This is a genomic window from Aeromonas sp. QDB20 (assembly GCF_027707805.1).
In the GTDB taxonomy this organism is placed as follows: domain Bacteria; phylum Pseudomonadota; class Gammaproteobacteria; order Enterobacterales; family Aeromonadaceae; genus Aeromonas; species Aeromonas dhakensis.
The window spans coordinates 227,363-283,890 of sequence record NZ_JAPCJC010000005.1 but is presented as its reverse complement, the minus strand read 5'-3'; the positions used below and the strand labels follow the sequence as shown (position 1 = coordinate 283,890).

Genomic DNA, 56,528 nt, shown 5'->3' with positions numbered 1-56,528 from the left:
CGCGAGCTTATCATCGCCGACAACGTCCATGGCGAGTCGGGGCTCGATGGCCCCAAATTGCCGGATCCCGCCTTTGCCCCCGTGGCCATGACCGCCCTTGAGCTGATGGCCAGCTGCCTGCGCGAGAGCCCTGAGCCCGTGACCCTGGTGCCAACCGGCCCGCTCACCAACATCGCCCTGCTGCTGGCGGCCCACCCCGAGCTCAAATCCAAGATCGCCCGCATCGTGCTGATGGGCGGCGCGGCGGGAGCTGGCAACTGGACCCCGGCGGCGGAATTCAATATTTATGTGGACCCGGAAGCGGCCGATATGGTGTTCAAGTCGGGGCTCCCCATCACCATGTGCGGGCTGGACGTGACCCACCAGGCGCAGGTGATGGACGAGGACATCGAACGGGTACGCGCCATCAACAATCCGGTGGCCCAGTGCGTGGCCGGTCTGCTCGACTTTTTCATGATCTACCACCGGGATCCCAAGTGGGGATTTGCTGGCGCGCCGCTGCACGACCCCTGTACCATTGCCTGGTTGCTGGCTCCCGCGCTGTTCCACGGGGTCGAGTGCCGGGTCGATATCGAGACAGGCGGCACCCATACTAGCGGCATGACGGTGGTGGATCGTTACGGTCTGACCGGCAAGTCGGCCAATGCGCTGGTGCTGCTGGGGCTGGATCGGGCCGGTTTTATCGATCTGCTGGTCACGCGGCTGCGGGCCTTTGACTGAACGCAGTTCCACTCTTGCAAGAAGGGGCGAAGCGATGTGGAAGACAGGGCTGGCACTGTTGGCCGGGTTGCAACTGACGGGGTGTGCCACGCCGTTCGAGTCGATGTGGCAGGGGCTGGCGACCTGCGAGCTGGATGATCTCTATCTCGACAGCGAGACCGGCAAGCCGGCGCACCCGCAGCTCAACCACTACACCCCCTACAAGGTGGCGGACGGCTTCGCCTGGTACAAGACCCGCCAGGAGTTGCACGGCCTGCCCATCAGCGGTTTTCTCATTCCGGCCTCCACCTTCGAGGTGCACGCCCTGTTCGTGGATACCCCCATCGCCAACGCGCGCCGGCTGACCCACAACGCCTACGGCAGCGAGTTTTCCGACGAGCAGAAGCACGATGAAGGGCTGGCTCCTTTGCTGCTGCGCGATCCCAACAACCCCAAGCGCTCCATCATCGACTGCACCCGGGGCGAGAGCCAGGAGTCGCTGCCGGAGGAGCCTTTCCCCGAGTAGAAACAAGGCCGACGCCTTGGCAGAGATAAAAAGAGGGCCAGCCTTGTCGGCTGGCCCTCTTTCTATCTGGCGGATTGGTCCCAGTCACAGACGATCAAGTCTGTGGTTTCAGGGGTAACCCAGCGTCTCTTTGATGACCGGCAACTGGGCTTTTATCCAGGCCGGGTTGATGGGTCCCCAGTCACTGATACGATAGTGCCCCTGCAGATGGCGAGCCCCCTCGGTCTGCTCGAAGCCGCAGCTGATGTCCAGCTCGGCCAGGGCGCTGAGCGTATCCTGCGCGGTGCGGCGCGGCATGCCGGTCGCCTCCATGATGGCCGGCACCGTATCCGTGCCCTGGCTGATGAGCCAGGCCACGTAGAGCCGGCGATAGAAGCTGGTGCGCGTCTTGCTCGGCTCACTCATATCTCGTCCTCGAGACGATCGAAGTAGCGCCAGGTAGCGATGGCAGCCTTGCCCATCACCAGGGCCCAGATGCCGAACCAGAACCAGCGGAAGAAGCTCCAGGTGGAGGCGTCGGGCTCGGTGCTTTCAATCTTGGTGACGTTGGGGAACATGGAGAACATGTTGATGCGCCAGCCGTAGGAGGTGATGATGGCCAGCCGTTTTTCGAACTCCATGGACTTGGCCTTGGCCTGCACGTCGGCGGCGTTGAACTTGAAGTAGAAGGGCCAGCCCCACTCGGTGTCTTCGTTGCGGAACACGCGGATCTTCTCGCCGGGACGCTCGGTATAGATGTAGTAAACGTCGGTGGTGGGGCCGTCGGCCGGGTTCTTCTGGCTGATGGGGCCATCCTTGTCGGTGCGTTTCACCTCCACCCCTGTGATGGTGGCGATGGTGTGTTCCGGCAGGTAGTAGTCGAGCCAGATGGCGGTGACGAGGGCGATGAGCCCGAGGCCGATGAAGGCCGGTTTCTTGAAGGACAGCTTCATGATGATCTCGCATGAGGGGGAGTGACGTGCCTCTACCATACCCATATTTGGTGAGGTAGCCCAGCCCCCAATGAAGCCTGATCATAAAAAATAGCGTTTAAAAGAATAACAAGTCGTCAGCGTCATTAACAGAGAGGCCCCGCGTGCGGGGCCTCTCTGTCTGGTCAGCGGGTCGGCGTCACAGCTGGAACTGGGACAGCTGCTTGCGCTGCTGCTCGGCGAGCTGTGACAGTTCGTGACTGGCGGCGGTACTCTGGCTGATGCCGGCCGCGTTCTGGTTCACGATCTCGTGGATGTTGGTGATGTTGCGGTTGATGTCGGCGGTGACGCAGGACTGCTCCTCGGCGGCGGTAGCCACCTGGGCGTTGGCGCCGTTGATCTGGTTGACCGCCTCCGTGATGCCGCCCAGCAGATCCTGCACCTGGCCGGAGAGCTGCTGGTTGTGGGCCAGGATGGCCAGGGTATCCTGCACGCCGCTGTTGGCGGAGAGAGACTGGCTCTGCAGCTGCTCGATGATGGCCTGGATCTCCTTGGTGGAGTCCTGGGTGCGGGCCGCCAGCATGCGCACCTCGTCGGCCACCACCGCAAAGCCGCGACCGGTTTCACCGGCGCGGGCGGCCTCGATGGCGGCGTTGAGGGCCAGCAGGTTGGTCTGCTCGGAAATCCCCTGGATGACCTCGATTACCTTGCCGATCTGCTCGGACTGGGACTTAAGGCTGGCCACCACGGAGGCGGCGCTCTCCAGACTGTTGGCCATGCGGCTGTTGGCCTGGATGCTCTCGGCAAACAGCGCCAGCCCCTCTTCGACCCGCTGGTTGGCATCGCGCGCCAGCTCGTCGGCCAGGGCTGCGTTGTGGTTGACGTTGTCGGCGGTGCTGGCCAGCTCGGTGACGGCGGAGGCCACCTGTTCGGTCTCACCGCGCTGCTGCTGGGCATTGACCTCTGCCTGGGTCATCACGGCGGCGAGTTCGGTGGCGGCGGAGGCCACGTTGCCACTGATGCCGGTCAGGGTGTTGATGGTGCTGCCAAGCTGGGTCAGGGTCTGGTTGATGTCGGCGGCCAGCTGGCTCAGCTCGTTGTTGCCATCGCTGACGGCACGCACGTTGAAGCGGCCCTGGGCCACCGCGCGCATCACCTGCTGCAGCTGACCGATGGGACGCACGATGCGGCCGGAGAGCCACCAGCCACCAAACAGGGCAGCGGCCAGACTGGCTGCCATCAGCAGCAGGGTACGCAGCAGGGTGGCGTGGTAGTGAGCCTGCTCCTCGGCAATTTCAGCCAGGATCAGCTGGTTGACGTGGGCGGACATGGCATCGATCTGCTTGATGAGATCCTCCCCCAGATCGCGAAAGCGCAGGCGGGCCTGCTCATAGGCGGCAGGATCGCCGCCACCCTGGTGCTTGGCGGCCAGCAGCGGCAGCATGTTGCTGCGGGTGTGGCCGAGGTAGGCCTGCAGGGCGGCCGCGACCCGGCTGTTGTCCTGCTCGGCGCCGGCGATGGCCAGTCTGGCCAGGATGGCACCTATCTCCTGCTCCGCGGCGGAGAGCTCGCTGGGCAGCTGGGCAAAGCGGGCGGGATCGTAGAGGCCGTAGATGGCGTTGGTGCGCAGCCGGTAGGTGGCGTGGATCAGGGTGGCGATGTCGTCCTTGTGACGGGTCACGCTGGCGGTGGTCTCGTTCATGTCGTCGATGGCGCGGTCGATGTCCTGTTTGCTGATCCCGATCATCAGGATCATCAACAGGCTGGCGAGCAGGAGAGGGATGAGTACTTGCAGACGGATAGAGAGATTATTCAATGACATGAAAGATCCTGACCCAAAAGAGAAACAAGGCGGCATCTTACACAGGCGCGACAAAGCTTGTCACAGGTTTTTAAGGTGCAAAACCGGCTATTTGAAAAGGTTTTTTCTTGTGTTAAATGAGTGTGATAGGCAAGATCGTCGGTCTGTTACCATGGAGGTGTTGTGTGTCCGACTGGATCGATCCTGCCATTTTGGCGCTGTTTATTCCCACGTTCTTTTTTGTCTCTGTGACCCCCGGCATGTGCATGACCCTGGCGATGACCCTCGGCATGAGTCTGGGGGTGCGCCGCACCCTGCACATGATGTGGGGCGAGCTCATCGGGGTTGGCCTGGTCTCTGTGCTGTCGGTGATCGGGGTGGCGGCCGTCATGCTCAACTACCCGGCGCTGTTTGCCGCCTTCAAGTACGTGGGCGGCGCCTATCTCATCTGGCTAGGCATCCAGATGTGGCAGGCCAAGGGCAAGCTGGCGATCCCGGCGGATCTGTCGGCCGCCCAGGAGACCCGGCCGCTGGCGCTGGCCATGCAGGGCTTCGTTACCGCCATCGCCAACCCCAAGGGGTGGGCCTTCATGGTCTCCCTGTTGCCCCCCTTCATCAACGCGGCCAAGCCGATGCCCCCCCAGATCAGCGCCCTGGTGGCCCTGATCCTGCTCATCGAGTTCTCCTGTCTGCTGCTCTACGCCAGTGGCGGTCGCACCCTGCGCCACTTCCTCGCCAAGAGCGGCAACGTCACCCTGATGAACCGGATTGCCGGCTCCCTGATGTTCGGCGTCGGGGTCTGGCTGGCGCTGGGTTGATACCGCGCTTGCCAGCTGGTCTGTTACTGCCGAAAAGCCCCGCCATGCGGGGCTTTTTCGTGATGCCTGCGGATACAAGGACCGACCATGAATGCGGTGATTGGGGCGGGATGGGGGAGGCTGGCCACATTTGCTTACATTTATCCGGTTTGCAAACGGCCAGGATGCCGTCAGTCTCGAATGGCATTCTCTTGCCCCTGCGAGAGAGTGCACAGGGTCCGTTCATTAACATTTCGAGCAAGGAGATTTAAGGATGATGAGGCTGACCAGTATTGCATTGCTCCTGTTTGCCGGCGCAGCGGCTGCCGGCAAAGAGAGGAACCTCGATTTTTACAACATCGAGGAGCCGCAACTTATCGAGCTGTTTGCCCGCCAGCAGGGGGGGCCGGGTCAGACGATCAAGACCTTCTCCAGCCTGTTTCTGGGCAACCCCTATGTGGCCAACCGGCTGGTGGGGTCGAACGAGGTGCAGGAGAAGCTGGTGGTGGATTTTGGCGGGCTCGATTGCTTCACCTATCTGGATTATGTCGAGTCGCTGCGTCGCGCAACGAGTGTGCATCACTTCATCGAGAACCTGATGCACACTCGTTACGTGAACGGTGAGGTCAACTATCTGACCAGAAAGCACTTCTTCTCCGACTGGGTGCATGGCGACAATAAGGTGAGCGATAAGGTGAGCGATGTGACCCATCTGGTGGGCGGCGCCGCGGTGACCACGGCCAAGCTGCTCAACCAGAAGGCCGACGGCGGCCACTACATTCCGGGGCTGGGGGTGACGGCGCGGGACATCACCTACATTCCGTCCGCCAGCATCGACGAGAACACCCTGAGTCTGCTGGAAGAGGGGGACTATATCGGCATCTACACCGATCTGGCCGGGCTCGACGTCACTCACACCGGCATCTTTATCCGCGGCGAGAACGGCCCCGTGCTGCGCAATGCCTCCTCCCTCTCGAGCAAGATGCAGGTGGTAGACTCCCCCTTCCTGGAGTATGTGCAGAACAAGCCGGGGATCCTGGTCTATCGGCCGCAGGCCGAGGACTCGAGCTCCTAGGGAGGGCCCTGGCCGAGATGGACGCCTTGCGTCCGATAAAAGAAAGCCCCGGGCAGTGTCCGGGGCTTTTTGTTGGCGGCGCTCCCTCAACGGGGTTTGAAGCGGGCGACCCAGGGGTTGGCGCTAAGACCGTGCAGGATGACGCTCAGGATGATGGTGCAGAGCACGGTGGCGATGATGGGGCGCTGGCCGAGGAGGGCCGGCTCATTTTGCAGCACCATCACCGCAAAGACGATGCTGGCCAGCCCCCGCGGCCCGAACCAGCCGATGAAGAGCTTGAGTTCGAGCCTGAGGCCGGTACCGAGCAGGCTCAGCCAGACTGGCAGCATGCGCAGCAGGGTGAGGCTGGCGGCGGCATAGAGCCAGTATTGCCAGTGCAGCAGCTCTGCCAGCATGGGCATCAGGGTGGCGCCGAACACCATCCAGATCACCACCGAGAGCAGATCCCCGTATCCCTCGCAGCTGTCCAGGTAGGCGTGCTTGTGCTCCCCCAGTTTGCGGCCCATCAGCAGGCCGCCGACGAAGGCGGCGATGAAGCCGCTGCCGCCCAGGGTCTGGGCCAGCGCGAAGCAGAGCAGGGCCAGCCCCGGCATGGTGAGCTGGCGCCAGAGCGGCAGCTGCCAGCCGTTGAGGTAGGAGGTCTTGAGCAGGCGCAGGGTGAAGGTGGTGAGCCCCCAGGCCACCAGCAGGCCGATGCCGATCTCCTCCAGCAGCAGGGTGATGGCCAGCAGGCCGGTGCCGCTGTGCTGCTCGGTGGGGGCGATGAGGGCGAGCAGCAGAAGCAGCACGGGTACGCAGATGCCGTCATTGAGGCCGCTCTCCTGGTTGAGCCCCTCGCGGATGGGGGCGGGCACCGCCGGGTTGCTCACCACCGCCTTGCCGAGCGCCGCATCGGTGGGGGCGAGTATGGTGGAGAGGATCGCCAGCTCCAGCAGCGGCAGGTCCGGGTAGACCCAGCGACCGAACAGGGCGCCGGCCGCCAGGGTGAGCGGCAGGCCGATCAGCAGCAGCCGGATGGGCAGGCTGCGGTTGGCCAGCAGCACCTGCCAGTTGGTGTTGGCCGCATCGCTGAACAGCACTATGACCAGGGTCAGCTCCGCCAACAGCTTGATGCCATCGCTGTCGATGGAGAGAGAGAGCAGCTCGATGCCGCCCGGCCCCAGCAGCCAGCCCATCAGCAAGAACAGCAGGGGGCCGTTGATGAGGCGGGATTCAAAGCGCCCGGCGATCAGGCTGTAGATGAGCAGGAAGGCGGCGATCACCGCCAGGTTCTGGTAAATCAGGGACGCGTCCATGCTGCCTCCTGTGGCTGTGGGATCAGTCGGTGAGACAGTCCGGGTCGAACACATACTCGCCATCGAGCCAGCGCAGGATCTCGTCGACGCAGGATTGGTCGCGAAACGGCAGGTAGCGGGCCTTGAGGTGAGTCACCTGCTCAGGGGTCAGCTGGGCCAGCCCTATGTCCTGAAACAGCGGCAGGTCAGCCTGGATCATGGCGGAGATCTGCGGGCCGCAAGTGGCGTTGAGGGAGGCGTGCAGTGCCTTGTCCGGATCGTACTGCTTGCCGAGCTTGTAGCTCATGGGCAGGGTGGCCAGCGGCAGCACCGACAGCGCCGCCTGCTTCATGGGATTGACCGCGTGGCCGCTCACGAGATCCGCCAACTCCGCCGGGCGGTTTTCGAAGGCGCGTAGGTGCAGGAAGCTGCTGGCCTTGCTGCCGTCGTTGACCGGGTAGTTGTCCCACAGGAACGGCTTGCGGTGCAGCCACTCGGCCGTCTGGCGCAGGTGGGCCACCGGGTACTCGCTGGAGCAGACCTTGGGGCCGGTCCAGAAGATGTCTATGCGCCGATCCAGCCCCTGCCCCAGATCCTGCAGATAGTGGGGGGGCATGGCGCCGAACACCTTCTCCAGTACAGGATCCGTGCTGTAGTAGCTGGGGCAGAACAGCAGCCGGCCGGCACTGGTATGGGCCGCGATGTCGTGAGTGATGGTGAGCTGCCAGTGGGCGAGATCCGGGGTATCCCCCTTCATGTCGTCAAACAGGATCGCCAGGATGTCGGGCTTGAGCTCATCCTCGATGAGCCGCACCTTCTCCAGCAGGGCCGGCCGCTGGCGGGCATAGTCGTGATGGGCGCCCATGGGGCTCAGCCCCACCCCGAAGGCGAGGCCGTTGTCGCGGCACTGGCGGGCGAGCTGGCGCAGCGCCTCGAGCTGGGCGGCAGGCCAGGGCTTGGCCCAGTGCTTGCGCAGATAGCCATCCTCTTTCGGGGCATAGAGATAGAAGCCGTAACCGTGGCGGGGCAGCCACTGGGCGTAGCGGGCGCGGGCTTCCCAGCTCCAGCCCTTGCCAAAGAAGCCCTCGATCACCCCCAGGTTGGGCGAAGGGGGTTGCAGGCCGGACAACAGGGTTTGGTAAGGCATAGATAACTCCCTTCTCGCAGAGGACGAGGCAGACGGCGATCAGACCGGATCTTCTTCCAGAAAACGCACCCCTATTTTGCGGGGTTCACCCTCTTCCATTTCAGCTACGGTCCAGATCAGCCCCTGCCATTCGACGTGGTCGCCGACCACCAGATTATCGCCCAACTGCTGTGCAATAAAATGGCCAAGGGTCTGATCCGCCACCTCGCTCACATCCAGCCCGTACAGCGGTGCCAGATCCACCAGCTTGGCGGCCGCCTCCAGCAGGAAGTCGCCGAAGAAGCGCGGGCCCAGATCCTGCTCCGGCGCCTGGCTGAACAGCTGGCCGAGGGCCGGCAGGTCGCGCTCGTGACCGATGACGCAGAGGATGTCGTCCGATTGCAGACAGGTACTGCCCGAGGGGTGCAGCAGCTCCTGCTCGCGGAACAGGGCGCAGATGCGGGTGCCCTTGGGCATGCGCAGATCCCGCAGCGGCGAGCCGATGCACCACTTCTCGTCGCTCAGGCGATAGACGAAGGTCTCCCACTGGCTGTCGAGATCGATCTCGAGCCCGGAGCGGTTGATGGGCGAGGGGGGCGCCGGCACTTCGACCCGGGCGAGGCGGGAGGCCAGCGGCAGCGAGCTGCCCTGCAGGATCAGCGAAACCAGCACCACGAAGAAGGCGACATTGAAGTAGAGCTGGGCATTGGGCAGCCCCGCCATCATGGGGAACACCGCCAGAATGATCGGCACGGCGCCGCGCAGGCCGACCCAGGAGATGAACCAGCGCTCGCGGGGGGCGAAGTTCTTGAATGGCAGCAGGCCTATCCAGACCGAGATGGGGCGGGCGAACAGGATCATCCACATGGCCAGCGCCAGCGCCGGCAGGGCGATGGGCAGCAACTTGTGGGGGGAGGCGAGCAGCCCCAGCACCAGGAACATGCCGATCTGGCTGAGCCAGGTGAGGCCGTCCAGCACCGACAGGGTGGTGCTGCGACTGCGCAGGGAGAGGTTGCCGAGCAACAGGCCGGTGAGGTAGATGGCCAGGATGCCGCTGCCGCCTACCGCCGTGGTGAGGGCGAAGATGAGCAGGCCGCCGCTGACGGTGAGCAGCGGGTAGAGGCCGGGGGCCAGCCGGGCGCTGTTGATGAGCTTCCACAGCAGCCAGCCGGCGCCAAGACCGATGCCGGCTCCCAGTCCGAACTGCTTGAGCAGTTGCAGCAGCAGAAAGCCGCCATCCAGCCCCTGCTGGGCGGTGGCCAGCACCTCGATCAGGGTGACGGTAAGAAACACCGCCATGGGATCGTTGCTGCCTGACTCTATCTCCAGGGTGGCGCTGACCCGCTCGTTGAGGCTGCGCCCGCCGAGCAGGGAGAAGACCGCAGCCGCATCCGTGGAGCCGACGATGGCGCCGATCAGCATCCCCTGCAGCAGGTTGAGATCAAACAGCCAGGCGGCGGCGAGGCCCGTCAGGCCGGTGGTGATGGCCACCCCGACCGTGGCGAGCGACAGGGCGGGCCAGAGCGCGACTCGAAACGAGGAGACCCGGGTGCGCATGCCGCCGTCCAGCAAGATGATGGCGAGCGCCAGGTTGCCCACCAGGTAGGCGATGGAGTAGTCGGCGAAGTGGATGCCACCGGGGCCGTCCTCACCGGCCAGCATGCCGACGGCGAGGAAGATCACCAGGATGGGGATACCGAGACGGGAGGAGAGCGCGCTCAACAGGACACTGGCACCCACCAACAAGGCCGCGACGAGGAAGAAACTGTTGATGGTGACGGCATCCAATGGCGAACTCCTTCTGTCAAAATGCAAATCAGGCACATTATATGCAGTTTGACCGGCTCCGTGTGGCTTAATTGTGCATTTATTTGCAGTTTTTTACATTTTCAGTGCGATTGCTGCGAAGGGTTCTGGCCATCAAAAGGGGGCCAGCGGAGTGATCAGAGAGGTCGACAACGTGATGATGTTCACAAAATGGACACTTGAGGGAGAGGCGGGCGCCGCAGCGGGCAGCAAACGGCAGGGGCCCACGCCGGGCCCCTGCTGACCGAGGTCGTCAGTCGTCCTCGTCGTCCTTCACTTCCCGGATCTTGTCCTTGTAGCGGGGCAGCTCTTTCTCCAGTCGCTTCATGTCCTTGATGGCGTTGAGAAACAGGCCGAGCAGGAAGAGCAGGGGCAAGCCTATCCAGAGCCAGAGGTTCATGTGCTACTCCTTTCGTCGGTGGCCAGGGTGACATAGCGGGCCAGGATCTCGTCGAGGTTGGCCAGTATGGTCGCCTTGCCTTCAATATCCGCCTGTTGCAGGCAAAGTGCCAGCGCGGCCAGGTCGAGCCGCTGCTCGCGGGACTCAGGCGCAAAGCTGATGTGCCAGGGCTCGTAGGCGACGCCGCTGCCGGCACCGGCCGGCTTGGCATAGGGCAGGAAGAAGCCGAAGTCGTTCATGCGATCCTCCAGCCACTCGCTCAAGTCGGCAAACCAGCCTCCCTCTTCATACTCCCAGGGCTCCAGCGCCAGCCTGGTGCCGGCGGGCAGGCAGTCCGGGTCGTAGATGTCGAGATCGGTGCCCCAGTGGTGGCGGCTGGTGCCGGGCAGGGCGCTCCAGTGCAAGATGGCGTGCAGCCGCTCCTCGTCGCTCAGTTGCAGGGCGTCGATGGGCTGGCTGTGGGCATCGAGCAGGGGGCGCTCGCCGCGCCACTTGCCGTTCCAGATGGCGAGCTGGCGCTCGAAGCCCCGCCAGCTGGAGGCAGGCTGCAGGTTGAAGCCGGCGTGGGCGGCGGCCACCTGCATGTCGTTGAAGGCCGCCGCGGTGGCGGCCGTCAGCCGGTGCGGGCCTTGCCCCACCAGGATGAGGTGACCCTCATCCTGGCCCAGCAGTTGATCCTGGGTCATGCCAGCAACCTCGCGAGCACCCCTTGGTACATGTCTGCCAAGAGATCCAGATCGTCCGCCTTCACGCACTCGTTCACCTTGTGAATGGTGGCGTTGACCGGGCCCAGCTCAATGACTTCCGCCCCGGTGGGGGCGATAAAGCGTCCATCGGACGTTCCCCCCGTGGTGAGCAGGGCCGGCTGCTGGCCGTTGACCGCCTCGATGGCAGAAACCGCCGCCGCCAGCAGCTTGCCGGTGTCGGTGAGGAAGGGCTGGCCGGAGAGGGTCCACTTGATCTGGTAATCCAGACCGTGCCGCTCGAGCAGGGCTTCGACCCGCTCGCGGATCGCGGCATCGGTGAGCTCGGTGCTGAAGCGGAAGTTGAACTGGACGTGCAGTTCGCCGGGAATGACGTTGGAGGCACCGGTGCCGGCCTGGATGTTGGCGATCTGGAAGCTGGTGGGGGGGAAGTAGGCGTTGCCCTGATCCCATTCGATGGCGGCGAGTTCGGCCAGCGCCGGGGCCGCCTTGTGGATCGGGTTGTCCGCCAGATGGGGATAGGCGACGTGGCCCTGCACCCCACGCACCAGCAGATCGCCGGTGATAGAGCCGCGCCGGCCGTTCTTCACCACGTCCCCCACCACGGCGGTAGAGGAGGGCTCGCCGACGATGCACCAGCGGATCTTCTCGTTACGGGCCTCCAGGGTGTCGATCACCCGGGTGGTACCGTTGATGAAGGGCCCCTCCTCGTCGGAGGTGATGAGGAAGGCAATCGACCCAGTGTGATCCGGATGCTCGGCCACGAAGCGCTCGACCGCCACCACCATGGCGGCCAGCGAGCCCTTCATGTCGGCGGCGCCGCGCCCGTACAGCACGCCATCCTGGATGGTCGGCTCGAACGGCGGGGTGTGCCATTTGTCCAGCGGGCCGGCGGGCACCACGTCGGTGTGGCCGGCGAAGCAGAACAGCGGCCCCTCGCTGCCGCGGCGGGCCCAGAGGTTGGTGGTGTCTTCGAACACCATGGGCTCGATGACGAAGCCGAGCTTGGCGAGGCGCTCCGCCATCAGGGTCTGGCACCCTTCATCCAGCGGGGTAACGGAGGGGCGGCGGATCAGATCCTTGGCCAGTGCGATGACATCCGACATCGTTTTTCCTTAACGAGAGAAGAGGGATTGGTAGTGATCGGCCTTGAAGCCCAGGGTCAGCTCGCCGTCTTGGTCCAGCAGCGGGCGCTTGATCATGGCCGGGTGCTCCAGCAAGAGGGCGCGTGCCTTGGCGGTGTCGAGCCCCTGCTTGGCCTCGTCCGGCAGGGCGCGAAAAGTGGTGCCGCGGCTGTTGAGCAGCGCCTCCCAGCCGAGCTGGTCCAGCCAGCGGTCGAGGTCGGCCGGGTTCAGACCGTCGGCCCTGTGGTCGTGAAAGCGGTAGTCGATGCCGGCCTGCTCCAGCCACTTGCGGGCTTTCTTGATGGTGTCGCAGTTCTTGATGCCATAGAGGGTGGTGGCCATGGGGAGTCCTTTGTCTGCGGGCATGGGCCCGGAAAGCCGAAACTTGAGTCCTGAAACGGGAAATCAAGAGGAGGCCCGATTCTGGCATTGTGGCGATCCCAAGGCAACGCCGATGCGCATGGGGGAGGTGAGGCGAGGCGCTGGTCGGGCCTGGAAGGAGGGGAAAAGTACCCGGCGCAGGACGCGCCGGCGGGTATCAGAGTTCGCTCTGGGTGCGACACCAGAGGTGCAGTTCGGATTCGAACCAGTTGAGCATGGCGTTGTTGTCGTCGCGACGATGGCGAATGAGGCTCACCTCGAAGGTGGGCAGGGCGAAGCGGGTCTCGTACTCCACCAGATCCAGCAGCGGCATCAGCGGACGCAGCACCCGGGCAGGGGAGGTGAGCAGCAGAGGCGCGCAGGGCAGGATGAAGGGGGCCGCCAGAAAACTTTGTACTATCAAGGGGGTGTGTCGGGTCATGCCGTGGGCGGCCAGCAGATCATCGACGATGCCCCCTTCGCTGCCGCGTGGGGCGACCAGCAGGTGCTGGGCCTTGGCGAAGGATTCGATGCACAGCACCTGGCCCTGCAGCGGATGGCTGCGATGGGCGGCGCAGATCAGCTTGTCTTCGAACAGCGGGATGCGACGAAAACGGCCGGGCACCTCGTCCTGTTTGCTGATCACCATGCTGATGACCCCTTCGTCGAGCTGGCTCTCGTAGTCCGCATTGAGCGGCACCATGTGGATGCGCAGGTTGGGCGCCTGCTGCTGCAGCCGGGCCAGCAGGCTCGGCATCATCACGTACTCCACATAGGTGTGGGCCCCGATGCGCAGCACCCCCTCGAACTGGGCGGGGTCGAGCTGCTCGGGGGGGCTGAAGGTCTGCTCGATGTCGTGCAGGATCTCCCGCAGCGGCAGCAGCAAGGCCTCCGCCCGGGCGGTGGGTTCCATGCCCTGGGGGGTGCGGATCAGCAGGGGATCGTCATAGAGCAGACGCAAGCGGGCCAGTGCCCGGCTGACGGCCGGTTGGCTCATGGCGAGCCGTTCGGCGGCTTTGGTGGTGTTGCGCTCCTCCAGCAGTGCCTTGAGCACCACCAGCAGGTTGAGGTCGACGCCTCGTAAATTCATTCTGTGCATAATGGAATACTAATAAATCATTTCCTTAAGCAGGGCCTTCACTTTAGTCTCATTTCCCGTCGATGGTCAGCATGAAGCTTGGGTAAATCAGCGATTTATGCAAACCCATGTTGTCCTGTTACCTCTTTCGCGTGGTGCCGGAGGTGGCAAGATTCGACAGCCTGAACTCTTTACTCTGGTCATCCAGAGCGTTGCTTGCTTAGTACCCGCCGTCTCGGCGGGTTTTTTTTGCCTGCGGTTCAGGAAAAAGGGAGCCCGAAGAAGTACAAAACGCGCCGGTGGGCGCGTTATGGTGAGGGACTGAGCACTCAGGGCGCAACCGGCCACTGGTAGTCAAACACCTTGGCCCGCTCCCAGGGGGCGTCCGGCAGACTGGAGGAGAGGCCGGTATATTTGCCCACATCGTCCACCACGATGGCGGAGAGGATCGGCAACTGGTGCTCGGTGCAGTACATGCGGATGCGTTGCAGCAGGGTGCGCAGCTCATCCTGGCAATTCTCCAGCCCGGCCTGCCTGGCCAGCTTGGAGTAACGAATGGTGGTGCGTTCCTTTGCAGACTCGACGAGGATGTCCCATAGCTTGTAGTCGCAGGTCGTCATGCCTGCGGTGGCTCGGTCTGTCATAACTCTCTCCGGCGCGAAACGGTCTCTGTGTGTCGTTGCGCATCTTGGCCAGTTCACTGGCCCCTGACGTTGATCCAAAGCAAAAAAGCCTGAGGTTATTCGCCAGAACGCGTGGCAAAGGGATTCTAAAGGTTTGCCTTTAGTTTAAAAGACCGTTTTTTGTTAAGTGTGTAGCATTTTATTTTATCGAAGTGCGGTCAAGCCATCTTTCTTGACAGGGATCAATGGGAAAGCGCGGTCAGGCCACTAGATTCCGCTCCTCGATAACTTTATCAGGAGTGAATATTTGGAACTCGTCTTCGTCTTGCTCGTCCTGCTGGCCGTGGTCTACGGCATCGTCAAGGATTACAACCCGCAGGCGGTGCTGGCACTGGCCGGCATGGCCATCTTCACCGTCGCCTACTGGCTGGGATTGCACCCCATTCTGTCCGCCGACAAGAGCACCGGCTTCGCCCTGTTCGACCTGTTCGAGGTGTTCAAGGGGATCTTCTCCTACCGGGCGGCGGGGCTCGGCCTCACCATCATGGCGGTGGCCGGCTTTGCCACCTACATGTCCCATATCGGCGCCTCCCAGGCGCTGGTGCGGGTGGCGGTCAAGCCGGTGGCGGGCATCCAGTCCAGCTACCTGATGCTGGCCATCTGCTACCTGGTGGCGGTCTTCGTCTCCCTGTTCGTCACCTCCGCCACCGGCCTTGGCCTGCTGCTCATGGTCACCATGTACCCCGTGATGCGCAACCTCGGCATCAGCCCGGCCTCCGCCTGCGGCGTCATCGCCACCTCCCAGGCGTTCGAAATCGGCCCGACCCAGACCAACGCCATCTTCTCCGCCGGCCAGTCCGGCATGGATCCCACCAGCTATTTCGTCGACTACCAGATCTGGCTGGTGGCCCCCATGCTGCTGGTGACCATGGTGCTGCACTTCTTCTGGCAGCGGCACTGTGACCGCCAGGATGGCTGGGATCCGGCCCAGCATCGCGGCGAGCACGCCGAGCTGGACGAGAAAGGCACCGAGGCGGTAGCGGCGCCCACTTGGTATGCCCTGCTGCCCATCATCCCCTTCGTGCTGATGATGACCTTCTCCAAGCTGCTGGTGAGCGACATCAAGATGAGCGTGGAGGTGGCCATGCTGCTGTCGGTCTTTATCGGCATGCTGTGCGAGCTGCTGCGTACTCGCTCGGTGCGCAGCGCCTTTGCCGGGCTCTCCAGCTTCCTCGACGGCATGGGCAAGGTGTTCGGCCCCGTGGTGGCGCTCATCGTCTGTGCCGAGCTGTTTGCCGAATCCCTCAAGGCCATCGGCGCCATCGATACCCTGCTGCACTCGGCCAGCAATGCCGGCATCGGCAGTGGCCTGATGACCCTGGTGATGGTGGGACTCATCATGGTGGCGGCGGTCATCATGGGCTCGGGCAACGCGGCTTTCCTGAGCTTCTCGACCCTGGCCCCCGCGGTGGCGGCCAAGTTCGGGGTGCCGGCGGTGACCATGCTGCTGCCGATGCAGCTTGCCTCCAGCATCGGCCGCACCGTCTCCCCCATCGCGGCTGTGCTGATCGCCTGTGCGGGCATCGCCAATGTCTCCCCCTTCGTGGTGGTCAAGCGCACCTGCGTGCCCATGGCCGGCGCCCTGGTGACGGCGCTGACCCTCAACTATCTGCTGTTTATGTAAGCGGGTGGCGGACGGCACGGGTCGTTCGCCCCTTTCACTCGGCTGTCGGACGGGAGGCATACCCTCCCGTCCCAGGAGATGACAATGACAGACTCTCGCAACGCTTTTTCTCTGGACGCCTACCTGGCGGATCTGGCCCCCCTCATCAACCTCGATTGCGGTACCCGCACCCCGGCCGGGGTGGCGACGGTGGCCGACATCATGACCGAGAAATATGAGGCCATCGGCTGGCAGGTGACTCGCCACCAGTTTGCCGCCGAGTGCGGCCCCTGCCTCGAGGCAACCAATGCCCCCGGCGCCAGCCATTACGACGTGATGCTGGTGGGCCACATGGACACCGTCTTCCCGGTGGGGACGGCGGCCAAGCGACCGCTGAAAGTGGAAGGCAATCAGGCCTTTGGCCCTGGCGTGTCGGACATGAAGAGCGGCCTGCTTTCCACCTGGTATGCCCTCAAAGGGATGGACCCGGCCGTGCTGGCCAGGCTCAAGGTGCTGGTCTGCTGCAACTGTGATGAGGAGATAGGCTCCCCCTGGTCCAAGGAGTGGCTGGTGGAGAAGGCCAGACAGAGCGGCTGCGTGCTGGTGGCCGAGGCGGCCCGCCCCAATGGGGATCTCATCAGCGCCCGCAAGGGCAATGCCAAGTACCGCATTGCCTTCCACGGCAAGGCCTCCCACGCTGGCTCGGCGCTGAGTGAGGGGATCTCCGCCATCACGGAGCTGGCCCACTGGGTGCTCGCCATCAACCAGCAGGTCAACCTCGACACCGGCACCACCATGAACGTGGGGGTGGTGCAGGGAGGGACCGGCGTCAACGTGGTGCCGGACTTTGCCGAGGCGATCGTGGATCTGCGCTTCTGGAGCAATGACGAAGCGGCCGCCGTGCACGAGCGGCTCACCTTCATGGCCAACAACCCCTTCCTCGCCGGTTGCCGGGTCGAGGTGGATCGTCAGAGCTTCAAGCCGGCGATGCGCCCGAGCGACGACACAGAGGCCGTGATGGCGCTGGTGGAGGTGGCGGCGAAAGAGGAGGGGATCTCCTTCAACTGGCTGGAGGCCGGCGGCGGCTCCGATGCCAACTTTACCGCTGCGGCCGGGGTACCGTCGCTCGATGGCTTCGGCCCTATGGGGGGCGGCTTCCACTCGGAGGCGGAGTTCCTGCTGCTGGAGAGCATCGAGCCGCGCATTCGCCTGTTGCAGCGGGTGCTGGGCAAGCTGGCCGGATAGGCTGCATGACAAGCAAAACGGGAGGCCATCGCCTCCCGTTTTTTATCTGTTGTGCCGGTGCAGACCGGTCGAACGGAACTGCACTCTATCCCTCACTCTCCAGCAGATAGGCAAGCCGTTCCTGATGGGCAACCTGCCAGCGGCCGAGCACCAGCGGCGCCGCAAAGCCCGGGCCGTCGGTCACCATGGTGTGGTACTCCCCCTGCTCGCCGCAGGCATCAAAGCCTTGGGTGGCCGCCAGCTGCTGCAGCTCGGCGAGGGCTCCCTTGTCCAGCACCCGCCCCACCCACTCGGGGGTCAGCACATCGGTATCGACGCAGGAGAGGTGGGCGACGATGCCGCGAGCCAGCAGATCCGCCAGCAGCGCCTCGCGGGGTTGCTGCCAGAGAGGCGTGTGGACGGTGAGGCCAAGCGGGCGGCAACGCTCGCGGATCCAGTTCGGCGCGCCGCCCACGCTGTCGATATCGCCGGTGACCACCCCATCCAGTTGCCACTCATCCTTGAGCTTGGTCAGCGCCCGCTCATAACCGAGATCGAACGGCGCCTCTATGGTGACCAGCCGATGGGGCAGCCCGAGGGCCGCCGCCTGTTGACGCACTTGCGACAGGGGATGGGCCAGAAAGCGGGGCGAGGGAGGTGCAAAGGTCGCCAGTGCCACCACCTGATGACCCGCTTCACGAGCATGGCAGAGGGCCTGCATGGCATCCTTGCCGCCGCTCCAGAGCACGATGACGCGAGACATGGGGGAGATTCCGCAAAGAACAAAGAGGGGTCATGCTACCCAGAGTGCGGGCGGTTGGCAAAGCGGGAAGGTGAGTGAAAAGCACAGGCCCCCGAGCGGGGGCCTGTGGAACGGATTGCGCGGTGCGACTCCGTCAGAGCAGGATGCTGGTCAGGATGAAGCCCAGCGAGCAGGAGGTCACCACCCCGATCAGCCCCGGAATGATGAAGCTGTGGTTGATGATGAACTTGCCGATGCGGGTGGTGCCGGAGCGGTCGAAACCGATACAGGCCAGATCGCTCGGGTAGGTCGGCAGCACGAAGTAGCCGTAGCTGGCCGGCAGGAAGGCGATCAGCAGCTTGGGTTCGACCCCCAGCGCCAGCCCCATGGGGGCGATGGCGGTCAGCGCCGCGGCCTGGCTGTTTACCAGCTTGGAGATGAGGAACAGCACCAGGGCGTAGGTCCAGGGCTGGGCCTGTACCACGTGGGCCAGGGTCTCTTTGAGCAGCGGCATGTGGGCCTGGAAGAAGGTTTCGCTCATCCAGGCGACCCCGAACACGGAGAAGATGGCGACCATGCCCGCCTTGAAGACGGCGCCGTTGGCGATCTCGCCCGGCTTGACCTTGCAGCGCATCAGTATGATGGCGCCGGCGATCAGCATCATCATCTGGATCACCAGGTTCATGGAGAGCGGGCCGGTTTTGTCCTTGATGGTGAAGACCGGACGCAGACCTTCGTTGGCACCCAGCAGCACCACGGCAGCGATGGCGGCGAAGAAGATCCAGGTAGACCAGTAGGCCTCTTTCGGGAACTTGGTGTTGAGCAGGGTTTCACCGCCGCCATAGATGAAGGCGCGCTGCTCCGGATCCTGGATCTTGGCCTGGAACTCCTCGTCCTTGTCCAGGTCCTTGCCGCGGCGCAGGCTCCAGAGGGCCGCCACGATGACGCCGGTCAGGGAGGAGGGGATGGCGATCATCAGGATGTCGAGCAGACCGTAGGCCTGACCGATGCCGTGACCGGCCGCCAGGATGGAGACCATGGAGACCACGGCCACCGAGACCGGCGAGGCGCAGATGGCCATCTGGGAGGCGACGGAGGCCACCGCCATCGGGCGCTCGGGACGGATGTTCTTCTGCAGCGCGATGTCGGCGATGATGGGGAACATGGTGTAGACCACGTGGCCGGTACCGCACAGGAAAGTGAGGGTCCAGGTGGTGAGCGGCGCCAGTATGGTGATGTATTGGGGGTGACGGCGCAGCAGACGCTCGGCCACCTGCATCATCAGGTTGAGACCGCCAGCGGTCTGCAGGGTGGCGGCACAGCCGATCACCGCCAGAATGGTCAGCATTACCTGAACAGGCGGTTCGCCCGGCACCAGACCGAACACGAAGGTCAGCAGGAACAGACCGATGCCGCTGATGAGACCCAGCCCCATGCCGCCAAACCGGGTACCCAGCAGCAAGCAGCCGAGTACCACCAAAAATTCCATCAAGATCATTCCATTACCTCGCGTTATTTAATCCATGTAAGTGCTGTGTTGGGCGCATGGACCGGGATTGTCTGTTTTTTATTTAGCCCTAAAGGGTTAGTGGTTATTCTGCCTGCCACAAGGGGGCAAAAATTTGAGGTACTTCAATAACTCATCGCTTTTTGATTTAACGCCATAAAAACCACGTATTAACCCTTTTGTTATTTTAGGGATAGCAGGCGGCATCGTATGGAGCTTAAAGGCGGGCAGGGTAGCAGGATAAAAAGGCGAGGGGAGCGGTTTGTTGCAAAAAAAGTGATTAATTGTGGCCAAGGCAAGCCGGTGGCAGGGGGCGGGCAACAAAAAGCCGACCCTGAGGTCGGCTTTGTCGGCAAAGTCCCGTAATCAGAACTCGGCGGTGCGTGGGGTACGCGGGAAGGGGATCACGTCGCGCACGTTGCCCATGCCGGTCACGTAGACCACCAGACGCTCGAAGCCCAGACCAAAGCCGGAGTGCGGCACAGTGCCGTAGCGGCGCAGGTCGCGGTACCACCAGTAGTCTTCCTTGTTCAGGCCCATCTCGGCCAGACGGGCATCCAGCACCTCGAGACGCTCTTCACGCTGGGAGCCGCCGATGATCTCGCCGATACCCGGGGCCAGTACGTCCATGGCGGCAACTGTCTTGCCGTCGTCGTTGAGGCGCATGTAGAAGGCCTTGATGTCTTTCGGGTAGTTCTTCACTACTACCGGTGACTTGAAGTGTTCTTCGGCCAGGTAGCGCTCGTGCTCGGAAGAGAGATCGATACCCCAGGAGACCGGGAACTCGAAGCTCTTGCCACAGTTCTTCAGCACTTCGATGGCGTCTGTGTAGTCAATCTGGGCGAAGTCGGAGGCGACGAAACGCTCCAGACGGCCGATGGCGTCCTTGTCCACGTGCTGGGCGAAGAACTCCAGATCGTCGCGGCGCTCGCTCAGCACGGCGTTGAAGACGTACTTCAGCATGGCTTCGGCCAGCGCGGCGTTGTCTTCCAGATCGGCGAAGGCCACTTCCGGCTCCACCATCCAGAACTCGGCCAGGTGGCGGCTGGTGTTGGAGTTTTCGGCGCGGAAGGTCGGCCCGAAGGTGTAGACCTTGGACAGGGCGCAGGCATAGGTCTCGACGTTCAGCTGGCCGGATACGGTCAGGAAGGTCTCCTTGCCGAAGAAGTCCTTGTCATAGTCCACTTTGCCTTGCGGGGTGCGCGGCAGGTTTTCCAGATCCAGGGTGGAGACGCGGAACATCTCGCCGGCGCCTTCGGTGTCGGAGGCGGTGATGAGCGGGGCCGCGATCCAGAGGTAGCCCTGTTCGTGGAAGAAGCGATGAATGGCCTGGGAGAGGCAGTTGCGCACCCGGGTCACGGCGCCGACGATGTTGGTGCGGGCACGCAGGTGGCCCTGCTCGCGCAGATACTCGATGCTGTGGCGCTTGGCGGACATGGGGTAGGTGTCCGGATCTTCGACCCAGCCTACCACCTTGACCTCGGTGGCCTGCAGTTCGAACGCCTGGCCGCTGCCCTGGGACTCGACCACGGTGCCGGTCACTTCGACGGAGCAAGCTGTGGTCAGACGCTGCACTTCATTCTCGTAATTGGCCAGGGTATTGGGGACGACGGCCTGTACCGGATGGAAACAGGAGCCATCGGAAACGGCCAAAAATGAGATCCCCGCCTTGGAATCACGGCGGGTCCGGATCCACCCTTTCACTGTCAGGGTGGTGCCGACCGAATACTTACCGGCCAGCACATCTACTACGGATGCGTGCGTCATCGAAATATTGTCTCCAGCTTGTTCTTGCAGCGCTATTTGCAACACTAGGGGTCTGGCCCGGGCACAGATGGCCCACCATGGCAGACTAAGCCGTTCATCTTACCCGCGCAGGTTTGATAAACAAGCAAAAATGTCGGACTCTGGGGGGGATTTCGGCGCCAATCACTTCATTGGCGGGCCTGCGGAACGGGGGATGGACGTGAAAGAGCGGCGACGGGGGCCGGACGGGCTGACACGGGTGTTGCGGGGGCTGGTGATCCTCTGCTGGGGCGGCTTTATCGTGCTGCTCTCCCTCTACCACTTCGCCCGGCCAGAGGTGGCCTACGGTTTTCTGGTCTATGGCGGGATCAATGTGCGCCAGAGCTGGGATCCCCAGCTCACCCCCTGGCTGCTGCACGGGCTCTGGGGATGCTGCCTGCTGACCCTGGCGGTGCTGCTGGCAGAGCGTTGGCGCTGCCGGCGGCGGGAGGACACGGGGCGGGTGCACCTGGCTATCTTGCTGCTGATCCTCGTCGCCAGCCTGCTGTTCTACTACCTGGGCTAGTCTGCCATCCCGGAGCGGTCGCGGCTGGAAGGCGCTTGCCCCGCCCGCGGCTGCTCGCCAGCGGAGCGCTTGCCGAGCTGGCGCTCCACGCTGTCGAGCATCTGGTTGTAGGCCAGCGCCACCCGGCCAATCTCGTCCCCCTCATCCCCTTCCAGCCGGTGGCCGAAGTCGTGCAGGTCGGTGGCCTCCTCCATGGAGCGGGTCAGCTGGTTGAGAGGGCGGACGATCCAGGTACGGATGACCCAGAGGGTGAGCAGCAGCCCCAGCCCGAAGATGACGGTGAGGCTCAGGGCCGAGGTGAGAATGTTCTGCTCGACCCGGGTAAACAGGGTGTCGAGGGAGTAATCAAAGCGCACCGCTCCCAGCACGGTATTCTCCGGCACCTGGTGGCAGCTGGTGCAATCGGTGCCGCGAAAATCCTTCTTGGCCAGCAGTGGGCGGGTCACCACCAGCTTGCTGTGCATGCCGTCGTGTACCACCTCCAGGCTCCCTTTACCCGCCAGTGCCAGCTCGTCGAACCTGTCTTTGGACTGCTCGTGCTCGCGGCCGGCCCCGTACTGCTTGCTCACCGCCTCGCTGCGCACGATGCGGGCATCCTCCACGTGAGCGTGCTCGAGGAACTTGTCGCGCAGGGTATCGCGGGCTTCCATCTTGCCGGTCAGCATCAGCATGTTGAGGCCATCGAAATAGGCTTCGGTCTGCTCGCGGCTCTGCTCCTTGATGAGGGTCAGGATGAGATCGCGCTCGCGCACCGCCTGATAGGCCGCGGAAAACACCAGCACCATGGAGAAGATGAACAGCAGGAAGAAGTTGATTTTGGCAGCAATGGAGAGGCGCATGGGAACGGTACATCTGTTGGGTAAAACCCGCGCAGTCTACGCGTCTTGGCGGCCCGGGTCTGGTGTCTTGCTCACATTCTGATGAAAAAGATTCAAAAGACCCTGCCTGAGCGGCAGGGTCTGCGCTGTTGGCTCAGAACTCGCCGCTGTGGATGGCGGCGGCGATGGCGCCGGTCAGCACGGTCAACTGTGCCGGGCTGATGACGAAGGGCGGCATCAGGTAGATGAGCTTGCCAAAGGGGCGGATCCAGGCGCCCAGCTCCACGAACTTGCGCTGGATGCGCGCCACGTCCACCCGCTCCTTCATCTCCACCACGCCGATGGCGCCGAGCACCCGCACGTCGGCCACCGCCGGATGCAGGGTCAGTTCCACCAGTTCGGTTTTGAGTTGGTGTTCGATGGCGCGCACCCGCTCCTGCCACGGCGAGGCCAGCAGCAGATCGATGGAGGCGTTGGCCACCGCACACGCTAATGGATTGCCCATAAAGGTCGGCCCATGCATGAAGACGCCAGCCTTCCCATCACACACGGTGCGAGCCACATGCTCGGTAGTGAGCGTGGCCGACAGGGTGAGGTAGCCGCCGGTAAGCGCCTTGCCCAGACACATGATGTCGGGGCTGATGCCGGCCCAGTCGCAGGCAAACAGCTGGCCGGTGCGGCCAAAGCCGGTGGCTATCTCGTCGGCAATCAAGAGCACGCCGAACTCGTCGCAAAGGGCGCGCACCCACTGCAGGTAGCGGGGGTGATAGAAGCGCATGCCACCGGCGCCCTGGACTATGGGTTCGAGCACGATGGCGGCGATCTCCTCGTGATGGTCCGCCATCAGGGTGGCCAGCTCCACCACGCAACGCTCGTCCCACTCGGCGTGGAAACGGCAGCTGGGGGCTTCCACGAAATGGTGCTCGGGCAGGAACCCTTGGTAGAGCTCGTGCATGCCGCCATCCGGGTCGCACACGCTCATGGCGCCGAAGGTGTCGCCGTGATAGCCACCGCGCAGGGCAACGAACTTGGCGCGAGGCGTCCCTTTGGCGTGCCAGTACTGCTGGGCCATCTTGAGCGCCACCTCCACCGCCACCGAGCCGGAATCCGCCAGAAACACCCGATCCAGCCCCTTTGGAGTGATCTCCACCAGCTTGCGGCAGAGCTCCACCGCCGGGGCATGGGTCAGGCCGCCAAACATCACGTGGGACATCTTGCCAAGCTGGGCGGTGGCGGCTGCATCGAGCTCGGGCACCTGATAGCCGTGCACGCAGGCCCACCAGGAGCTCATGCCATCCACCAGTTCGCGGCCGTCGCTGAGGGTGAGGGTCACCCCCTTGGCGCTGGCCACTTCATAGCAGGGCAGGGGGTGGGTGAGAGAGGTATAGGGGTGCCACACATGGTGCAAATCGAATTCTTGATTGGTCATTTGTTGTTCTGTTGTCAATTTGTTTGATCTGGTCGGTGTTGACAGTCTACGCCCGCTCTCTACACTAGCCAACAATTTCAGCCACTTGGCCCTGCGCGCATCCCTGTTCGCCCGGGCCAGGTGGCGGGTTTTGCGCTTCTCTCTTGCAAGGACCTTTTGCAAAGAGGTCTTGCAAGCAAGGCGGCGCAGGATCCCACTTATAACAATTGGAAGCCATGTATGAATGCTGTCACCGCGGGCGCTCACGCCCTTCGTCACGACTGGACCCTCGCCGAGGTTCAGGCCCTGTTTGCCCTGCCGTTCAACGACCTGCTGTTCCGGGCCCAGAGTGTCCACCGCGCTCATTTCGATCCGAACGAAGTACAGGTGAGCACCTTGCTCTCCATCAAGACCGGTGCCTGCCCGGAGGATTGCAAGTACTGCCCCCAGAGCGCCCGTTATCACACCGGCCTTGAGGCCGAGCGGCTGATGGAGGTGGAGAAAGTGCTGGAGCGGGCCCGCGAAGCCAAGGCCAACGGCTCGTCTCGCTTCTGCATGGGGGCCGCCTGGCGCAACCCCAAAGAGAAGGACATGCCCTATATCCTGCGGATGATCGAGGAGGTGCGCGGACTCGGCATGGAGACCTGCATGACGCTGGGTATGCTCACCGCCGATCAGGCGGCGCGCCTCGGCGCCGCCGGCCTTGACTACTACAACCACAACCTCGACACCTCGCCGGAGTTCTACGGCGACATCATCACCACCCGCACCTATCAGGACCGGCTCGATACCCTGGAGCACGTGCGCGGCGCCGGCATGAAGGTCTGCTCCGGCGGCATCGTCGGCATGGGCGAGCAGGCAAAAGATCGGGCGGGCCTCTTGATGGCGCTGGCCAACCTGCCGCGCCACCCGGAGAGCGTCCCCATCAACATGCTGGTCAAGGTGAAGGGAACGCCGCTGGAGAACCAGGAGAATCTGGATCCGTTCGAATTTATCCGCACCATCGCCGTGGCACGCATCATGATGCCGGCCTCCCACGTGCGCCTCTCCGCCGGGCGGGAGAAGATGAACGAGCAGATGCAGGCCATGTGCTTTATGGCGGGGGCCAACTCCATCTTCTACGGCTGCAAGCTGCTGACCACCCCCAATCCGGACGAAAACAGCGACATGCAGCTGTTCAAGCGGCTCGGCATTCGCCCCGCCCAGCGGGCCCAGAAGCCGGATCAGGTTCAAGAAGAGGAGCTGCTGGCGGAGGTGAGCCGCCAGAGCGAGCCCGCCGAGATGTTTTATGACGCCACCCGCCCCCGTGCCGGGGCCGCGCGGTCATGACGGGCCCCGCAGTCACGGGCCCCTTCGGGTTGAGCGCAGCGCTGGCCGAACGCGAACAGGCCGGCCTGCTGCGCAGTCGCGTTGCCACCGACGGCGCGAGTGGCGGGCGCCTCAAGGTTGGGGGGGGCGATTACCTCAACTTTTCCGCCAACGACTATCTGGGGCTGGCCGATCACCCCGCCATCAAGGTCGCCTTCCAGGAGGGGATTGACCGCTATGGCGCGGGTGCCGGCGCCTCGCCGCTGGTGACCGGCTACAGCCGGGCCCACCAGCAGTTGGAAGAGACGCTGGCCGAGTGGCTCGGGCTGGAGGCGGTGCTGCTGTTCAACTGCGGCTTTTCCGCCAATCAGGCGGTGCTGAAAGCCCTGCTCGGCAAGGAACATCTGCTGTGGCAGGACAAACTCAACCACGCCTCCCTGCAGGAGATGGGCAGCCAGCTGCCCTGCAAGATGAAGCGCTTCGGCCACAACGACATGGCGGCCCTTGAGCGGCAGCTTGAGCCAAACCGGGGGCTTATCGTCTCGGAGGGGGTGTTCAGCATGGACGGGGATCAGGGCCCCTGGCGCGAGCTTAGCCAACTGGCCGCCAAAAGCGGCAACTGGCTGATGATCGACGATGCCCACGGCCTCGGCGTGCTGGGGCCACAAGGGCGCGGCACCCTGGCGGCGCAGGGGGTGAACCCGGCCGGCGTGCACATCCAGATGGGCACCTTTGGCAAGGCGCTCGGGGTGGCTGGCGCCTTTGTGGGCGGCAGTCGCGAGCTGGTGGCGTATCTGGTCAACTTCGCCCGCCACTACGTCTACAGCACCCATATGCCGGCGGCCCAGGCCTGCGCCGTACGCCAGAGTATCGAACTGGTGCGCGCCGCCGACGAGGCCCGCGCCCATCTTGGTGAACTCATCACCCGTTTCCGACAAGGGGCACAGGCGCTGGGCTGGCAACTGGGTGACAGCAATACCCCCATCCAGCCGCTGCTGGTGGGGGAGAGCAGTGCTGCCCTGCAACTGGCCGAGCGGCTGCGCGAATGCGGCGTCTGGGTGAGTGCCATCCGCCCGCCCACGGTACCTGTTGGCACGGCGCGCCTTCGCATCACCTTGAGCGCGGCTCACCGCGTTGAGGATGTGGATCGGCTGCTCGATGCCCTCGGTCCCTGCCAGGCCACCGACGAGAGAGGAGGAGCCCATGCTCCATGAGCGTTTTCAGGCGGTGGACAAGGCCCAGCTTGCCCGCCGTTTTGGCGCCGCCGCCCGCCACTACGACGCCCACGCCCGCTTCCAGCAGGAGGTGGGGCAGGCGCTGCTGGTGCGGATGAGCGCGGCGGGTATGCATGAGGGGCTGGAAGGTCGCGGTCTCGATCTGGGCTGTGGTACCGGTTTCTTTCTGCCGGCTCTGGCCGGGCGTTGCAGCGAGCTGACCGGGCTGGATCTCGCCCCCGGCATGCTGGCCCAGGCGGCCCTGCGTGGCAGCGGCGCCCGCCTGCTGTGCGGCGATGCCGAGCAATTGCCCTTTGCCGACGAGACGTTTGACTGGGTCTTCTCCAGCCTGGCCTTGCAGTGGTGCGAACGGCCGGCCCAGGCCTTCGCCGAGCTGCACCGGGTGCTCAAGCCCGGTGGTCGGCTGCTGTTCTCGACTCTCTTGGCCGAGTCGCTCTGGCAACTGCGTGAGGCCTGGCGCACGGTTGACGAGTGTGATCATGTCAATCGCTTCCTCAGCCTGCCACAATTGCAGCATGCCATCGCCGCCGGCGGGTTTGTCGCCCCGGCGCTGGAGAGCCTGACCTGGTCGCTCGGCTACCCCGAGCTCAACGGCTTGCTGCGCGATCTCAAGGGGATCGGCGCCAGCCAGGTCAATGACGAGCGTCATACCGGCCTTGGCAGCCGTCAGCGCTTGTTGCGTCTGAGCCAGGCCTATGAGGCCCATCGTCAGCCGGACGGCCTGCTGGCCGCCAGCTATCAGGTGTGCCTCGGCCAGCTGATCCGCCGCTAACCGGTCTCATGGGCCGAGAGAATTGAGCTGCGGGTGCCCCGCCATATCGAGCCTGGGCACCTGCGCCCTATTGAGGAGTCATCATGGTTAAATCCTTCTTCGTCACCGGCACCGACACCGATGTGGGCAAGACGCTGGTCGCCCGCACCCTGCTGCTGGAGTTCGCCGCGCACGGCATCCGCTGCGCCGGTTACAAGCCTGTCTCCGCCGGCTGTGCCCGCACCCCGGACGGGCTGCGCAATCTGGACGCGGTGCTGCTGCAGGAGGCGGCGAGCCTGCCGCTGCCCTACGATCTGGTCAATCCCTACGCCTACGAGCCGCCCATCGCGCCCCATATCGCCGCCAGCGAAGCGCGCGATGCCATTACCCTGAAGGGGTTGTCGGACGGGCTGCGCCAGATTGAACAGGCGGGGGCCGAGCTGGTGGTGGTGGAGGGGGCGGGGGGCTGGTTCCTGCCACTCGATCGCAAGCACCTGCTGTCGGACTGGGTCAAGCAGGAGAACATGCCGGTCATCATGGTGGTGGGGGCCAAACTGGGCTGTCTCAACCATGCCCTGCTCACCTTCGCCGCCATTCGCAACAACAACCTGCCGGTGGCGGGCTGGGTCATCAACCGGCTGCACGGCTCCATGAGCCACTATCAGGAAAATCTGGACACCCTGCGGGGCTTGCTGCCGGCCCCGTTTTTGGGTGAAATACCCTTTGTAAACAATCCGCTCGAGGCTGATCTGCGCGGGCGACTCGACATTTCGCCCCTGCTCTGAATCCGACATTCAGCGAACATTCATAGAAACTGTCTATTATGCGTGACAGGTGTGGCCCGGCCGGCAGCGAACTGGTGACGGGCCACGCATCCATATCTCACAAGGAGTCAATATGAAGCGAATTATGCTATTCCTGGTGACCAACCTGGCCGTCATGCTGGTGCTGGGGGTGGTACTCAATATCCTGTTCTCGGTTCTGGGGATCAACAAGTCCAGCATTTCCGGTCTGTTGGTGTTCTGCGCCGTGTTCGGTTTTGGGGGTTCCTTTATCTCCTTGCTGATGTCCAAGTGGATGGCCAAGCGCAGCTATGGCGTCCAGGTCATCGAGCAACCCCGCAACGAGACCGAGCACTGGCTGGTCAGTACCGTGGCCCGTCAGGCCCGTGAAGCGGGCATCAAGATGCCGGAAGTGGGGATCTACGACTCTCCCGAGATGAACGCCTTCGCCACCGGCGCCCGCCGTGACGACTCGCTGGTCGCCGTCTCCTCCGGTCTGCTCTACAGCATGAGCCGTGACGAGGCGGAAGCCGTGCTGGCCCACGAGGTGAGCCACGTGGCCAATGGCGACATGGTGACCCTGACCCTGATCCAGGGGGTGGTGAACACCTTCGTGATGTTCTTCGCCCGCATCGTGGCCGGCGTCATCAGCAACTTCTTCAGCTCCAACAACGAGGAAGAGAGCAGCAGCACCGGCGGTTTTGCCTACATGATCACCGTGTTCGTGCTGGAGATGGTGTTCGGCGTGCTGGCCTCCATCATCGTCATGTGGTTCAGCCGTCAGCGTGAATTCCGCGCCGACGCCGGCGCCGCCAAGCTGGCCGGTCGCGATAAGATGATCGCCGCCCTCGAGCGCCTCTCCCGCGGTGCCGAGCCGCAGCTGGAAGGCTCCATGATGGCGTTCGGCATCAACGGCAAGCGCTCCATGAGCGAGCTGTTCATGAGCCACCCGCCCATCGAGCAGCGCATCGCCGCCCTGCGCGGTTAAGCGAAAGTGCCAATGAAAACGGCTGCCCTCGGGCAGCCGTTTTGCTTTGTGCGCTTTGCGCTACAGCTTGAAGTGGGCCATCTCCTGGCGCAGCAGCCGTGACAGCTGCTTGAGCTTGGCCGCCTCCTGCGAGACGTGGCGGGCGGCATCCCCCGACTGCTCGGAGAGGGAGGTGATGTTGCCGACGGTGGAGACCACCTCGTTGGCGGCGGTGGACTGCTCGCGCAGGGTGTGGCTGATCTCCCCCATCAGGCCGGTCAGGTTGGAGGCGTGATCCTGGATGCTGGCGATGGCCGCGCCGGTCTGGCTGGCCAGGCTCACCCCACGGGAGACGTTGTTGACCGTGTTCTCCATGCTGCGGATGGAGGCGTCCGCCCCGCTCTGAATTTTGCCGATCATGCCGGTGATCTGCTGGGTGGAGGCGGCCGAGCGGCTGGCGAGGTTGCGTACCTCGTCGGCCACCACCGCAAAGCCGCGTCCCTGCTCGCCGGCCCTGGCCGCCTCGATGGCGGCGTTGAGGGCCAGCAGGTTGGTCTGATCGGCGATGCCGCGGATCACCTCGATGATCTCCGAGATCTGCTGGGTGTGGCTGTTGAGATCCGCGATGCTGCTGGCGGCGTTGGAGACGGTATCCGAGATGCTCTGGATGCTGTCGAGGGTCTGCTTGATGACCCCGGAGCCCTCTTCCAGGGTGTTGGCGGAGATCTTGCTCAGCTCGTCGGCGTGGGTGGCGTTGTCCGAGAGGTGGCTGATGCTCACCACCAGCTCCTCGATTGCGGCCGCCATGGTCTGGGTACTGGTCTGCTGGGAGGTGGCGAACTGGGCGGTCTGCTCCGCTATCTGGGCGATGCTGTCGGCCGAGCCTGAGAGCTCTTCGCTGGAGTGGGAGACCTGGGCGATGATCCCCTTGAGGGTGCTCTGCATGGTGGCGAGCAGGCCGATCAGGCTCTCCTTGGCACCGGCCGGCACCTTGATGGGCTGGGAGAAGTCCCCCTCGGCCAGGTGGTTGAGATCGCTTCTGAGCTGGCTGACCGAGGTGCCGACCAGATCAATCAGCGCCTTGTAGGTGCGCCAGAGGAAGAACATCAACACCAGGCCGAGCGCGATGAACAGGTAGCGCAGCATGGCGGACTGGCTGGTGGCGTCATCCACCGCCTGCTGGGTACGGGTCTCCATCATGACGTAGAAGTCGTCGATGGGGGACATGATGCGCCCCTTGTTCTGGTGATAGGCCTTGTCATGCATCATGGCGATGGCCTTCTGCTGGTTGGCGGCCAGATCGCCATCGGTCTGCTGCACCAGCTTGAAGGCGGCCACCTCGGTGTTGACCAGGGCATCCGAGTTGTTCTTGGCCTCGTTGAGCTTGGCCAGCTCGCCCTCGGTAAAGCCGGCATCCTTCATCAGATCGATGAGGCCGCGGCGCACCTGGCTGTCGGGCCGCGGGTTCTGGCCGTTGGCGGCGACGAAGTCCCAATAGATGCGGTTGTAGCCCTGCGGCCGGTTCTGCTCCCCGTTGCGAATGGCCAGGATCCGCATGTACTGCTGTTCGTAGGCGGGATCCTTGGTGATCACATAGGTGCGGCCGAGGCGGGTCAGATCGTCGGAGGATTGCCGCAGTTCATCGGCCAGCAGATAGGATTGGTAACGTTGCTGATAGCTCTGTTCCATCTGTTTTCCCGACCAGCTGTAGGCGAAAAACACCAGCGACAGCAGGATCAGGGTGATGACGGAGAGCAGCAGATTGAGCTGAAAGGCGGGTCTGTTCTGTTCCATGGTTTGAGCGTCCTTATTCTCACCGATAACCCCCTTTGTCACGCGGCGAAGGCCGGTACTTCTGTGGGGTTTTATTGTTGTTGCAGTGAGTATAGGAGCGCTCTTCGCCAAGGCTGCGGCGGGTCGGCGAAAAGGTGCGAGAAAGGAGGCGCGAAGGCAAAGGAGGGGAAAAGCGCGGTCGGGAGCATGCTCCCGGCCGGCGGTATTATTGTGCCTCGATCACCTTATTTGATGACGATGTCGGTGAGGGGGACGGCGCAGCAGGTAAGGATCTTGCCAGCGGCTCGCTCGGCGGCGGTGATGGCCGGGGCATCGGGGTGATCCACTTCACCCGAGACCAGGGTCTGCTTGCAACTGCCGCAGATGCCGGCGCGGCAGCTCCAGGGCAGCTCCACCCCCTGCTTGTGGGCCTGATCCAGCACTGTGCCCTGATTGTTGCCGACGAATGCCTGCTCGCCGATGCGCAACTGCACCGCCTGATGGGGGCGGGAGAGGGAGAGGATGGTGCCGCCAAAGCTCTCCTGGCGGATCCGCCCGGCCGGCACGCCAAGGGCGGCCAGTCTGGTGGCCGCATCGGCCATAAAGCCGTGGGGGCCGCAGATAAACACTTCCCGCTGTTGCAACCCTTTGATCTGTTTGAGGTGAACCTCGTCCAGCCGCCCCTTGAGCCCCTGCCAGTGCGTATCGGGCTGGCTCAGGATCAGGGTGAGAGTCATCCCCTGCTGCGCCAGGGCGTGCAGCTCGCCGGCGGCGGGAATGTCCGCCTCGCTGCGGCACAGGTGCATGAAGTGCACGTCGCCGAGCTCACCGCGCAAGCCTAAGGTGCGGGCAATTGAGAGCATGGGAGTGACCCCCGAGCCGGCCGAAAGCAGCAAGAGATTGCGATCCCGGCCCAGATGAAATTCGCCGGCGGGGTTGGCGGCCAGCAGACGGTCACCCGGTTGCAACTGCTGGTGCAGCCAGTGGGAGATGCGACCGCCCCCCACCTTCTTGACGCTGATGCTGTAACGCTCCGGCTGCTCCGGGGTGGAGCTCAGGGTATAGCGGCGCTGCAGGCGCTCGCGCCGCAGACCCAGGCCAATATCCAGGCTGATGGGCAGGTGCTGGCCCGGCAGATAGTCGGGCAGTGGCTCGCCATCGGCCGCCTCGAACCAGAAGGTCTCCAGATCCCGCGCCAGCGGCTCGCGGGCCACGCACACCAGCTCCCGTTTTTTGGGGGCCGCGTTGGGGTAGACAGGGGCGCGGGCGCGCTCCAGCACCTCGATCTCGCTGCCCGCCTCAATCCACCCCTCGTTGAGGGCCACCAGGTTCTGACCGAAGTAGACCTCGCCATCCTCGCCGCGTCGGTAACGGGTGAGGGTGGCCAGCGGCTCTTTCAGGGCATTGAAGCGATCCGTGCCCGGCTCCACCGTGGTCATGATGCAGCGGCTGCAGGGCTTGGCGACCAAGAACTCCACCTCGCCGATGCGGATCCGCTTCCAGCCGTCCTCTTCGAAGGGGAGGGTGCCGCTCGCCACCAGGTTGGTGCGAAACTGGCTCATCTGGTGCAGCGCGTCGGATCTGAGGTTGAGATCTTCCAAAGAAGCCTGGCTTATCAATAGCAGGGGGTAACCATCGGCAAAGCTGACCCGGGTGCCAGTCTTCTCCCGAAAGCGGGCGGACTCTTCGCCAAGCCAGAGCAGTTGCACCGGCTCCCCCGCCACCTTGCTCAGCCACGCATCGGCCTGGGCGTGGGTGTGCAGGGCGTTGAAGCTGTCTTTCCAGACGCCGGTGGCGCGGGACGCGCGGCTGAACTCGGTCTCTTGCAGGGTGAGCGGCTCGAAGCCCGGATAGCGCAGCTGCAGGCCGCCCTCGATGGGGGTGGCCACCACCTGCTGCAGCTGGGGATGGGTGCGGGCGGTGATGAAGCTGCCGTCCGGTTTGACCACCATGTAGCGGCGATCCCCCTGCAGCCCCTCTTCGGTGACCAGGGCGCGGGTCAGTGGCATGCCTGCCGTCGACTTGATGGGGTAGAGATGAATGCTGGCGAGTGTTGGCATGGCCTGGTCCTTGTGCGGTGGCGGTTCCAGTGCAGGAGAGAAGCGGGCGAGCCCCGTTCCGTGCAGCAATGGTTGCAGGGATGGCGTTCACTCGGGGTCGCCGACGGTGCGGTGTCGCTTGCGAGGCGTGAGCCCGAGCGGAGTTCCTGCAGACGGGCAAGATGTTACACGGGTCACGTTGTGCACTCCATACCTCATAAAGTGCAACATTTTTTGATCCTGATCCGTCATTCAGTACAAAAATCAGTCCATTATCGAGTCAACTTCCAGTTTCTGACGCTTTCGCTTCTTCCCTCTCCGGCCACCGTCCGCTTCGGTTAAACGGTATCAAGTGCATTCGGATGGGGCCTGTCACCCAAAAAGAAGAAAGCAATGTATGAGCAAACAACTGGATATGACCCCACCGCCGGATCTCTCCCAGAAGACGGGAACAGGTCCGGTCCGTACTCGGCTACCCGTTTGGCGGCCGGCCCTGCCACCCTGCAATCATGCCTGCCCGGCTGGCGAGAACATCCAGGCCTGGCTTGCCCTGGCTGAAGCGGGCCGCTTCGAGGCGGCCTGGCAGACTCTCATCGAAGAGAATCCCCTGCCTGCGGTCCACGGGCGGGTCTGTTATCACCCCTGCGAAAGCGCCTGCAACCGGGCCCAGGTGGATGATGCCGTCTCCATTCATGCCATCGAACGCTTTCTCGGCGACGAGGCGCTGGCCCGGGGCTGGCAGCCTGCAACCCCTGCGCCCGCCAGCGGCAAGAAGGTGCTGATCATAGGTGCCGGCCCCTCCGGCCTCTCCTGCGCCTGGCACCTCAACCGGCTCGGCCATCAGGTGGAGATCCGCGAGGCGGGGCCGCTCGCCGGCGGCATGCTGCGCTTCGGCATTCCCGCTTACCGCCTGCCCCGCGAGGTGCTGGATCGGGAGGTGGCCCGCATCGTCGCTGCTGGCGTCACCCTTACCCTCAACCACAAGGTGGAGGATGTGCTCAAGGAGCGCGACCAGGGGGGCTTTGACGCCGTCTTCATGGCCATCGGTGCCCATCTGGCCAAGCGGGTCGACATTCCGGCCCGAGAGGCGGGCAAGATCCTCGATGCGGTGAGCTTCCTCGAACAGGCCAGCCTGGCCGAGGAAAAAGGCTTGCCACCCCCCAAACTGGGACGGCGGGTGGCCATCTACGGCGGCGGCAACACCGCCATGGACGCGGCCCGCACCGCCCGTCGTCTCGGGGTGGAGGAGGCGATGATCATCTACCGCCGCGACCGGGATCATATGCCGGCCCACGCCTTCGAAGCCGATGAGGCCGAGGAGGAGGGGATCAAGATCAACTGGTTGCGCACCATCCGCCAGCTCGACAATACCAATATCGAGGTGGAGGTGATGACCCTCGACGAGCATGGCAAGCCGGTGCCCACCGGCCAGTTTGAAACCCTCGAAGCGGACTCCCTCATTCTGGCGCTGGGTCAGGAGGTGGACCTGAGCGTGCTGGAGAGCATCCCCGGCGTGCGGGTCAACCAGGAGGGGGTGGTGCAGGTTGGCGAAAACCTGATGACGGATGTGCCGGGCCTCTTTGCCGGCGGTGACATGGTGCCTTCCGAGCGCACCGTCACCATCGCCACCGGCCACGGCAAGAAGGCGGCGCGCCACATGGATGCCTGGCTGCGCGGTCGCCTCTATCACAAGCCGCTCTCCTATTTGCAGGCAGGGAAGCCGCTGGTTGGGCCCGAGCAGTTGCAGCTCTGGTTCCAGACCCATGCTCCCGCCAGCAGCCAGCCGGTCAAACCGCCCTCGGCGCGGGACGACTTTGGCGAGATCATCGGCGGACTGGACGAGACGGCGGCCCGCTACGAGGCGGCGCGCTGCTACTCCTGCGGCAACTGCTTCGAGTGCGACGGCTGTTATGGCAGCTGCCCCGAGCAGGCCATCGCCAAGCTGGGGCCGGGTCTGGGGTATCAGGTGGATGCCGAACTCTGCACCGGTTGCGGTGCCTGCCATGACCAGTGTCCCTGCCATGCCATCGAGTTGCGCCAACCGGAGGAGTCCCAATGAAACATGAATTGATCATGGTCGACGGCAACGAAGCCGCGGCCCGGGTGGCGTATCAGCTGAGCGAAGTGTGTGCCATCTACCCCATCACCCCGAGCTCGACCATGGCCGAACTGGCCGACGCCTGGGCCGCGGAGGGGCAGACCAACCTGTGGGGCAACATCCCCACAGTCGTGGAGATGCAGAGCGAAGGGGGGGCGGCCGGCACGGTGCACGGCGCCCTGCAGGCGGGGGCACTGGCCACCACTTTCACCGCCAGCCAGGGGCTGATGCTGATGCTGCCCAACATGTACAAGATCGCAGGCGAATTGACCTCGGCGGTGTTCCATGTGGCGGCCCGATCCTTGGCGGCGCAGGGGCTGTCGATTTTTGGCGACCATCAGGACGTGATGGCGGCGCGCAGCACCGGTTTTGCCATGCTCGCCTCCGGCTCGGTGCAGGAGGCGCAGGACCTGGCCTTGGTCGCCCACAGCGTCACCCTGCAGTGCCGGGTGCCCTTTATCCACTTCTTTGACGGCTTTCGCACCTCCCACGAGGTGAACAAGATCACTGCGCTGCACAAAGATGAAATTCGGGCCCTTATCGACAACGACTGGGTGCGCGCCCACCGCGCGCGGGCCCTCAACCCGGATCATCCGGTGATGCGCGGCACCGCCCAGAACCCGGATACCTATTTCCAGTCCCGCGAGAGCGTCAACCCCTTCTACGAGGCGGTGCCGGCGCGGGTGCAGCAGTGCATGGATAGCCTCGGCGAGCTGACCGGCCGCCACTACCGGCTGGTGGAGTATCACGGCGCCCCGGATGCCACCGAGGTCATCGTGTTGATGGGCTCGGGGGCTGCCACCGCCCGCACTACCGTGGACTGGCTCAACCGGCAGGATCGCAAGACCGGGGTGCTGGTGGTGCGCCTCTATCGCCCCTTCCCGGTGCAGGCGCTGCTCGATGCGCTGCCGCAGAGCGTGCGGCGCATGGCGGTGCTGGATCGCACCAAGGAACCGGGGGCGGGTGGTGAGCCGTTGCTGCTGGATGTGCAGAGCGCCCTGATTGACGGCTTGCAGCGCGGCCTTATCAAGCGGTTGCCCTGGCTCAGTGGCGGCCGTTACGGCCTCTCCTCCAAGGAGTTCACCCCCGCCATGTGCGCGGCTGTGTTCGAGGAGCTGGCCTCCGAGGCGCCGCGCCCGCGCTTTACCGTGGGGATAGTGGATGACGTGTCGGGCCTTAGTCTGGCCTGGCACCCCATCGGCGATCTGGAGCCCGCGAGCCGGGTGCGAGCGCTCTTCTTCGGCCTCGGCGCCGACGGTACCGTGGGTGCCAACAAGAACAGCATCAAGATCATCGGCGAGCTGGAGGGCTTCCACGCCCAGGGCTACTTCGTCTACGACTCCAAGAAGTCGGGCTCGCGCACCGTCTCCCACCTGCGCTTTGGCCCCGAGCCCATCGACGCCCCCTGGCTTATCGAGCAGGCGAGCTTTATCGGTTGCCATCAGTGGGGCTTTGTCGAATCTGTGGATCTGCTGGAGTTCGCCGCCGAAGGGGCGACCCTGCTGATCAACGCCCCCTATGAGCCCGACCGGGTCTGGGCCGAGCTGCCCGAGCGGCTGCGCGCCCGCATCCGGGCCCTCAATATCCGGCTCTATTGCATCGACGGCGATCGGGTGGCCGAGCAAAACGGCATGGGCAATCGCATCAACACCATCATGCAGACCTGCTTCTTCGCCCTGGCCGGCATCTTGTCGCGGGACGAGGCGATTGCGCTTATCAAGAAGAGCATCGAGAAGAGCTATGCCCGCAAGGGGCCCGAGGTAGTCGAGCGCAACTTCGCGGCGGTGGATGACACCCTGGCCCACCTCCATCAGGTGGTCATCCCGGCTGGTGAGGAGCAGATCAGCGACTATCCGCTGCCACTGGCTCCCGGCGGCAGCGAGTTTGTCCAGCGGGTCACAGGTGAGATGCTGGCAGGGCGCGGCGATTTGATCCCCGTCTCCATGCTGCCGGTGGATGGCACTTACCCCACCGCCACCAGCCGCTTCGAGAAGCGGGATATCGCCCGCGAGATCCCCATCTGGCACTCCGATATCTGCATCCAGTGCGGCAACTGCGTCTTCGTCTGCCCCCACGCGGCGCTGCGGGCCAAGTTCTACCATCAGGACTGGCTGGCAACCGCCCCCGAGGCCGCCCAGTCGGTGCCCGTCACCGCCAGGGGCTTCCCCGACAGCCGCTACACCCTGCAGCTCTATCCGGAGGATTGCACCGGCTGCGGCCAGTGCGTGCAGGCCTGTCCGGTGCGGGCTGGAGAAGATGAGAGCCATGAGGGCGAGCGTGCCATCGCCATGATGGACAAGGCGCCCCATCTGGCTGGCCAGAAACAGGCGCTGCGCTGGTTCGAGAGCCTGCCGTGGCCTGCTCGCGAGCGGGTGGATTTCTCCACGGTGCGCGGTGCCCAGTTCCTCGAACCCCTGTTCGAGTTCTCCGGCGCCTGCGCCGGCTGTGGCGAGACCCCTTACCTCAAACTGCTGACCCAGCTGTTTGGTGACCGCATGCTGGTGGCCAACGCCACCGGTTGCTCCTCCATCTACGGCGGCAACCTGCCGACCACGCCGTGGGCCAAGAACGGTGAAGGGAAGGGGCCGGCCTGGTCCAACTCATTGTTCGAGGACAATGCCGAGTTCGGCTTTGGTTTTCGCCTCACTGCCGATCAGCATCACGGTCAGGCGGTGGCGGCCCTCAAAGCGATGAAAGGGGAGCTGGGCGCAGAGCTGGTCGATACCCTGATTAGCGCACCGCAGCGGCTGGAGTCGGAGATCCGCGCCCAGCGCACCCGGGTGGCGCAAGTGCGGGAACGGCTGGAAGAGGTGAAATCCGGCAAGGCTCGCGAGCTGCTCTCGCTTATCGATCAGCTGGTGCGCCGCTCGGTCTGGATCATCGGCGGCGATGGCTGGGCCTATGACATCGGCTCGGCGGGGCTCGATCACGTGCTCGCCTCCGGGCGCGATGTGAACGTGCTGGTGATGGATACCGAGGTCTACTCCAACACCGGCGGCCAGATGTCGAAATCGACTCCGCTCGGTGCCGTCGCCAAGTTCGCGGCGGGGGGCAAGACGCTGGCCAAGAAGGACGTGGCGTTGCAGGCCATCGCCTACGGTAACGTCTATGTTGCTCGCATCGCCTTCGGGGCCAATCCGCAGCAGGCGCTGCAGGCCTTGCGTGAAGCGGAGGCCTACCCGGGCCCGTCGCTCATCATCGCCTACAGCCACTGCATTGCCCACGGCATCGACATGGAGTTTGGCCTGACCCAGCAAAAACGCGCCGTGGCTTCCGGCCACTGGCCGCTGATGCGCTACAACCCGGTATTGCGCAGTGCGGGGCAGAATCCATTCAGCCTCGACAGCCTGCGCCCCTCCATTCCGCTCGCCGAATACCGCCAGGAGGAGACCCGTTATCGGGTGCTGGCCCAGAGCCATCCGGAAGAGGCGCAGCGGCTGATGCAGGTGGCGCAGCAAGTGGCGTGGCAGAAGTGGGCCACCTACGAGGAGATGGCCACCCGCGAGGCCAGCCAGTTCCATCCGCCGGTGTGATGATGGGGCGAAACAGGTATGACGAAGCGGGCCATTGGCCCGCTTTTTTATGGCTGGATAGAGAGGGTTGACTCAGGGGCTGGTGGTACGCAGCACCTTGAGGTGCAGGGTGCGCTCCTGGTGGGCCGCTATCTCCTGCTCGGTGAAGCGCATGGGCTGCCACTGCTGACGGGCGAACTGCTCGGTCTGATCGGTGAAGTGCGGGCTCTCGGGGTCATGGGACTGGCCGTAGCTCAGAAAGCGCTCCGCCTTGGGGCCGGCGTCATCGAACTGCAGGGCCAGCACGAAGCTGGAGCCGTAGTTGGCGCGATAACGCAGCTCGGGCTGGCCGTCACCGTCGTCATCCAGGCTGCGCAGCGTGGTGCCTGCCACGGCCTTGCCGGTCACTATGTTGGCGAGATCCGAGCTGCTGCGCGAAGGCAGGTTGGTCTGCACCATGTTGAACATGCCCTCGAACGAGTTGCCTCCCGGCAGCGCGATGGGGGTCAGCCCGGCCGCTTTTTGCACGAATTGCAGTGCGCCGAGTTCGGCATCCGGTGCGATACCGGCCGCCTGCAACCGTTGCTGGGCCTGGGCCAGCGCCAGCAGGGCCGGGTCTTCATCCGGCGCGCCGCTCCAGGGCGCCAGCCCGCGCGGCGTGGTGGCGCCATGGGCCGGATCGAAGGGGATGGCAAACAGGGCATCCTTGATGTCTCTGTGGCCGCTGGTGCGAAACGCCGTCAACCATTCGCGCATCAGGTGAGCCCCCCGGCTTTCAAGCTGATATTCGCCATCCCAGTTGGCGAGCGCGTTGCAGCTCGGCGTCAAGTCCAGCGGGCCGCTGGTCAGCAGGATCTGCGGATGGGCCTGACAGCGTGCCACCAACGGGTCTCTGAGCTCACGGGCAAACAGGGAGCCGTTGTGGGTCAGTACCCGTTGCAGCGACTGCAGGGTGAAACGCCGATCGCTCCCGGTCAGTCCCATGGTATCGGGGGTGCTGATGAGCTGGGCGTTGTAGCGGGTACGCGGGCTGCGCACCGTCTGCTCCGGCCCGTAGAGAATGGAGTAACCCTCCAGCGGGGCCGCCAGGTTGGTCAGCCAGTGGCTGCTGTTGGCGTTGTAGACGTAGTCGCTGCGAGTCTGGCGGGGGGCCTGGCTGAGGGGGACAAGGCCGGGAGCCCGGGTCTGGCCGCTGTCGACCCACTCGAAATCGGGGTCGTTGCCCGGCAACAGCACGCTGCCCTCGCCATCCAGCCAGATGGGGGCCAGTTGCGGCGTCTGGGAGGCGGCTCGCCACCAGGCCTCTGCCTTGGCGCCGAGGCGGGGTACCTGGGTGGCATCCACATAGCTGGCCTGGCCACGCTTGTCGATCAGCAGGGTATTGACCCAGGGCACCCCCTGATGTTCGGCCAGCGCCTCGAAGAAAGCCGGGGTGCTCTGGGCCCTGGCCATGGCCAGCCACTGTTCCAGCATCTTGTAGTTGCCGGCGTTGGCATCGCGGAAGCTGACGGCGCTGCTGCTGGTCCAGCCCAGGGTGGGCGAGAGGGAGGCGAGGTTGACCATGGGGCCGAAGTGGCTGGCATAGAGGGTCTGGACATGGGGCTGCAGGCTGCCATCGGCCTGGCGGACCTGCACGGTGATCTCTTTCTGGCTCATCTCCCGCCACTGGTCGCCGTAGCGATAACGCAGCGGATTGGCGGGATCCAGGGTGAGCTGATAGAGGGTGAAGCGCTTGGACTGGGAGACGGTGTGGGTCCAACCCAGTTGCTCGTTGAAGCCAATCAGGATGGCGGGAAAGCCCATCATGGTGGCACCGGTCACGTTGAGCTCCCCCGGGATCTGCAGGTGCTGTTCATAGAACCTGAGTTCGCCATCCCAGGGGAAGTGGGGGTTGCCGAGCAGCAGACTGTTGGCGTTGCTGCTGCGATCCGCCCCCAGCGCCCAGCCGTTGCTGCCGATCCCCTCCGAGGTGAGCAGCGAGACGGGATCCAGCGCCGGGGCGGGCAGGGCGGCACGTCCCTGTGCACCGGCAGTGGCGGGGGGCTGGGCGCTGGCCATGGCGCTGATAAAGCTGCGGCCGCTGGCCAGCTGGGCAAGATCCAGGTGATAGGCCAGCAACTGGACCGGGGTGATGGGTTCGACCCACTCGGCCCCGCGGCAGGGAGAGGGGTAGTCCGCCGGACTGGTTCGCCCGGCAAGGGAGTGGTTGAACCCCGCCACATAGCCTTCGACAAGGTCACGGGCATCCGGCGCCAGCTTGCCATACAGAGCCGCGGCCTGGGCTGGCAGGTCGAGCGAGCGATAACCCACGTCGGAGAGCAGGTTGCGCTGCTGCTCCCCCGCGCCCAGCCAGCGGGATTTCTCTCCCCGCAGCTTCATGATCTGCTCGCTCAGGGTGCAGAGGTTCTCTTCGGCATGGGCATAGCCGGCCCCGAAGCCCAGGCTGGCGTAGTCGTTCGCCTTGATGTGGGGAACCCCTTGCTCCGTGTAGGTAAGGGTGACGTCGTAGTGGCGAGCGGGATCCGGCTCGCTGCTGTTCTCCTGACAGCCGGCCAGTACGAGGCAGCCGAGCAGGGGGAGGGGAAAATGGGTTTTCATCCTGGTTCCTTCTGTGGTCCTGACTTGTTATTGTTCTGTTGCTTTTCAGCCGCAGGCGAAGGTATTTAAGCGCAGCCCTTCCGCCCCTGTCGCCTCGCTGGATGGAACCGGTCAATGGTTGGAAAACATAATAAAAACAAGGGTAAACAGGTACGTCTCGATGGAGGCGTACCTGCAGGAGGACGCATATGCAGTGGGAAGAAGTGGCCGCCGTGCTCAGTCTGAGCCTGACCGGCATGTTGCTGCTGGCCACGCTCGGCTGGCTGCGGCGCATGCGGTGGGATGCCGCCGCCGGTTATCTGCTGGCCCTGCTCAGCCTGAGCGGCTTGCAGGCGCTGGAGTATCTCTACCACCAGCAGCAGTGGTTTCACCATTGGCCCCATCTGCTCAAGCTGGCTGACCCCTTGGTGGTGATGTTGCCGTTCTGCCTCTATGGCTACATCAGGGCTCTGCAGGGGGAGTCGGTGCTCGGTGGCTGGCGTGAGCGGCTGGTGCACGGCTTGCCCCTGCTGCTGGTTGCCGCTCTGGCGTTGCCCTACTGGTTGTTGCCGGGGGCCGACAAGGTGAGCTGGATCCTGCTTGGCAAGCAGGGGGATTCGCTGTGGCCCGGTGTGACCCTCTATGGTAACCGCTATCTGGCCTGCATCGCCCTGCTGGGGCTGGCCTACTGGTGGCAACAGCGGCGCCTGGGAGTGGCCAGCCGCAAGCCGGCGCTGCGGGCCTGGATCGCTCAGTTGCAGGGGCTGCAACTGCTGGTGGCCTTGCTGTTGTTGGTGCGCATCGCCTTGAGCTGGCTCGGCTGGCCGCTCTCTACCGTCTATCTGCAGGCTCCGGTCACCGCCTATCTGCTGCTGCAAGTGCTGGCCCATGCCAGGCTGCCCCAACAGGGAGGGGTGCCGGAGGGGGGCGTGCGCGAGCGCACCAATGATGCCGCATCGGAACCGGTTCGGCATGAGGGCCTGCGCCCCCTGTTCGAGGCGCTGGAGCGCCAGCTCGGGCGCGGTGCCTATCGGGATCCCGCCCTCTCCCTTGGCAAGCTGGCCGAGGAGTGCGGTCTGAGCCTTCATCAGGCATCCAGCGCCATCAACGCCTGCTCGGGGGGCAACTTCTACGACTGGCTGAACCGATATCGGGTGGCGGAGGCCAAGCGACTGTTGCAGGAGAGCGACGAGACGGTGGCCTCTGTCTGTTACCGGGCCGGGTTCAACAGCAAGTCCACCTTCAACAGTGCTTTTCGCCGCCACACCGGCCAGACGCCGAGCGAGTTTCGACGTCAGGGGGGGCAAGCGGCCGTCGCCTCCTGATGAGCGGCCAACAAAAAGCCCGGCGTCGGGCCGGGCTGGCAGGATAAGTTGCTTATCCAGGTATTCGTCGAGGCGTCTATTGTGGATGTTGTTTGAGGATGTCGTAGATCTCCTCTTTCAGTTTGAGTTTCTGTTTTTTCAGATCCTTCACCTCGGCGCTGTAGTCGCTGGCGTGATGTTTCTCCAACTTTCTAATCTCCACATCCAGGTCGTTATGCAAGTCAAACTTCTTTTGGAAATGGACATCACTGCTCTTCAGTTTCGAGATGAGCTCTCTGTACTCTGGGAACATGTAATGCGGCCTCCTTGGTTTCGTTTGATTGTGCCTGCAAGACCAAACTACCGCGTCCCCTGCGAGATAAATGTGATCCGGCTCCAATTCGGGACCAATGATTTGCTGCATGCGACGGGCGATTTTTAACTGTTTGAATCACAAGCTGATAAGGCTTTTATCGGTAAGCGGAGAGTCTGAAAAGTGCCGGATGGATCACAATTGTGACTGCCGGATGACAGCCTGGGGCCGCCGGGCGGGCAGCAAAAAGGGGCACAGGGCCCCTTCTTGGTAACAGGTGTCGCGTTTACTCTTTTTTCTTTTTCTTCTCGGGCAGCGGCTTGCCATCGCGGGCGATCACCTTGCCCACCTCGAAGCCGATCTGCGCCGCCAGCTCTTCCAGATCCGCGGCCTTGGCTTCGTTGCCGATGGCGTACTGATAGTTGGCGATGGTGATCTTCTCGGCCACCGGGGTACCCGGGACGATGGGCTCGCGCCAGCCCTGACCCACATGGGCCACCAGGGTGCCGTTCATGATGAGCTCGCCGACGATCTCCTGGGTGGGGATGCCCTTGCCGTAGGTGAGGCCCTGCGGGTGCTTCTTGCCGACCAGGGGTTCGCTGCTGGCCGGCATCAGCTTGGTGCGGATCAGCCACTTGGGCGACTTGGTCTTGCCCACCGCCTTGCCGGTCTGGTACTCGTTGATCTTGATGGTCTTGATCATCTGGGTCATGAAGTCCTTGGTCAGCGCCTTCTGGGCCTCGCTGGTTTCATCGATGGCGATGGGGGCCACGTACCAGGTCTGGGCCGCCTGCGCCTTGGGGGCGGCGGGGGCGGTTTGTGCCATGGCGAGCGGGCTGAGCAGGATGGCCGCCAACAAGAGTCCTATCTTCTTCATTGTGATTCCGCTTATGTTTCAACAAGAATTTTGTTTTGCCAGCGACGACTGCGCCAGCGCCAGAACATGGCCAGACCGCGCACCCACTCGTCGCAGGCGAGCGCCAACCAGATACCGACCAGTCCATAACCCTGCATGATACCAAGGAAATAGGCCAGTGGAACGGCAATTCCCCACATGGAGAGCAGCGCCATGTAGAGCGGGAAACGGGCGTCACCGGTGGCGCGCAGGGCGTTGATCACCACAAGGTTGAAGGTGCGGCCGGGTTCCAGAATGAGGCTTATCAAGAACAGCTGCGCCACCTGGGTGATGATGTCGGTGTCATCGGTGAACAGGCTGATGATGGTGCGGCCGTTGAGGGCGGCGGCGAGAGCGATGAGCGCGGTGACGACGAGCCCCAGCTTCAGGCTCTTCATCAGCTGGGTGTAGGCCTGCTCAAAGCGGCGGGCCCCCGCCAGATGGCCGATGATGATCTCGTTGCCAAGGCCGATGGAGAGGCCGAACAGCAGGATGAACAGGCAGATCTGGAAGAAGTAGGACTGGGTCGCCAGCGCCTTGTCGCCGAGCAGGCCGACGAAGGCGGTCACCACCATGAACTGCAGCATCCAGGAGAGGTTCTCGCCGGCGGCCGGCAGGCCGATGTGCAGCACTTTGCCCAGCATCAGCCGGCTGGGTTTGACGATCTCCGGCAGTTTCAGGTGGATGCCGGTCTTGCGCGCCACCAGCCACACCAGCAGCACCACCCCGACGATGCGACCCGCCACCGTGCTGATGGCGACCCCGGCCACCCCGAGCTGGGGCAGGCCGAACCAGCCGTAGAGCAGCAGCAGGTTGCCGACGAAGGTGATGAGGTTGACGGTCAGGGTCACGTACATGGCCTGACGGGTGTGGCCGTGGGCACGCAGGGTGGCGGCCAGGCAGAGGGCCGCCGCTTCCGGCAGCAGGCACAGGCCGATGATCTGCAGGTAGAGGGTGGCATCGCTCATCAGGTTGGCGGGCAGGTTCATCAGCGCCAGCATGGTACTGGCGCCGGCGATGACGCCGACGGCGGCCACCAGCCCCACCAGCAGGTTGAAACCGATGGCGGTGTGGATGACGACACGGGCCTTCTCTTTGTCGCCGGCCCCCAGATACTGGGTGATCACCACGCTGGTGCCGATGCTGACAAAGCTGAACAGGGTGATGGCGAGATCGAACACCTGGTTGCCGACCGCGAGCGCCGCCACCCCCTGATAGGAGACGTGACCCACCATGAAGGTGTTGAGGGCCCCGGTCAGAAAGTGCAGGGCGAGATCAATAAACAGGGGCCAGGTCAGGGCGAAGAGGGAGCCCGGACCTGCGTGGGATTGAGTTTGCATGGGGTGTCCAAATACTGGGGATGGCCCTCGTCGGCGCCATCTGGACGGGCATTTAACACCAAGCGGGTGCGAGGCGCAATCGTGGCGGTGGCCAAGCAGGGGAGCAAGAGACGCGGCCCTGCCGCAGGGGCTGGGCCGAGCTTGGTCAAGCAGGGGTGGCGCCCGCCTCCTGTTCGCTTGGCAGGGTGAGGCGCGCCGAGTCGGGCAGGGCCTCATCCTGGGGCCAGCGCGACAGGATGGCCTCGGTGGTGCTCTCCACCACCTCGTCATCCTTGAACACCGGCTCGCGGTAGCAGCGGGTCATGCGCAGCGCCTGATACATGTCGGGGCAGAGGATGATCCCCTCGTCGCCGACCCGGATCCCGGCCTGCTTGAGCCACAGGCTCATCTGGCCGTGGCGGCCGGCCATCACCATGTGGATGCCGCGCCGTTTCAAGTCGCGGTGCAGTTCACCCAGCATGCTCATCACGCTGATGTCCTGGTGGGTGAAGCAGGCCACCGCGTCCACCACCAGGCATTTGGGGCTGTGGGGATCCTGCACCAGCAGCGCCAGCACCCGCCGCTTGAAGTAGGGGGCGTTGAAGTAGGTGAGCGGCGAGTTGAAGCGATAGACCAGGATGCCGGGAATGGCCTTGGCCTGCTCGTTGTCCCCCAGGGTGCGCACCACCCCTTCGTCGTCCATGCCGAGCAACTGGTCGGTGGGGCGCATCACGTTGCGCAGGAACTGGAACAGCCCCAGCAGCACCGCGAGGGTGATGCCCGGAATGACCCCCATGGCCAGCACGCTGACAAAGGTGATGAGCGCCAGCCAGAAGGCGGAACGATCGGAGTTGCGCAGGGCCCACAGGCCGCGAAAGTCGGTGAGGGACAAGGAGGCCATCACCAGCACCACCCCAAGGGCGGCGGTGGGGATATATTGCAGCGGCGCCGTCAGGTAGAAGGTGACCAGGGCGATGACGGCGGCGGCGATGATGGAGACCAGCTGGCTCTTGCCGCCGTTGGCGTCGTTGACCGCGGTGCGCGAATCGGCCCCGCTGATGGCAAAGCCCTGGGAGGCCGCCGCCGCCAGGTTGGCCATGCCCAGCGCCCGGAACTCCTTGTCCGCATCTATTTCGTAGCCGTTCTTGGCGGCGAAGCTGCGGGCGGTCAGCATCATGGAGACGAAGCTCACCATGGCCAGGTTGAGCGCCGGCAGCACCAGCTCCCGCATCAGGCCGGGGGGAAACTCCGGCATCTGGAAGGCGGGCAGGCCCGAGCCGATGGCGCCCAGGGTGGCGATGCCGAACCGGCCGAGATCGAGCGCCCACACCAGTCCCGCCGTCACCACCATGGCCACCATGGAGGAGGGCCAGGCCGGCTTGAAGCGCTTGGCCAGCAGCAGGGTGAGCAGGGCGGTCAGGCTCATGGCCAGGGTGGGTAGATGGGTCTGGGTGATGTAGCTGGCACCGCCGGCGATCCGCTCGATGAGGTAGCGCTCGCTGAAGGTGAAGCCGAAGATCTTGGAGAGCTGGCCCACCATGATGGTGATGGCCACCCCGTTGAGCAGCCCCATCAGGATCGGGCGGGAGAGAAAGTCAGCCAGCACCCCCAGCTTGAAGCGGCTGGCGATGAGGCACCAGAAGCCAGTCATGGCGGTCATGGTCATCACCAGCTGCCAGTGGCGGGTGGCATCCCCGGCGGCGAGCGGGGTCACCACGGCGGCGATCACCGCGCAGGTGGCGGCGTCCGGGCCGACGATGAGCTGGCGGGAGGTACCGAACAGGGCGTACACCAGCATGGGCAGGATGCAGGAGTAGAGGCCGACCAGCGGCCCCACCCCGGCCAGCTCCGCATAGGCGATGGCCACGGGCAGGGCCACCGCGGCCACCGACAATCCAGCGCGCATATCCGGCATCAGCCAGGCCCGCTGGTATTGCAGCAGGGCGGCGAGGCCCGGTAGCCAGCGTTCGAGTGAGAAGAAGTCGCGCATTATTTAACCCATTGAGTTACAAACAGCTTTTCCTTAGTGTGCCCAAGGTTATCGAAACATTGCAATCAGGTTATGGCCAGTTCACCACCAGGTCAGGCCACAGCCGTTGCCACTTCTTGGCCTTGACCCGCTCGGTAAAGACCCGGCTCTCCTGGCGGCAGCGCGGGTTGGGATCCACCTGCAGGGACCAGTTGGGGGCAAAGCCGTAGGGGGCCAGCCATTCGAATGAGTCGTCTGCCAGCAGCCGGACCCCGATGCAGGTGGGCACCTCCACCCAGTGGCTGAGGGCCGACAGCGAGCTGGTAAACGGAGCCACCCGCTGGCGCAGATGCATGCGGGCTTGGTTGCGCACCTCCCACTGCTGGCCCGGCATCCTGACGGCAAGCCAGGTTTCGTGATCGGTCTCCTTCAATCCAGTCGGATCAGCACTGTCCAGATAGATAAGATCGATGTCGTTGAGGGCGGTCGGCGCCGATTTGTGGTGCAGGTGATCCCAGATGAGGTTGCGGATAAAACCGGCCCCCAGCGCCCAGTCGGGCAGTGCCAGTTCACGGGCTGCCCGCAGGCAATCCATGCGCTGGGCATCGGCCCGCAGCAGGGCTTCGGTTTGTTCCTGCAGGTCGGCTTCCCGGGCGCCCGGGCGAAGGTTGAACGCTTGCGTGTGGTGACGCGTCTGGGGGTCAGCCGGCATTGCGGCGCAACCAGACGTCGATGTAGCTGCAGCTCGGTACTATGGTGAGCCCTTCCGCCTGGGTCCAGTCGTAGAAGGTGCGAGCCAGCTGATCGGCGATCCCCTGTACCCTGAGCTCGGGCGGGACGAAGGTGCTGTAGGCGTCGATGGTCTTGGCATCGAGCCGCCGGTAACGCAGCCTGGACTCCTTGCCATCCACCACACAGATGAATTGCTGCTGGTTGGCCTGATGAATGATCTCGCTCATGCTTGCTCCTCGGTACGGGGGATGGGGTTATCTGACCATGTCGGCGCCCCTTTGCCAACTGTTCGGGGTCGCTTACACTGCGAGCCCGGCCGGGTACATACCCGCTAGCCAAGGTATAGAACAGTTCACGAAGGATGGATCCCATTATGGCTTTTGCCACGCTGGAAGAGTTGATCGGCAATACCCCCCTGCTGGCGCTGCGTCGCATCAATCCCCACCCCGATGTCACCCTGCTGGTCAAGCTGGAGGGCAACAACCCGGCCGGCTCGGTCAAGGACAGGCCGGCGCTGAACCTCATCAAGTGTGCGGAGGCGAGCGGTCACTTAGCGCCTGGGGCCCGACTCATCGAGGCCACCTCCGGCAACACCGGCATCGCGCTGGCCATGGTGGCGGCGGCGCGGGGCTACCAGATGCGACTCATCATGCCAAATATCATGAGCCAGGAGCGGCGCGATGCCATGCAGGCCTACGGCGCCGAGCTGGTACTGGTGGAGGGGGGCATGGAGGCCGCGCGCGACCTCGCTCTGGCGATGCAGGCGCGGGGTGAGGGGCTGGTGCTCGATCAGTTCAACAACCCGGCCAACCCGGATGCCCATTACCTCTCCACCGGCCCCGAGATCTGGCGCCAGAGCGAGGGGGCGGTCACTCACTTCGTCTCGGCCATGGGCACCACGGGCACCATCATGGGGGTCTCCCGCTACCTCAAGGAGCAGAACCCGGCAGTGCAGGTGATCGGCCTGCAACCGGCCGAGGAGAGTCAGATCCCCGGCATCCGGCGCTGGCCGGTGGCCTACCTGCCCGCCATTTTCGAACCCGCCCGGGTCGACCGGGTGCTGGACGTCACGCTCGACGAGTCCCTCGCCATGATGCGCCGGCTGGCGCGGGAGGAGGGGATTTGCTGCGGAGTCAGCTCGGGCGGCGCCGTGGCTGGCGCCCTGCGGGTGGCGGCAGAGATCAGACAGGGGGTGGTGGTGGCCATCATCTGCGATCGGGGGGATCGCTACCTCTCCACCGGGGTGTTCAGCGACGAGCAGGGGTGAGAGCCCAGGTCGGCGTGCTGATTAACATGATATGTATCAATAGCTTGCTGATACATCGCACTGTGTACCGCTTGTAACAATCAAGCCTGCTGGCAGGCTTGATTCCATTTGCCTCCTGTTTGACACTCGGCCTCTTTTGTTGACCGCTGCAAACAGGAGCGTCCCATGATCTTGCCTTCCTCTCTTCGTGTTTCTCTGCTTGGCCTCTGTCTGGCCACGGCAGGCTGCACCGTCGAACCCTATGCCTATCAGTGTGGCGACAAGCAGTGCTCGGTGACCGATCACAAGGGGCAGAAACAGGAGCGGCCGCAGGACGAGGTGAAACCCGTCTGGGAGCGCAAGCAGGAGCGGGAAGAGGCAGTGCGCCGCAACAAGGAGTCCATCTGGCGCGAGAAGACGCCCGAAGATAGCGGCAACTACGGCGCCGGCGCCACCATCCGCTGGTAACAGGTGGCCCCGCGAGGCGGGACCGCCTGCCTGATCACTCCCAGGCCTGCTCCAGCAGGGCCAGCAGCTGGGCCCGGTCGGCATCCTTGCGGTTGTAGAGCAGGGCGCCGTCGTTGATGGCGAGATCGCGGATCTCGGGCAGCAGCGCCTTGTCGGTGAGACCCGCCTCCCGCAGGGTGCGCGGCAGCTTCACCGTCTCCCACAAGGTATTGCGCAGCGCCTGCAGCGCCTCGATGGCGGCCTGGGGCCGCACGGCGGCCGGGGTCGCGGCAAAGCGCTCGGCCCCCACCAGCGGCAGCAGCAGGCGAGCCAGTTCGGGGTCTATGCCCGGCCGGTTGTAGTCGAGCACGGTGGGCAGGAAGAGGTTCATGCACAGGCCGTGGGGCAGGTGGCAGCGGGCCCCCAGGCTGTGACCGAGGGCGTGCACCAGTCCCACCATGGAGTTGGAGAAGGCCATGCCCGCCAGGGTGGAGCCCTCCGCCAGCTGCAGCCGCAGCTGCTTGTCCTGCGGGTTGCTGAGTACCTGGGGCAGGGCGTTGGCGATCTTCTCTACCGCCATCAGGGCCAGGGCGTCGCTGACCGGGTTCTTGGCCGTGCCGATGAAGGCCTCGATGGCGTGGGTCATGGCATCCATGGCGGTGGCGGCGGTGATGTTGAGCGGCAACCCCTGGGTGAGGCGCGGGTCCAGTACCGCCAGCTGGGGCAGCAGGAAGGGGGAGGTAAAGGGCACCTTGCGCCCGCTCGCCTCGTCCTTGATCACCGCCACCAGGGTCACTTCCGAGCCGGTGCCCGCCGTGGTGGGCACCACCGCCAGCGGCTGCAGCGGCCGGGTCAGGCAGCCGGCGCCGGCGTAATCGAGCAGCCGCTCCCCTCCCATGGAAGCGAGGATGTTGACCGCCTTGGCGGTGTCGATGACGGAGCCGCCCCCCAGCGCCACCAGGCTGTCACAGCCAAGCTCCCGGTGACGGGCCGCGATCCGCTCCACCACGGCGGTGGAGGAGTCGGCCGGGATCTCGTCCCAGATGGCGGCTACCGGCAGCTCACCCTCGGCCAGCACCCCGGCCAGCAAGGTAGCCAGCCCGGTGCTGCTGACCCCCTTGTCGGTGAGCAGCAGCGGCCGGCGCGCCCCCAATCCCGCCAGCTCGCCAGCCAGTTGCTCCAGCGCCTGCTCCCCTGCGATCAGTTTGACCGGACAGAAAAAATCGTAATAGCGACTCATAGGCTCATCCTCTCGTTCAGCCGGTCAACAGACCCAGGTAGATATGGCAGGCCCGGCTCAGCTTGTGGCTCGGGTCCGGATAGTGGCGCAGCAAGGGGCGGGCGATGAAGGCCGGCAGGATCAGCGCCTGCAGCTGCTCCAGCGCGCGCACCAGGTGCATGGCGACGGTGAGATCTCCCTCCACCAGCAGGCGGTTCTCGCTGAACGCCTGATTGACCCCGAGCCGAAAGCTGAGGGCGCGAAAGGCGATGGCGGGATGCTTGAAACGGACCCGCAGCGGGTGCAGAGCGCCGGTATCGGGGGCAGGACCGCTCTGCCAGCGGCCGTCAGCCTTGTGAATGGTCAAGCCCTGGGCCATGCCGCCCACCTCTAGCCGGATGGTGAGCCCGTCCGGCAGAGGGGCCAGCTCCCGGCGCACCGCCTCGTCGACCCGGGCGGCGCGGCACAGGGTGCGGCCGATGATCCAGAGCAGGCTGGTTATCCAGAGACGGCGGCCCAGCGCCGCCAGGGTATCAAGGTGTCGGTTGTGCATACGCGTGAGCTCCCGAGATGGCGGACCAGAACAGGGCGAAGGCACTGGCTTGCCAGTGAGCGTCCCGTCCCAGTTCAGGTTGGTCGACAAACAGGGAGGCGCAGGCCAGGAACTGGCCCTGGCACACCTCCAGCATCAGGGCCGGTGGGGCTTGCATCAAGTCGCCGCTGGCCTGGCCCTGGGCCAGCAGGCGGGGTAAAAAGCGCAGGGTGTCGCTCAGGATCTGGCTGCGCAGCGGGCGAGCCAGCAGGGGGGAGTGGAAGAAACCCAGCACGAACTTGAGCTCGTGGGGGTGGGCCTGCATCCAGGCCATCGCCTGGCTCCAGTAGTGATGCGCCTGCTCCTTGAGGGGCAAGGTGGCGTCAGCCTCAGTAATGGCGGCGCCGAGGCGCAGCTTGATGTCCTGATAGAGGCTCTGGATCAGCACCTCCTTGCTGGGAAAGTGGTGAAACAGGGTGCCATTGGCCACCCCCGCCGCCTTGGCGATGCGGGCGGTAGCGGCCCCCTGCAAACCATCTTCGGCGCATAGGGCAAGGGCAGCATCCAGGATCTGGCGACGCTTGTCGGTCACGGGCGTATTCATATTCATCTCGTCAACGTAAGAACAGGGCCATCATCAGCCGCTGGTGCCAGCGCCGATAGGGAGGGTGCACCATGGTGCCGGTGCTGAAGCGCCCCCGGCTCAGCACGGTCTTGGCCTTGGAGAAGGTGAGAAACCCCTCGTGGCCGTGGTAGTGGCCCATGCCGGAGGCACCGATGCCGCCGAAGGGCACGTCGTCGGCCGCCACCTGGAACAGGCTGTCGTTGATGGCCATGCCGCCGGAGTGGGTCTCCCGGATCACCTTTTGCTGCAGGGCGGGATCCAGGCTCATCAGGTAGAAGGCGAGTGGGCGGGGCCGGGCGGCTATGTAGGCGAGCGCCTCGTCCAGCGAGTCATAGGGCACGATCGGCAGCAGCGGGCCGAAGATCTCCTGCTGCATCAGCTGGCAGTGGTTCGGCACCTCGGTCAGCAGATGGGGCAGCAGACGATGGGCGCCATCGTCGCGGGCCGGGCTGCCACAGGGGTGGATCTGGGCGCCAGCCCGCTCCGCCTCGGCCAGCCAGCCGGTGAGCCGCTCGTATTGGCGGCCGTTGATGATGGAGCCGTAATCCGCACTGGCCAGCCCCTGGGGATAGAGATGGGCGAAGTGATCGCGATAGGCTTCGACAAAGGCCTGCTCCTGACCGCGCGGCAGCAGCACATAGTCGGGGGCGACGCAGATCTGGCCGGCGTTGAGGCTCTTGCCGAAGATCATCCGCTCCACCGCCAGTGCCAGCGGCATGTCGGGGGCGATGAGGCAGGGGCTCTTGCCGCCGAGCTCCAGGGTGAGCGGGGTGAGCTGGGGGGCCGCCGCGGCCATCACCAGCCGGCCCACCGCGGTGGAACCGGTAAACAGCAGGTGATCGAAGGGCAGGGCGCTGAAGGCGGCCGCCACCTGGGCGTCGCCTTCTATCACCATTACCTCGCGCTCGTCGAAGACGCCGTCCAGCAGCTCGCGCAGCACCCGGTTGGTGTGGGGGGTGAATTCGGAGAGCTTCAGCATGGCGCGGTTGCCGGCGGCGATGGCGCTGATGAGGGGGCCGAGGCTCAGCATCACCGGGAAGTTCCAGGGCACTATGATGCCGACCACCCCGAGCGGCTGATAGAACACCTCCACCCGGGCCGGCGCCAGCAGCAGGCCGGTGTGGCGGCGGTGCGGGCGCATCCAGCGCTTGATCCGTTTCTGGGTGTAGTTGATCTGCATGACGCAGGGGAGAATGTCGGCAATCATGCTGTCGTAGTCGCTGCGCTGGCCATAGTCTTTGGCCAGGGCGTCGCACAGCGGTTGCTTGTGGGCTATCAGGGCGCGCTTGAGCTGGCTGAGGTGGGCTCTGCGCTCGCTCAGGCTCGGCATGGGATTTTGCTGACAGGCCTCTCTGAGTTTGGTCAGTCTGGCCGGGAGCGACAACTTGTCGGCGGCCTCCTGCAACTGCATCGCTTCCATGGCATACCCCGCTGATAAATAGACCGACTGATTGGTCGGTCTAAATCTAGCTGCGTGTTAATCAAATGTAAAGTTCGGTGCTCTGGTTTGGCATGGTGCGCGGGTGACTCACCCGGCGACTGTGCTGGCTACCACATTTTCGTGGATCCAGGGTTGGTGAATTATCCAATAAGGGGTAGTTTTGGTTATCAATCGACAAGGAGAGAGCACGATGACCAGGGAACTGAACAGCTTGTTGGCCCGCCTCGAGGATGTGGTCGAGCGGATGCCGGATTGCTTCAACACCTATGAGTTTGCCCAGAAGCTGGCGCTGCAGCATCAGCGCGAATTTTTTGCCGCGGGTCACTCCCTGGCCGAACAGGAGGGGCGTCTGCTGCGGGTGCTGCACGAGAAGATTGCCGAGGCCCTGGCCGGCAGCGACAAGGTGATAGAAGGGGCGCTGCTGCCTTGTGTCACCCCCTGGGGGGAGCGGGCCACCTCGCCGCGCTGGCATCGCAAGCACTGAACCATCCGTTGAATCAACAACAGAACAGGGCCCGTCGTGGGCCCTGTTGTTTTATGGCGGTCACTGGGTGAGGCGGCGCGCCTGCCAGTAGCGGCTGTTCCAGTAGACGTTGTCGAGGCGCGAGCGGATCACCCCCTTGCTGGTGGAGGCGTGGATGAACTCCCCGCCGCCGGTGTAGACGCCGACGTGGTATTGCTGCCAGCCGGTCTTGAAGAAGACCAGATCGCCGTGCTGCAGCCGGTAACGATCGACCGGTCGGCCCAGGTTGGCCTGGGATTCGGTGGTCCTCGGCAGATTGAAACCCATCACCTGCTGGTAGGCGAGCTGGGTGAAGGCGGAGCAGTCGAGACCGGCCCGATCCGAGCCGCCCATGCGATAGGGAACGCCGCGCCACTGCTGATAAAAGCCTTCAAAGGCGCTGCTCTGCTGGCGCGGTGGGGCTGGCTCGGGCGTGCTGGAACAGGCGGCCAGCAACAGGGCCAGCAGGGGCAGCAGCAACTTGCAATCCATGGGGGCTCCTTCGAGACGACAACCTCTCCATCATAAACGGGGTTTGGGGCTCGAACATAGCCTTGCCTGCAAGAAACCACCTGTTGCTACCTCAAAAGAGGCGCGAATGGAGAGGGTTATAATATTGTTTGTATTCATTTGAATAATATTGGCTGATTATCTTGAATGAGTATTTCAATATTAAAGTAGTTATTCCAATCAGCCTGACAATGAAATGATAATTAACCTTGTTGACGTCACCCCGTGATCTGTGTCACGTTCTGTCTCAGGGCTAATTCGTTATGATGACCCCATGAAATAAATGGCAAGGGATCCCGCCATTTTCACCGCCAATATGACGGCAAACAACAAGATATCTCTGGGTATATTCCCGCAACTGGTTCACATAATAATATTCAGTCAATGATTGGCGTTGGCTGACAATATCACCAGACAGAGGAGGGCCGCCCCATGATATCCGGTCCATAGCAGTGAGTGTTCCCTCGCACCAGGATGCCTGCGGCATCTGGCTGTTGTGCCATCGTTCAGGCCGATGAGCGCGACGTTAAAGCCAATGGGTACCATGCGAGGTTCAAGGCGCAGTCAGGCGGCCTTGAGGGAAGATCGCCATCAGATCGCGACTCCCGTGTAATAGCATCGGCGCATGCCGAATCGTCCACCTTAGATCGCCTCGCGATCCTTGTTCTGTCAACCATAAATACCTTCGCCAATCAGCTGTTAATTCACGGCGAAAATAATGAATGTCATGACAGACAAGCAGAATAACGCCCCGAAATATAACCGTGAATAATATGGTTATGCCATATTTGTTCGCTGTTTAAATAGCTTGGCGTGATTCGACAAGGAGATAACAATGAAAAACAAAAAACCACGCAAATTCATCACGCAAGCTCCCGCTCTCAGTCTGCTCGCGCTGGCCTTGTTGGCTGGCAGCGTGCAGGCCGAAGATATTGGCGAGCGCACCGACCAGGGCACCGCCATGCTGGCCAGCCTGCAATCCGAACAGGGGCTGATTTACCTCAATGCCGACGTCTGGCTGAAGGGGCAGGGGGCGACGTCGCTGATGACCCGGGATCAGCTGCGCGAGCGGGTGCTGGAACGGGGCGAGCGCCTGTTCATCGATTTTAGCGCCGTCACCGACAAGGCTGAGCGGCAGCAGGCCAGAAAGGCCATGGAGCAGCTGGCCGGTATCTCTTTTGATGCCGACTGGGTACTGGTGTCCGGCTACAAGGGGGAGTTGCTGTTCACCCCGCTGGGGGGCGTCGATGACCCTGCCCTCTATCAGGTGATGGAGCGGGTCGACAGCCTGGAAGGGCAGGGCAAGCGCCACAAGCGCTCGCTGACCCAGCCGCCTGCCGCCGAGGCCGGTCTGCCCCACGTGGCTTTCTACCTCAACGTCAACCGCAAGATCAGCGATGCCGAGTGCACCTTCCCGCGCTCGCGCACCTGGAGCCGGGGTGATCGGCTGTTCTGCGATTCGCCGAACATCTCGCTGGTCTACCGGGTCAACCTGGAGCGCTCCCTGCAATTTGGCAACACCGGCTCCGCCACGCCGGATGCCAAGATAGTGCGGATCTCGCTGGACGAAGAGTCGGCCGGTGCCGGCATCCAGCTCAACGAGGATCTCAGCTGGAGCGAGAATATCGCGGACTACCTGCTGCTGGACGGCTGGGCTCGCGACTATGCCACCGATGCCATCGCTCAGGATTATCGCTTCAGCATAGAGGCGTCCAACACCAAGGCGGCGGTGCTCAAGAGCCTGCCGACCAACCTCAACAGCAAGTACGAGCATCGCGAGATCTCGGGCTTCGAGGTGGGGGTCACCGGCGGGGTCGAGGTGAACAAGGATGGGCCCAAGGCCAAGCTGGAGGCCTCGGCCAAGTTCAGCCAGCAGCGCCAGCTCGCCTACAACACCCAGGATTACCGGGTTGAACGCTCGGCGCCGAACGCCCAGAAGGTGAGTTTCAGCTGGGTGCGCGATCAATACGCGACCGCGGAGTCCCTGCTCTCCTCCAAGACGGCCACCGTCTGGGGCATGGGTTACGACGTGGATCACAACCGCATCCAGCCGCTCAGCTACAAGGGGTTCGTGCCGAATCTGGACGTCATCTACAAGGCGGCGCCGGACGAGACGGGCAGCACCGAGTTCAAGATCGACTCCTCGGTCAACATCCGCCCCATCTACACCGGCATCTACAAGCACTACTACGTGGTGGGGGCCCATGTCTCCTTCCAGGGCTTCGAGGATACCGACAAGCGCAGACGGGTGACGGCCTCCACCAGCTTCAAGGTGGACTGGAACCACCCGGTGTTTACCGGCGGTCGCCCGGTCAACCTGCAGCTGGGGGGCTTTGACAACCGCTGCCTGAGCGCGGATGCCAACCACGGTCTGAGCGCGGTGACCTGTGACGAGACCTCCGCCGCCCAGTCCTTCATCTATGACCAGTACGGCCGTTACGTCAGTGCGCAGGAT

The 56,528-nt window shown here is 64.0% G+C and carries 50 protein-coding genes (2 of these 50 running past the window's edge); 19 read left to right on the top strand and 31 right to left on the bottom strand.

Annotated features, from left to right (window positions below; translation table 11 throughout):
• Positions 1-720: the 3' portion of a pyrimidine-specific ribonucleoside hydrolase RihA gene (gene rihA / locus PG897_RS08695; protein WP_270828889.1), read on the top strand. Its footprint begins 216 nt before the window's first position; 720 of the gene's 936 nt are visible here — the last part of the coding sequence; the start codon falls outside the window, past its left edge; the stop codon is at positions 718-720.
• A 34-nt stretch (positions 721-754) separates the two neighbouring features.
• Positions 755-1,225, top strand: coding sequence for a hypothetical protein (locus PG897_RS08690; RefSeq protein ID WP_005298971.1), 471 nt, complete (start codon positions 755-757; stop codon positions 1,223-1,225).
• A 108-nt stretch (positions 1,226-1,333) separates the two neighbouring features.
• On the opposite strand, the gene PG897_RS08685 is transcribed toward PG897_RS08690, so the two are convergent.
• From PG897_RS08685 to PG897_RS08675, 3 genes are all read right to left on the bottom strand, one after another.
• Complete coding sequence (locus PG897_RS08685) at positions 1,334-1,630, bottom strand: winged helix-turn-helix domain-containing protein (RefSeq protein ID WP_005298972.1); 297 nt, start codon at positions 1,628-1,630, stop codon at positions 1,334-1,336.
• On the bottom strand, positions 1,627-2,157 hold the full coding sequence (locus PG897_RS08680; protein WP_010634531.1) for a DUF1523 family protein: 531 nt from the start codon (positions 2,155-2,157) through the stop codon (positions 1,627-1,629). The genes PG897_RS08685 and PG897_RS08680 overlap by 4 nt, the downstream gene beginning before the upstream one ends.
• A 178-nt stretch (positions 2,158-2,335) precedes the next feature.
• Positions 2,336-3,958 carry a methyl-accepting chemotaxis protein gene (locus PG897_RS08675; protein WP_270828888.1) on the bottom strand — a complete coding sequence of 541 codons (1,623 nt, stop codon included), beginning with the start codon at positions 3,956-3,958 and terminating at the stop codon, positions 2,336-2,338.
• Positions 3,959-4,122: 164 nt separating this feature from the next.
• Here PG897_RS08675 and PG897_RS08670 point away from each other — a divergent pair, with 164 nt between their 5' ends.
• Together PG897_RS08670 and PG897_RS08665 are read left to right on the top strand one after the other, a co-directional pair.
• Entirely contained in the window at positions 4,123-4,755 is a 633-nt protein-coding gene (locus PG897_RS08670) for a LysE family translocator (protein WP_270828887.1), read from the top strand.
• Positions 4,756-5,008: 253 nt separating this feature from the next.
• Positions 5,009-5,809, top strand: coding sequence for a DUF1460 domain-containing protein (locus tag PG897_RS08665; protein ID WP_270828885.1), 801 nt, complete (start codon positions 5,009-5,011; stop codon positions 5,807-5,809).
• A gap of 86 nt (positions 5,810-5,895) precedes the next feature.
• Here PG897_RS08665 and PG897_RS08660 read toward each other — a convergent pair whose 3' ends face one another.
• From PG897_RS08660 to PG897_RS08620, 9 genes are all read right to left on the bottom strand, one after another.
• A complete protein-coding gene (locus tag PG897_RS08660; RefSeq protein ID WP_270828884.1) occupies positions 5,896-7,104 on the bottom strand; it encodes a cation:proton antiporter in 1,209 nt (402 codons plus the stop codon).
• 22 nt (positions 7,105-7,126) lie between these two features.
• Positions 7,127-8,230 (bottom strand): beta-N-acetylglucosaminidase domain-containing protein, encoded by a 1,104-nt coding sequence (locus PG897_RS08655; protein ID WP_270828883.1) that lies wholly within the window; start codon positions 8,228-8,230, stop codon positions 7,127-7,129.
• Between the two features lie 39 nt (positions 8,231-8,269).
• Positions 8,270-9,997: a potassium/proton antiporter gene (locus tag PG897_RS08650; RefSeq protein ID WP_005298984.1), complete on the bottom strand. Its 1,728-nt coding sequence runs from the start codon at positions 9,995-9,997 to the stop codon at positions 8,270-8,272.
• A 271-nt stretch (positions 9,998-10,268) separates the two neighbouring features.
• On the bottom strand, positions 10,269-10,415 hold the full coding sequence (locus PG897_RS08645; RefSeq protein ID WP_005298986.1) for a hypothetical protein: 147 nt from the start codon (positions 10,413-10,415) through the stop codon (positions 10,269-10,271).
• Positions 10,412-11,101 carry a M15 family metallopeptidase gene (locus PG897_RS08640; protein WP_017766164.1) on the bottom strand — a complete coding sequence of 230 codons (690 nt, stop codon included), beginning with the start codon at positions 11,099-11,101 and terminating at the stop codon, positions 10,412-10,414. The genes PG897_RS08645 and PG897_RS08640 overlap by 4 nt, the downstream gene beginning before the upstream one ends.
• The gene (dapE, locus tag PG897_RS08635; RefSeq protein ID WP_017766165.1) at positions 11,098-12,225 is read right to left on the bottom strand and encodes a succinyl-diaminopimelate desuccinylase; all 1,128 of its coding nucleotides are present in this window, start codon (positions 12,223-12,225) and stop codon (positions 11,098-11,100) included. Before dapE ends, PG897_RS08640 begins: the two co-directional genes overlap by 4 nt.
• A 9-nt stretch (positions 12,226-12,234) precedes the next feature.
• Positions 12,235-12,585, bottom strand: coding sequence for an ArsC family reductase (locus PG897_RS08630; protein WP_017766166.1), 351 nt, complete (start codon positions 12,583-12,585; stop codon positions 12,235-12,237).
• A gap of 196 nt (positions 12,586-12,781) precedes the next feature.
• Positions 12,782-13,693, bottom strand: a complete 912-nt coding sequence (locus PG897_RS08625) for a LysR family transcriptional regulator (protein WP_017766167.1) — start codon at positions 13,691-13,693, stop codon at positions 12,782-12,784.
• 317 nt (positions 13,694-14,010) lie between these two features.
• Entirely contained in the window at positions 14,011-14,325 is a 315-nt protein-coding gene (locus PG897_RS08620) for a hypothetical protein (protein WP_005298999.1), read from the bottom strand.
• Positions 14,326-14,611: 286 nt separating this feature from the next.
• Here PG897_RS08620 and dcuC point away from each other — a divergent pair, with 286 nt between their 5' ends.
• Both dcuC and PG897_RS08610 read left to right on the top strand, forming a co-directional pair.
• Entirely contained in the window at positions 14,612-15,988 is a 1,377-nt protein-coding gene (gene dcuC / locus PG897_RS08615; RefSeq protein WP_270828882.1) for a C4-dicarboxylate transporter DcuC, read from the top strand.
• Between the two features lie 84 nt (positions 15,989-16,072).
• Entirely contained in the window at positions 16,073-17,212 is a 1,140-nt protein-coding gene (locus PG897_RS08610) for a M20 family metallopeptidase (RefSeq protein WP_270828881.1), read from the top strand.
• An 85-nt stretch (positions 17,213-17,297) separates the two neighbouring features.
• Here PG897_RS08610 and PG897_RS08605 read toward each other — a convergent pair whose 3' ends face one another.
• From PG897_RS08605 to asnS, 3 genes are all read right to left on the bottom strand, one after another.
• Positions 17,298-17,954: an adenine nucleotide alpha hydrolase gene (locus tag PG897_RS08605; RefSeq protein WP_270828880.1), complete on the bottom strand. Its 657-nt coding sequence runs from the start codon at positions 17,952-17,954 to the stop codon at positions 17,298-17,300.
• A gap of 133 nt (positions 17,955-18,087) precedes the next feature.
• Entirely contained in the window at positions 18,088-19,431 is a 1,344-nt protein-coding gene (locus PG897_RS08600; RefSeq protein ID WP_005299013.1) for an anaerobic C4-dicarboxylate transporter, read from the bottom strand.
• Positions 19,432-19,806: 375 nt separating this feature from the next.
• Positions 19,807-21,207 carry an asparagine--tRNA ligase gene (asnS, locus tag PG897_RS08595; RefSeq protein ID WP_005299016.1) on the bottom strand — a complete coding sequence of 467 codons (1,401 nt, stop codon included), beginning with the start codon at positions 21,205-21,207 and terminating at the stop codon, positions 19,807-19,809.
• 193 nt (positions 21,208-21,400) lie between these two features.
• Between asnS and PG897_RS08590 the strand changes: the two genes are divergently transcribed.
• Entirely contained in the window at positions 21,401-21,751 is a 351-nt protein-coding gene (locus PG897_RS08590) for a hypothetical protein (protein ID WP_270828953.1), read from the top strand.
• On the opposite strand, the gene PG897_RS08585 is transcribed toward PG897_RS08590, so the two are convergent.
• Positions 21,748-22,590: a HAMP domain-containing protein gene (locus tag PG897_RS08585; RefSeq protein ID WP_270828879.1), complete on the bottom strand. Its 843-nt coding sequence runs from the start codon at positions 22,588-22,590 to the stop codon at positions 21,748-21,750. The two genes, PG897_RS08590 and PG897_RS08585, sit on opposite strands and share 4 nt — an antisense overlap.
• Positions 22,591-22,723: 133 nt before the next feature.
• Entirely contained in the window at positions 22,724-23,998 is a 1,275-nt protein-coding gene (gene bioA / locus PG897_RS08580) for an adenosylmethionine--8-amino-7-oxononanoate transaminase (RefSeq protein ID WP_270828878.1), read from the bottom strand.
• A gap of 219 nt (positions 23,999-24,217) precedes the next feature.
• On the opposite strand from bioA, the gene bioB reads away from it, so the two are divergent.
• From bioB to htpX, 5 genes are all read left to right on the top strand, one after another.
• The gene (gene bioB / locus PG897_RS08575) at positions 24,218-25,306 is read left to right on the top strand and encodes a biotin synthase BioB (RefSeq protein WP_270828877.1); all 1,089 of its coding nucleotides are present in this window, start codon (positions 24,218-24,220) and stop codon (positions 25,304-25,306) included.
• Positions 25,303-26,499 (top strand): 8-amino-7-oxononanoate synthase, encoded by a 1,197-nt coding sequence (gene bioF, locus PG897_RS08570; RefSeq protein WP_270828876.1) that lies wholly within the window; start codon positions 25,303-25,305, stop codon positions 26,497-26,499. Before bioB ends, bioF begins: the two co-directional genes overlap by 4 nt.
• A complete protein-coding gene (bioC, locus tag PG897_RS08565) occupies positions 26,489-27,292 on the top strand; it encodes a malonyl-ACP O-methyltransferase BioC (RefSeq protein ID WP_017786070.1) in 804 nt (267 codons plus the stop codon). The genes bioF and bioC overlap by 11 nt, the downstream gene beginning before the upstream one ends.
• Positions 27,293-27,375: 83 nt before the next feature.
• Positions 27,376-28,056 (top strand): dethiobiotin synthase, encoded by a 681-nt coding sequence (gene bioD / locus PG897_RS08560; protein WP_019838576.1) that lies wholly within the window; start codon positions 27,376-27,378, stop codon positions 28,054-28,056.
• A gap of 112 nt (positions 28,057-28,168) precedes the next feature.
• On the top strand, positions 28,169-29,041 hold the full coding sequence (htpX, locus tag PG897_RS08555) for a protease HtpX (protein ID WP_010634511.1): 873 nt from the start codon (positions 28,169-28,171) through the stop codon (positions 29,039-29,041).
• Positions 29,042-29,101: 60 nt separating this feature from the next.
• Here the strand turns inward: htpX and PG897_RS08550 are convergent, their stop codons facing one another.
• Both PG897_RS08550 and PG897_RS08545 read right to left on the bottom strand, forming a co-directional pair.
• Positions 29,102-30,814 carry a methyl-accepting chemotaxis protein gene (locus PG897_RS08550; protein WP_270828875.1) on the bottom strand — a complete coding sequence of 571 codons (1,713 nt, stop codon included), beginning with the start codon at positions 30,812-30,814 and terminating at the stop codon, positions 29,102-29,104.
• A 224-nt stretch (positions 30,815-31,038) separates the two neighbouring features.
• On the bottom strand, positions 31,039-32,853 hold the full coding sequence (locus tag PG897_RS08545) for an MOSC N-terminal beta barrel domain-containing protein (protein ID WP_117405096.1): 1,815 nt from the start codon (positions 32,851-32,853) through the stop codon (positions 31,039-31,041).
• 376 nt (positions 32,854-33,229) lie between these two features.
• Between PG897_RS08545 and PG897_RS08540 the strand changes: the two genes are divergently transcribed.
• Positions 33,230-34,891, top strand: coding sequence for an NAD(P)-binding protein (locus tag PG897_RS08540; RefSeq protein ID WP_270828873.1), 1,662 nt, complete (start codon positions 33,230-33,232; stop codon positions 34,889-34,891).
• On the top strand, positions 34,888-38,463 hold the full coding sequence (gene nifJ, locus PG897_RS08535; protein WP_270828872.1) for a pyruvate:ferredoxin (flavodoxin) oxidoreductase: 3,576 nt from the start codon (positions 34,888-34,890) through the stop codon (positions 38,461-38,463). Before PG897_RS08540 ends, nifJ begins: the two co-directional genes overlap by 4 nt.
• 72 nt (positions 38,464-38,535) lie before the next feature.
• On the opposite strand, the gene PG897_RS08530 is transcribed toward nifJ, so the two are convergent.
• A complete protein-coding gene (locus PG897_RS08530; RefSeq protein ID WP_270828871.1) occupies positions 38,536-41,040 on the bottom strand; it encodes a penicillin acylase family protein in 2,505 nt (834 codons plus the stop codon).
• A 188-nt stretch (positions 41,041-41,228) separates the two neighbouring features.
• Here PG897_RS08530 and PG897_RS08525 point away from each other — a divergent pair, with 188 nt between their 5' ends.
• Positions 41,229-42,344 (top strand): helix-turn-helix domain-containing protein, encoded by a 1,116-nt coding sequence (locus tag PG897_RS08525; protein WP_270828870.1) that lies wholly within the window; start codon positions 41,229-41,231, stop codon positions 42,342-42,344.
• Positions 42,345-42,420: 76 nt separating this feature from the next.
• Here the strand turns inward: PG897_RS08525 and PG897_RS08520 are convergent, their stop codons facing one another.
• The 6 genes from PG897_RS08520 to PG897_RS08495 form a co-directional block, all read right to left on the bottom strand.
• A complete protein-coding gene (locus tag PG897_RS08520; protein ID WP_005299061.1) occupies positions 42,421-42,636 on the bottom strand; it encodes a YdcH family protein in 216 nt (71 codons plus the stop codon).
• Positions 42,637-42,922: 286 nt separating this feature from the next.
• Positions 42,923-43,513, bottom strand: a complete 591-nt coding sequence (locus PG897_RS08515) for a hypothetical protein (RefSeq protein WP_043170139.1) — start codon at positions 43,511-43,513, stop codon at positions 42,923-42,925.
• An 11-nt stretch (positions 43,514-43,524) separates the two neighbouring features.
• The gene (locus tag PG897_RS08510; protein WP_024942858.1) at positions 43,525-44,871 is read right to left on the bottom strand and encodes an MATE family efflux transporter; all 1,347 of its coding nucleotides are present in this window, start codon (positions 44,869-44,871) and stop codon (positions 43,525-43,527) included.
• Positions 44,872-45,016: 145 nt separating this feature from the next.
• Positions 45,017-46,840: a SulP family inorganic anion transporter gene (locus PG897_RS08505; protein WP_017781843.1), complete on the bottom strand. Its 1,824-nt coding sequence runs from the start codon at positions 46,838-46,840 to the stop codon at positions 45,017-45,019.
• A gap of 70 nt (positions 46,841-46,910) precedes the next feature.
• Complete coding sequence (locus PG897_RS08500) at positions 46,911-47,531, bottom strand: nucleotidyltransferase family protein (RefSeq protein ID WP_024942857.1); 621 nt, start codon at positions 47,529-47,531, stop codon at positions 46,911-46,913.
• Entirely contained in the window at positions 47,521-47,778 is a 258-nt protein-coding gene (locus tag PG897_RS08495) for a GNAT family N-acetyltransferase (RefSeq protein ID WP_005299077.1), read from the bottom strand. Before PG897_RS08495 ends, PG897_RS08500 begins: the two co-directional genes overlap by 11 nt.
• Before the next feature lie 134 nt (positions 47,779-47,912).
• Here PG897_RS08495 and cysM point away from each other — a divergent pair, with 134 nt between their 5' ends.
• A complete protein-coding gene (gene cysM, locus PG897_RS08490; protein WP_024942856.1) occupies positions 47,913-48,818 on the top strand; it encodes a cysteine synthase CysM in 906 nt (301 codons plus the stop codon).
• Between the two features lie 165 nt (positions 48,819-48,983).
• On the top strand, positions 48,984-49,265 hold the full coding sequence (locus PG897_RS08485; RefSeq protein WP_024942855.1) for a hypothetical protein: 282 nt from the start codon (positions 48,984-48,986) through the stop codon (positions 49,263-49,265).
• A 34-nt stretch (positions 49,266-49,299) separates the two neighbouring features.
• Here PG897_RS08485 and PG897_RS08480 read toward each other — a convergent pair whose 3' ends face one another.
• From PG897_RS08480 to PG897_RS08465, 4 genes are read right to left on the bottom strand one after another with little or no spacing between them, the layout of a single operon-like run.
• Positions 49,300-50,484: an iron-containing alcohol dehydrogenase gene (locus tag PG897_RS08480; protein ID WP_024942854.1), complete on the bottom strand. Its 1,185-nt coding sequence runs from the start codon at positions 50,482-50,484 to the stop codon at positions 49,300-49,302.
• A 16-nt stretch (positions 50,485-50,500) separates the two neighbouring features.
• Positions 50,501-51,016, bottom strand: a complete 516-nt coding sequence (locus PG897_RS08475; protein ID WP_024942853.1) for an SCP2 sterol-binding domain-containing protein — start codon at positions 51,014-51,016, stop codon at positions 50,501-50,503.
• Positions 50,997-51,599: a TetR/AcrR family transcriptional regulator gene (locus PG897_RS08470; protein WP_010634496.1), complete on the bottom strand. Its 603-nt coding sequence runs from the start codon at positions 51,597-51,599 to the stop codon at positions 50,997-50,999. Before PG897_RS08470 ends, PG897_RS08475 begins: the two co-directional genes overlap by 20 nt.
• 10 nt (positions 51,600-51,609) lie before the next feature.
• A complete protein-coding gene (locus tag PG897_RS08465) occupies positions 51,610-53,040 on the bottom strand; it encodes a coniferyl aldehyde dehydrogenase (RefSeq protein ID WP_024942852.1) in 1,431 nt (476 codons plus the stop codon).
• Between the two features lie 211 nt (positions 53,041-53,251).
• Here PG897_RS08465 and PG897_RS08460 point away from each other — a divergent pair, with 211 nt between their 5' ends.
• Entirely contained in the window at positions 53,252-53,545 is a 294-nt protein-coding gene (locus PG897_RS08460; RefSeq protein WP_005299095.1) for a hypothetical protein, read from the top strand.
• A 60-nt stretch (positions 53,546-53,605) separates the two neighbouring features.
• Here the strand turns inward: PG897_RS08460 and PG897_RS08455 are convergent, their stop codons facing one another.
• A complete protein-coding gene (locus PG897_RS08455) occupies positions 53,606-54,055 on the bottom strand; it encodes a C40 family peptidase (protein ID WP_005299102.1) in 450 nt (149 codons plus the stop codon).
• An 853-nt stretch (positions 54,056-54,908) separates the two neighbouring features.
• Between PG897_RS08455 and ahh1 the strand changes: the two genes are divergently transcribed.
• Positions 54,909-56,528, top strand: partial view of a hemolysin Ahh1 gene (gene ahh1, locus PG897_RS08450; RefSeq protein WP_024942851.1) — the 5' portion only. 246 nt of this gene lie beyond the right edge of the window; 1,620 of the gene's 1,866 nt are visible here — the first part of the coding sequence; its start codon is at positions 54,909-54,911; its stop codon lies beyond the right edge, outside the window.

Excerpts from the sequence above, each read along its gene's own strand:
- bioA (WP_270828878.1), bottom strand. The coding sequence starts at position 23,998 with ATGACCAATCAAGAATTCGATTTGCACCATGTGTGGCACCCCTATACC.
- bioB (WP_270828877.1), top strand. The coding sequence starts at position 24,218 with ATGAATGCTGTCACCGCGGGCGCTCACGCCCTTCGTCACGACTGGACC.
- dapE (WP_017766165.1), bottom strand. The coding sequence starts at position 12,225 with ATGTCGGATGTCATCGCACTGGCCAAGGATCTGATCCGCCGCCCCTCC.
- PG897_RS08465 (WP_024942852.1), bottom strand. The coding sequence starts at position 53,040 with ATGGAAGCGATGCAGTTGCAGGAGGCCGCCGACAAGTTGTCGCTCCCG.
- bioC (WP_017786070.1), top strand. The coding sequence starts at position 26,489 with ATGCTCCATGAGCGTTTTCAGGCGGTGGACAAGGCCCAGCTTGCCCGC.
- PG897_RS08530 (WP_270828871.1), bottom strand. The coding sequence starts at position 41,040 with ATGAAAACCCATTTTCCCCTCCCCCTGCTCGGCTGCCTCGTACTGGCC.
- PG897_RS08630 (WP_017766166.1), bottom strand. The coding sequence starts at position 12,585 with ATGGCCACCACCCTCTATGGCATCAAGAACTGCGACACCATCAAGAAA.
- PG897_RS08515 (WP_043170139.1), bottom strand. The coding sequence starts at position 43,513 with ATGAAGAAGATAGGACTCTTGTTGGCGGCCATCCTGCTCAGCCCGCTC.
- PG897_RS08665 (WP_270828885.1), top strand. The coding sequence starts at position 5,009 with ATGATGAGGCTGACCAGTATTGCATTGCTCCTGTTTGCCGGCGCAGCG.
- PG897_RS08605 (WP_270828880.1), bottom strand. The coding sequence starts at position 17,954 with ATGTCTCGCGTCATCGTGCTCTGGAGCGGCGGCAAGGATGCCATGCAG.
- PG897_RS08500 (WP_024942857.1), bottom strand. The coding sequence starts at position 47,531 with ATGCCGGCTGACCCCCAGACGCGTCACCACACGCAAGCGTTCAACCTT.
- PG897_RS08495 (WP_005299077.1), bottom strand. The coding sequence starts at position 47,778 with ATGAGCGAGATCATTCATCAGGCCAACCAGCAGCAATTCATCTGTGTG.
- bioD (WP_019838576.1), top strand. The coding sequence starts at position 27,376 with ATGGTTAAATCCTTCTTCGTCACCGGCACCGACACCGATGTGGGCAAG.
- PG897_RS08455 (WP_005299102.1), bottom strand. The coding sequence starts at position 54,055 with ATGGATTGCAAGTTGCTGCTGCCCCTGCTGGCCCTGTTGCTGGCCGCC.
- PG897_RS08545 (WP_117405096.1), bottom strand. The coding sequence starts at position 32,853 with ATGCCAACACTCGCCAGCATTCATCTCTACCCCATCAAGTCGACGGCA.
- PG897_RS08610 (WP_270828881.1), top strand. The coding sequence starts at position 16,073 with ATGACAGACTCTCGCAACGCTTTTTCTCTGGACGCCTACCTGGCGGAT.
- cysM (WP_024942856.1), top strand. The coding sequence starts at position 47,913 with ATGGATCCCATTATGGCTTTTGCCACGCTGGAAGAGTTGATCGGCAAT.
- PG897_RS08660 (WP_270828884.1), bottom strand. The coding sequence starts at position 7,104 with ATGGACGCGTCCCTGATTTACCAGAACCTGGCGGTGATCGCCGCCTTC.
- PG897_RS08600 (WP_005299013.1), bottom strand. The coding sequence starts at position 19,431 with ATGATCTTGATGGAATTTTTGGTGGTACTCGGCTGCTTGCTGCTGGGT.
- PG897_RS08620 (WP_005298999.1), bottom strand. The coding sequence starts at position 14,325 with ATGACAGACCGAGCCACCGCAGGCATGACGACCTGCGACTACAAGCTA.
- PG897_RS08475 (WP_024942853.1), bottom strand. The coding sequence starts at position 51,016 with ATGCACAACCGACACCTTGATACCCTGGCGGCGCTGGGCCGCCGTCTC.
- PG897_RS08505 (WP_017781843.1), bottom strand. The coding sequence starts at position 46,840 with ATGCGCGACTTCTTCTCACTCGAACGCTGGCTACCGGGCCTCGCCGCC.
- PG897_RS08520 (WP_005299061.1), bottom strand. The coding sequence starts at position 42,636 with ATGTTCCCAGAGTACAGAGAGCTCATCTCGAAACTGAAGAGCAGTGAT.
- PG897_RS08655 (WP_270828883.1), bottom strand. The coding sequence starts at position 8,230 with ATGCCTTACCAAACCCTGTTGTCCGGCCTGCAACCCCCTTCGCCCAAC.
- PG897_RS08525 (WP_270828870.1), top strand. The coding sequence starts at position 41,229 with ATGCAGTGGGAAGAAGTGGCCGCCGTGCTCAGTCTGAGCCTGACCGGC.
- PG897_RS08640 (WP_017766164.1), bottom strand. The coding sequence starts at position 11,101 with ATGACCCAGGATCAACTGCTGGGCCAGGATGAGGGTCACCTCATCCTG.
- asnS (WP_005299016.1), bottom strand. The coding sequence starts at position 21,207 with ATGACGCACGCATCCGTAGTAGATGTGCTGGCCGGTAAGTATTCGGTC.
- nifJ (WP_270828872.1), top strand. The coding sequence starts at position 34,888 with ATGAAACATGAATTGATCATGGTCGACGGCAACGAAGCCGCGGCCCGG.
- PG897_RS08645 (WP_005298986.1), bottom strand. The coding sequence starts at position 10,415 with ATGAACCTCTGGCTCTGGATAGGCTTGCCCCTGCTCTTCCTGCTCGGC.
- PG897_RS08590 (WP_270828953.1), top strand. The coding sequence starts at position 21,401 with ATGGACGTGAAAGAGCGGCGACGGGGGCCGGACGGGCTGACACGGGTG.
- PG897_RS08510 (WP_024942858.1), bottom strand. The coding sequence starts at position 44,871 with ATGCAAACTCAATCCCACGCAGGTCCGGGCTCCCTCTTCGCCCTGACC.
- PG897_RS08485 (WP_024942855.1), top strand. The coding sequence starts at position 48,984 with ATGATCTTGCCTTCCTCTCTTCGTGTTTCTCTGCTTGGCCTCTGTCTG.
- PG897_RS08540 (WP_270828873.1), top strand. The coding sequence starts at position 33,230 with ATGAGCAAACAACTGGATATGACCCCACCGCCGGATCTCTCCCAGAAG.
- htpX (WP_010634511.1), top strand. The coding sequence starts at position 28,169 with ATGAAGCGAATTATGCTATTCCTGGTGACCAACCTGGCCGTCATGCTG.
- PG897_RS08690 (WP_005298971.1), top strand. The coding sequence starts at position 755 with ATGTGGAAGACAGGGCTGGCACTGTTGGCCGGGTTGCAACTGACGGGG.
- PG897_RS08675 (WP_270828888.1), bottom strand. The coding sequence starts at position 3,958 with ATGTCATTGAATAATCTCTCTATCCGTCTGCAAGTACTCATCCCTCTC.
- PG897_RS08585 (WP_270828879.1), bottom strand. The coding sequence starts at position 22,590 with ATGCGCCTCTCCATTGCTGCCAAAATCAACTTCTTCCTGCTGTTCATC.
- PG897_RS08685 (WP_005298972.1), bottom strand. The coding sequence starts at position 1,630 with ATGAGTGAGCCGAGCAAGACGCGCACCAGCTTCTATCGCCGGCTCTAC.
- PG897_RS08680 (WP_010634531.1), bottom strand. The coding sequence starts at position 2,157 with ATGAAGCTGTCCTTCAAGAAACCGGCCTTCATCGGCCTCGGGCTCATC.
- PG897_RS08460 (WP_005299095.1), top strand. The coding sequence starts at position 53,252 with ATGACCAGGGAACTGAACAGCTTGTTGGCCCGCCTCGAGGATGTGGTC.
- PG897_RS08625 (WP_017766167.1), bottom strand. The coding sequence starts at position 13,693 with ATGAATTTACGAGGCGTCGACCTCAACCTGCTGGTGGTGCTCAAGGCA.
- PG897_RS08550 (WP_270828875.1), bottom strand. The coding sequence starts at position 30,814 with ATGGAACAGAACAGACCCGCCTTTCAGCTCAATCTGCTGCTCTCCGTC.
- PG897_RS08470 (WP_010634496.1), bottom strand. The coding sequence starts at position 51,599 with ATGAATACGCCCGTGACCGACAAGCGTCGCCAGATCCTGGATGCTGCC.
- bioF (WP_270828876.1), top strand. The coding sequence starts at position 25,303 with ATGACGGGCCCCGCAGTCACGGGCCCCTTCGGGTTGAGCGCAGCGCTG.
- PG897_RS08480 (WP_024942854.1), bottom strand. The coding sequence starts at position 50,484 with ATGAGTCGCTATTACGATTTTTTCTGTCCGGTCAAACTGATCGCAGGG.